Source organism: Mycobacterium sp. NGS18, from assembly GCF_059813185.1.
The window spans coordinates 115344-171913 of sequence record NZ_JCALEC010000007.1; the positions used below are offsets into that span (position 1 = coordinate 115344).

Genomic DNA, 56570 nt, shown 5'->3' on the forward strand with positions numbered 1-56570 from the left:
ACTTGTTGGTCGCCGAGTGTCTGCGTACCGGGGCCTGGGACGGTCTCGGGCCGGCTGAGCTGGCCGCGGTGGTCTCCGCGGTGCTTTACGAATCACGCGGTGCGGACGGCCCGGGCGGACCGCCGACCCTGCAACCGCCCACCGAGCCGGTGCGCCGAGCTCTGCAGCAGACCCGGAGGCTCTCGGCGGCGCTGCGGGCCGACGAACGCCGGCACGGGATCACCGCGAGCCGGGAACCCGACGACGGCTTCGTCGCCGCGGTGTATCGCTGGGCGCGCACCGGGGACCTGGCGTCGGCCTTGGACGCTTCGGACGCCGCCGGTGCCGGTTCGCCGCTGTCGGCGGGTGACTTCGTGCGCTGGTGCCGCCAGGTGCTCGACCTGCTGGATCAACTGCGCAACGCGGCGCCCGGCGCCGAACTGCGGGCAACGGCAAAACAGGCCATCGACACCGTTTTGCGGGGCGTTGTCGCCGTTGACGCCGGGTAGGCTGGTCCGGGCGCTACGGTGGAGAGCCGGCGGTGATCAGCACCCGCTACGTGAGAGGACTTGGGGAACAACGATGAGCGGACCGCAGGGATACGACCCGACGCAGCCGTGGCAGCCTCAGCAGCCCGGACAGCCCGAGGAGCAGCCGGGCACCGGACAGGGTCCTGCGACCGGCGCCGAGCAGCAGTGGCAGCCGCCGGCCTACACGCCGTCGCAGTATCCGCAGCAGACGTCCTACCCCTCGACACCGCAGTATCCCGGCTACCCGCAGCCTGAGCAGTACGGCCAGCCGACTCAATACGGCCAGCCCGGCCAGTACGGCCAACCAGCGCAGTACGGCCAGCCCGGCCAATACGGCCAACCAGCGCAGTACGGCCAACCGGGCCAGTACGGTCAGCCCGGCCAGTACGGTCAGCCCGGCCAATACGGCCAATACCCCCAGCAGCCCGGCCAGTACGGTCAGCCCGGATCGGGCAACAAGCGCCCGACCGCGCTGGCGGGCACCGTGCTCGCCGCATGCCTGGGCATCGCCGCCCTGGTGGTGCTGGTGCTCGGGTTCTGGAAGCCCGGATTCTTCGTGACCACCAAGCTCGACGTCGACAAGGCGCAGCAGGGGGTGCAGCAGATCCTGGCCGACCAGACCAACGGCTACGGCGCCAAGAACGTCAAGGACGTCCGGTGCAACAACGGCCAGAGCCCGGTGGTCAAGCAGGGTGACACCTTCAACTGCGAGGTCAGCATCGACGGTACGAAGCGTCAGGTGACCGTGACTTTCCAGGACAACTCGGGCACCTACGAGGTCGGCCGACCCAAGTAGTCCGCATTAACCCGGCTCAGTCGGGCAGCGTGTCGAGCGCCCGCTGTAGCCGGGCGATCGAGGACCCGACGCCGAGACGGTCGGCCAGCTCGGCGACCCGAGCGGGGTCGGCGGCCACGCGAGGCAAAGTGTCCGACGGCGTCGACAGTGTGACCGGGGCATCGGTGGCGACCCGCACCACCGGACCGGCAGCGGCGATATAGTCCTGCGCCGCTTGCAATTTAGCCCGCACCCCTTTGGCCATCGGTGAGCCCGGGTCGGCGGCGGCGGCCAGTACCGCCGCGAGCGAACCGTGCTGGGCCAGCAGCCCGACCGCCGTCTTCTCGCCGATCCCGGGCACTCCGGGCAGCCCGTCGGAGGGATCACCGCGCAGCAGCGCCATCTCGGCGTAGGCGGCGCCGGCACGCTCGGCGGGCAGGCCGTAGCGTTCCGCCACCTCCGCCGGGCCGAACAGCGTCGCCTGCGCCAGCCCGCGGCCCAGATAGAGCACCGACACCGCGACGGGGTGCTCGGCGACCACCTGCAGCAGGTCCCGGTCGCCGCTGACGACGATCACCGGATCCTTGGTTTCGGCCGCTGCCCGGGTGCCCAGCACGTCGTCGGCCTCGAAGTCCGGCGCTCCGGCGGTGGCGATCCCGAACGCGTCGAGCAGCTCGGCGATCATCTCCACCTGCGGACTCAGCTCGTCGGGCACTTCCTCGACGTCGGTGTCCTCCGGCACTTCTTCGGCCACCCGGTGCGCCTTGTAGGAGGGGATGAGCTCCACCCGCCACTGCGGGCGCCAGTCCAGGTCCAGGCAGACCGCCAGTCGGTCGGGACGCTGCCGGGTGATCAAGGTGGCTACCGAGTCGAAGAAGCCGCGCACCGCGTTCACCGGCCGGCCGTCGGGGGCGGTGATCGAGGACGGCACTCCGAAGTAGGACCGGAACCACATACTGGCACCGTCGAGCAACAGCACGGGAGCGGGCATGGCTGCCACCTTATTTGCCGCCGGTTAGCCTGATGTGCGTGACTTCCCGGTTCGAGAGCAGCGTTTACGCCCACCGCCTGGCCGCCGCGGCCGCCGCCACCGCCGATGCCGGTCTGGCCGGCATGGTGATCACCCCGGGCTACGACCTGCGTTACCTGACCGGGTCGCGCGCCCAGACCTTCGAGCGACTCACCGCGTTGGTGCTGCCGGCATCCGGGCCGCCCACCATGGTGGTGCCGCGGCTGGAGTTCGCGGCGCTGCGTGAATCCGCAGTGGCCGAGCTGGGTATCGCAGTGCTCGACTGGGTCGACGGCCAGGATCCCTACCGTCTGGTGGGCGAGGCGCTGGGCGCGTCGCCGACGGCAGCGGCGGTCACCGATTCGATGCCGGCCTTGCATCTGCTGCCGCTTGTCGACGTGCTCGGCACGACGCCGGTGCTGGCCACCGAGGTGCTGCGCGAGCTGCGAATGATCAAGGACCCCAGTGAGATCGACGCACTGCGGAAGGCGGGCGCGGCGATCGACCGGGTGCACGCCCGGGTGCCGGAGTTTCTGGTGCCGGGCCGCACCGAGGCCGACGTCGCCGCCGATATCGCCGACGCGATCGTCGCCGAAGGGCATTCGGAGGTGGCCTTCATCATCGTGGGTTCGGGACCGCACGGTGCCGACCCGCACCACGAGTGCTCGGACCGCCAGCTACGGCCCGGCGACGTCGTCGTGGTGGACATCGGCGGCCCGGTCGAACCGGGATATCATTCCGATTCCACCCGCACCTACAGCCTGGGCGAGCCGGACGCCCAAGTGGCGCAGCGGTATTCGGTGCTGCAGCGAGCGCAGCGCGCGGCGGTCGAGAGCATCCGTCCCGGGGTGTCCGCCCAGCAGGTCGACGCGGCGGCACGCGATGTGCTGGCCGAGGCGGGTCTGGCGGAGTACTTCGTGCACCGCACCGGCCACGGCATCGGCTTGTCGGTGCATGAGGAGCCCTACATCGTCGCCGGCAACGACGTCGCACTGGCCGCCGGGATGGCGTTCTCGGTCGAGCCGGGCATCTACTTCCCCGGCGAGTGGGGTGCCCGGATCGAAGACATCGTGATCGTCACCGACGACGGTGCCGAGTCACTGAACAACCGGCCGCACGACCTGGTCGTGGTCTAGCGACTACCGCGGTCGAGCAGATCAGCCGAACCCAGCACTCGCTCCACCTGCACCTCGATCACCACGCGCTGCGGATTGACCCGCGGCGTCCGGTAGCGCTGGGCGTAGCGCAGCTCGGCATCGCGAACGGCGGCGGCCGCGTCGTTGACCGTGGCGCTGCCCTCCAGTGAGAGCCAGCGCGCCCCGTCGACCTGGCTGAGCACCGCCACGCCGGCGCGTTCGGCGTTGACCGCCTTCTGCGAGCCGCCGGTGGTGATCACCCGCGCGATGTGGGTTTTCGGGTCGAAGGTGAAACCGACCGCGACCACATGCGGCGAGTTGTCGGCGCGCAGGGTAGTCAGCATCGCCAGGTGACGTTCAGTGAGAAACGCCAGCGCGTCGCTGGTGAGCCGGGTCGTCGCGTTCGCCATCACCGTTCACGCTAGCGCAGGCGATAATCGCAGCCGTGAACGACACGGTGGACGACCCGGTGGTGATTTTCGGCGGGCGCAGTGAGATCGGCGTGGAACTGGCGTGCCGGCTGGCGCCTGGCGCAACGGTTTTGCTGGCCGCCCGGGGCGCCGACCGGCTCGACGCGGAGATCGCCGCGGTGCGCGACGCGGGCGCCGTGGCGGTGCACGCCATGGAGTTCGACGCCGACGACCTGGCCGCCCACGGTCCCCTGGTCGCGGACCTGATCGCCGAGCACGGCCCGATCGGCACCGCCGTGCTGGCTTTCGGGATCCTGGGTGACCAGGCCCGGGCGGAGTCCGATGCCGCACACGCGCTGGCGGTGGTCCACACCGACTACGTCGCCCAGGTCAGCCTGCTCACCCACCTGGCCGCGGCGATGCGTGCGGCCGGGCGGGGCCGCATCGTGGTGTTCTCCTCGATCGCCGGGGTGCGGGTGCGCCGGGCCAACTACGTCTACGGTTCGGCCAAGGCCGGTCTGGACGGGTTCGCCAACGGGTTGGCCGACGCCTTGCACGGCACCGGCGTGCGGCTGTTGATTGTTCGTCCCGGGTTCGTCGTCGGGCGGATGACCGCCGGCATGAAGCCGGCTCCGCCTGCCAGCACCCCCACCCAGGTTGCCGCCGCGACCGCTCGCGCGCTCGCCCGGGGGCGACGCACCGTCGCGGTGCCGTGGATGCTGCGGCCGATGTTCAGCGTCATGCGAGTGGTGCCACAGGCGATCTGGCGCCGAATGCCGCGCTGACCGGGCAAAAGATCGCAATCCGATTCTTGCAACGTTGCAGCAGACTAACACTCAGATAAGAAGACCCGAAGAATTTGACGCGGCGGTCTGGCCTTTGCCCGCCTAACAGAACTATGGTGTAAAACCATGGACGATCGTGACAAAGACCCGTCGGTGGTGTTGCCGTATCTGATCGGTCGGCCGCTGCCCGCGACCGAGGTCTATGAGGCCTTCGGGTACCGCAAGTCCGCCTACTACAAGGCGGCACACGAGGGCCGGTTGATCACCGCCGACAATTTGCTCCGAGTTGCCCAGCACTTCGGCTTGAACGCCCTTGATCTGCTGGTGCGCTACGGACTGATCTCGGAAGACGCGGTGGCGGCCTACGTCGATTCGGCACAGCAGACGCCCGCGCTGCCCAAGATCGCCAACCTGCACCCCATCCCGAGCCGGCCCCCGCTGTAGCCGGGGTAGCTGCACCTTCACGTTCATCAAGCGTCCCGGCGCTGCGGCTCCGGGCGAGTAGATTCGCGACCGTGACCCCCACCTTTGCCGAGATCGCCAAGTCCGATTACCTGCTGCTGACCACCTTCACCAAAGACGGCCGTCCCAAGCCCACTCCGGTGTGGGCGGCCGCCGAGGGGGAGCGGTTGCTGGTGATCACCCAGGAGTCGTCCTGGAAGGTCAAGCGGATCCGCAACACCCCGCGCGTCACCCTCGCGGTCTGCGATGTGCGGGGCCGGCCCAAAGGCGAGGCGATCGAGGCAATGGCCGCCGTGTTGGACAAGGCCGACAACGGCGCGGTCTACGCCGCGATCGGCAAGCGGTACGGGATCATCGGCCGGGTGTTCAACGTGTTCAGCAAGCTGCGCGGCGGCATGCGCAACAATGTCGGGCTGGCACTGACCGCCGCCGAATGAGCGCGGCGGTTCAGCGAGCCTCGACGAAGGAGAGGCCAAGCTGGGACCGCCGAATGAGCCACGACTCCGTCACATATAGTGGACTTCAATCATTAAAATTAGCATTGTTGGACTGACCCACCGACAAACGAGGAGTTCCCGTGGCCGCCTTCACCTCCGACCAGATCCTCGGCGACATCGTCACCGCCGACCCGTCGACGACCCGCATCCTGAGCAAGTTCGGGATCGACTTCTGCTGCCACGGCCAACGGACGCTCACTGACGCGTGCGCCGCCGACGGCGTCGACGCCGCCCAGCTGCTCGCCGCCCTCAACAGCTCCGGTGCGCCCGCTCAGCGCGCCGACTGGGCCGACTTCGACGACACCTCGCTGATCGCCCACATCGTCAGCACCCACCACCGGTTCCTGTGGGAGGAGTTCCCGCGGTTGGCGGAGCTGGTCGACAAGGTGGCGCGGGTGCACGGCCCCAACCACGGCGAGCTGGTCCGGGTCCGGGAGCTGTTCCATCAGCTGCGCGCCGGTATGGAGCCGCACCTGCGCACCGAGGAGACCATGCTGTTCCCCGAGATCAGCCTGCGTGCCGGCCGGCCGGACCGTCCACTGTCCGACGAGGTGCGCAATGAGCTGGCCGAGAATCAGCAGGAGCACGACAACGCCGGCCACCTGCTCGCCGAACTGCGGGAGCTCACCGACGGCTACACCATTCCGGCGGACGCCTGCGCCAGCTACACCGCGATGCTGGCCGGCTTGGCGGACCTGGAGAGCGACATCCACCTGCATGTGCACAAGGAGAACAACGTGCTGTTCCCGCGGGTGCTTGCCGAAGCCGGCAGCCCGGCCTGAGCTCAGCCGGCGTGCAGGTGTTCGCCGAAGAACGCGAACACCCGCGACCAGGCATCGGCGGTCGCGGCGTCGTTGTAGCCGAAGCCGGCGACGCGGAGCAGCGGCTGGGCCGGCAGCTTGTTGGCGAAGCTGTGCCCGGCTTTTGGATAGACCTTGATGTCGTGCGGGATGTTTTGGTGCTCGACGACCCGCCGTAACCGGTTGGGGGCGCCGATGCCCATCGGGTCCCGGCGGCCGAAGCTGGCCACGATCGGGCAGGCGCCGTCGAGCGTCTCGCTCAAATGCCGGGGCAGCGGGGTGCCGTAGAACGGGGCGGAGGCTCCGAAGCCCTTGGGCGACAACACCAAGGCGAACTGTCCGCCCATACAGAAGCCGGCGATCCCGACCATGCCGGAGCACTCCGGCATGCCCAGCAGATGATCGCGGGCGGCCATGATGTCGTCGAGGGCGCGGCCGCGCTGGGTCAGCAGCTCGCGGAAAACCCGGGTGATGCAGCGCGCCCGCCCGCCGCGCGAGTACAGGTTCGGCGACAACGCGAGGAAACCCGCCTCGGCGACGTGTTCGGAGATCGCCTGCATGTCCGCGGCGTAGCCGATCGCATCGTGAATCACCACCACTCCCGGCCACGGCCCGGGCCCGTCCGGAATGTCCAGCAACGCGTCGATGGGTCCCTCGGGCGTGGCGAGTTCGATGGTCGTCATCGCATCAACGTATGCCCCGGCGCGCCGCGAGGGAACCTCCTCGGCGGCCCGGACGTTGGGGAGGCATGGCGAGCACTGTGGTGCGGATATTCCTGGTCTATGTCCTGGCCGAATCGGCCGCGGTGGCCGCACTGATCTGGGCGATCGGCTTGGGCTGGACGGCGCTGCTGCTGCTGGGTGCGTTCGTGGCCGGACTGGCGCTGTCGGCAGCCCAGATCAGACGCCAGATCGGGCGGCTGCGTACGGGGGCCGGGCAGCGCCTGCTCGCCGACGGCGGGCTGATCGCGGCGGGCACCGCACTGGTGCTGGTCCCCGGCCCGCTGACCACGCTGGCGGGCCTGCTGCTGCTGGCGCCCCCGACCCGCACCGCGGCCCGCCCCGTGCTGGCCGCGGCGGCCGCCGCCGGGCTCGGCCGGCACACGCCGCTGGTCGCCGCCACCGTCGCCAGCCGGCGCTGGTATGCCACTCGGCGCACCCCCGACCAGCGCACCGATTACATCGACGCCGAAGTCGTCGATGTCACCGACGTCCGGTCCAGCCAACCGCCCACCCTGTCGGTCGGCTGATCCGGCGTCACCGCCACCCCGTACTTTTTAGGCCGTGACAGTCGTGCCCGGGGCCCCCACCGTGCTGCTGGTCGGCGGCCGCATCCACAGCCCTTCTCATCCCGACGCCACCGCGATGGCCGTCCGCGACGGGGTGGTCGCCTGGCTGGGCAGCGACGCCGTCGGCCGCGAACAGTTCCCGTCGGCCGACGTGCTCGACCTCGACGGGGCTTTGGTGACACCGGCTTTCGTCGACAGCCACGTCCACGTCACCGAGACGGGCCTGTGCCGCACCGGTTTGGATCTGCGGCCGGCCACCTCCCAGCGACACTGCCTGCAGCTGGTCGCCGACTACGCCGCCGCCCATCCCGGTCAACCGATCTGGGGTCACGGCTGGGACGAATCCGGCTGGCCCGACGGTGCGGCCCCGGACACCGCGGCGCTCGACGCGGTGGTGGGGGACCGGCCGGCCTACCTGTCCCGGGTCGACGTGCACTCGGCGCTGGCCTCGAGCGGGCTGCGCACGCGCGTGCCGGACCTCCCGGGGCGACCCGACGCTGCGGCGCCGCTGTCCGGGGCGGCCCACCATCTGATTCGTTCGGCGGCCCGCGACCTGCTCACCACCGCCCAGCGGGCGGCCGCCCGCACCGCCGCGCTGGACGCCGCGGCCGCGGCCGGCATCGTCGCGGTCCACGAGTGCGCCGGCCCCGACATCGGCGGCCTGGACGACTGGCGGGAGCTGCGGGCGCTGGACCACGGTGTCGAGGTGGTCGGTTACTGGGGCGAGGCGGTCACCAGCGCCGCCCGGGCGCGTGACCTACTTGCCGAGACCGGCGCCCGGGGTCTCGGCGGCGATCTGTTCGTCGATGGTGCCCTGGGCTCGCACACGGCCTGGCTGCACGAGCCCTACGCCGACGCCACGGACTGCACCGGTGTGCGCCACCTGGACACCGACACCGTCGGCGCCCACCTGTGGGCTTGCACCGAGGCCGGCGTGACCGCCGGTTTCCACATCATCGGCGACGCCGCGGTGACCGCGGTGGTCGCGGCCCTGGAACGGGTGGTGGAGCACTTCGGGGTGGCGGCGGTGGCCCGCTGCGGGCACAGGCTCGAGCACCTGGAGATGGTCAGCGCCGAGCAGGCCGCCAAGCTCGGCTCCTGGGGCGTGATCGCCAGCATGCAACCGGTTTTCGACGCGCTCTGGGGCGGCGTCGACGGCATGTACGCCCAGCGGTTGGGTGCGCAGCGCGCCGCAGGGCTGAACCCGTTCGCGCTGTTAGCATCCCAAGGCGTGCCCCTCGCGTTCGGTTCCGACAGCCCGGTGACCACTCTCGATCCGTGGGCCACGGTGCGTGCCGCCGCACACCACCGCACCCCGGGCAGCGCGGTGTCGATGCGGGCGGCGTTCGCCGCAGCCACTCGCGGCGGCTGGCGGGCTGCCGGCGTCAACGACGGCGTCAGCGGAACCCTGGTGCCCGGCGCGCCCGCGTCCTACGCGGTCTGGGAGGCCGCCCGGCTGGCCGTGGAGGCGCCCCGCGACTCCGTTCAGCGCTGGTCGACCGATCCGCGCTCCCGGGTGCCCGCGCTACCGGTGCTGGAACCCGGTGACGCGCCGAAATGCCGGCGCACCGTGCACCGTGGTGTGGTCCTGCATGGCTGACACCGCAGAGGATCCGGAGACACTCCACGGCCCCGTCGCGCCGAACCGGTTGGAGCGGCTGGGGGTGGCGGCGGCCGACCGCTGGGCCCAGCTGGCGGCAACGGTGGTCGCCGGCATGCTGCTGCGCGCCAGCTTCCCGCCGCTGAACTGGTGGTGGGCCACAATCCTGGCGTTCGCGCTGCTGAGCTGGGTGCTCATTCGCCGCGAGACCACCGTCGCCGGCGGTTTCGGCTACGGCCTGCTGTGCGGTCTGGCCTTCTATCTGCCGCTGCTGCCCTGGGTCGGGGGCCTGGTCGGCGCCCTGCCCTGGCTGGTGTTGACCCTGATGTGCGCGCTGTTTCCCGCCGTGTTCGGCTCGGCCGCCGTCGTGGTGCGCCGACTGCCGGGCTGGCCGATCTGGTTCGCCCTGGTGTGGGCGGCGCAGGAGTGGGCGAAGTCGGTGATCCCGTTCGGCGGATTCCCGTGGGGCGCCGTGGGTTACGGCCAGACATCCGGTCCGTTGCTACCGCTGGTAGCACTCGGCGGGGTTCCGTTGCTCTCGACGGCCGTGGTGTTGACCGGCTGCGCCGGGACCGCGCTGACCGTGGAGATCCTGCGGTGGCTGCGCGAGGAGCCGCCGGCCCGCGACGCCGACCGCCCGCCGGCGGTGCTGCTGCCCGGCCTGTGCATCTGCCTGGTGTTGCTGGCCGCGATCGTGGTGTGGCCCGGTGTGCGCCGCTCCGGTGTCGGAGCCGGTGATGACCCGGCGATCACCGTGGCGGCGGTGCAGGGCAACGTGCCGCGCCTGGGACTGGACTTCAATGCCCAGCGCCGCGAGGTGCTGGATTATCACGTCCGCGAAACCCTGCGGCTGGCCGACGACGTCGAGGCCGGCCGGGCCCCACGCCCGCTGTTCGTGATCTGGCCGGAGAACGCCTCCGATATCGATCCGATGGCGAACGCCGATGCCGCCCAACAGATCACCCTGGCCGCCCAGGCGATCGACGCCCCGATCCTGGTGGGCACCGTGCGGGCGGCGCCCGGTTGGACCCGGGACAATCCGGTGGCGACGAACTCGGTGCTGGTGTGGGATCCGCGCACCGGGCCGGGGGAGAGCCACGACAAGCGGATCGTCCAGCCGTTCGGCGAGTACCTGCCGTGGCGCGGGTTCTTCCGTCACCTGTCGGGCTACGCCGACCGCGCGGGATATTTCGTGCCGGGTCATGGCGACGGAGTGGTCCACGTCGCCGGCGTTCCGGTCGGGGTGGCGACCTGCTGGGAGGTGATCTTCGATCGCGCGCCGCGCCAGTCGGTACTGGCCGGCGCCGAGCTGCTGGCGGTGCCGTCCAACAACGCCACCTTCGACGAGACGATGAGCGAGCAGCAGCTGGCGTTCGCCAAGGTCCGTGCGGTCGAACACGATCGCTACGTCGTCGTCGCCGGCACCACCGGCATCAGCGCCCTCATCGCCCCCGACGGTCGCGAGCTGGCCCGCACCGGCTTCTTCGAGGCCGATTACCTCGACGGCCACCTGCGGCTCAAGACCTCGCTGACCGCGGCGACCCGGTGGGCGCCGATCGTGCAATGGGTGCTGGTCGGCGCGGCCGTTGCGGGCCTGCTGGCGGCCATACTGCAAAATGGTCGGTTCAAGCGTCGTTTCGTCGGCGCAGACGTGAAGGGGAGGAACGGCGCCGATGAGTGAGCGTCCCAGCCTGCATACGCTGGTGGTGATACCCACCTACAACGAGCTGGAGAACCTGCCGCTCATCCTCGGCCGGCTGCAACAGGCACGTCCGGACGTCCACGTCCTCGTCGTCGACGACGGCAGCCCCGACGGCACCGGACGGCTGGCCGACGAGCTGGCCGCCGGCGACCCCGAACGCCTCCACGTGATGCACCGGACCGCCAAGGCCGGGCTGGGCGCGGCCTACCTGGCGGGGTTCGCCTGGGGGCTGGCCCGCCATTACGAGGTGGTGGTCGAGATGGACGCCGACGGCAGCCACGCACCCGAACAGCTGTACCGGCTGCTGGACGCCATCGACGCGGGCGCCGACGTGGCGATCGGTTCGCGCTACGTCGACGGCGGGGCGGTACGCAACTGGCCGGTGCGCCGCCTGGTGCTGTCCAAGACCGCCAACACCTACGCGCGGCTGCTGCTCGGGGTCGGGATCCACGACATCACCGCCGGCTACCGCGCCTACCGGCGCAGCGTGCTGGAGAAGATCGGCCTCGACGCGGTGGACTCCAAGGGGTACTGCTTCCAAGTCGACCTGACCTGGCGCGCGGTCAACAACGGCTTCGTCGTCACCGAGGTGCCGATCACGTTCACCGAGCGCGAACTGGGCGTCTCAAAAATGAGCGGCTCCAACATCCGCGAAGCGATGGTCAAAGTCGCGCGCTGGGGCATCGGCGGCCGGGTCAACCGGCTCCGCGGCGGGCGCGCCTGACTCGGCTGCGACGACCCGCCGCGAGTCGGGGTCAGCCCCGGCGCTTCGTCTTGATCAGGTCCAGCCGCTCTTTGAGCAGCTCTTCGAGGTCCTCGATCGAACGGCGCTCCAGCAGCATGTCCCAGTGGGTGCGCGGCGGCTTGACCTTCTTCGGCTCGGGCAGATCGCCTTCGAGCAGGGTGCCTTCCAAGCCGTTGCGGCACATCCAGGTGCCGGGAATCTCCGCGTCGTCGGCGAACGGAACCTCGAACTCCTCGCCGTTCTCGGTGCGGTACCGCGCCATGCGGCGTGGTGCCAGGTCGTGGTTGCGGTCGGTCTCGTAGCTCACGGCTCCCAGCCGACTGCCTCGCAGAACACGGTCAGCCATCGACCCACACTCCTTAACCTGTTTGTCAGAAATACGTCTCGCGGTTGTCAACGCAAACGGGCCCTGTGCAGTTCCCGACGCACGCGGCGCAACCTCTAATGATACCGGGAACCCTGCCGGACCCCGACTAAGGTGGTTCGACGTGCCACGCAGTCCTCGCCCGCAACCGTGTCGATGGTGCGGCCGCGACGTGGGTGACGCCGGTATCGGGCGGCGCCGACAGTATTGCCGGCAATCCTGCCGGCAGCGGGCCTACGAGCAGCGTGCCCTGATCAGCAGCGGTAAGACGTCCGCGCTGGCGCCCGACGCCGTGGTGCTCTCCGCCCAGGAGGCCGCCGCCTTGTCCGACCGGGTGTATCAGGTGCGCTGCGCGGCCGAGGACATCGCGACCGCCCTGGCCGAGGACGCTCCCCGCGAGGACCTGCGGCAACTGTGTGACACGCTGCTGCAGGCCGTCGAATCCGCCGACCGTTGGCGCTGAGAGTCAGCTGGCGCAGCTGAACAGCTTGCCGGCGTCGGCGGGCGGCGGCACAGGGTGCAGGCAACCGAAGACGCCGATGTCCTCGGGACTGAACCGCACCGCCGAGCGGTGGGCGTAGTTCACGCAGAACAGCCCGGCTCGGTCCGCCCGGCAGCGGTAGTCGCCGAACGCCAGCGTCGATCCGTCGGGCAACTCGATGCCCTCACCGTGCACAAACCGGCCCGGATCACCGTGTGCGGAGCCGACCCGCAACGTGTTGCCGCCGTAGTCGATCCAGCCGCCCTTCCACTGCCCGTAGACGTCTTCAGGCTGCGGCGGCGGATTTACCAGGTCCACCACACAGGCCAGTGCGCCATCGGCGGAGCCGGAATCGGTCATGCAGTTGGTGGCGCGGTGCGACGCGGCCGGCACCGTGAAGGCGACCTCGTCGATGAGGTCGGTGCTGACCCCGTCGCGGGTCGCGCTGTGGTAGCCCGCGGGATCGGCGGGTCGGCCGGCCTCGATCCAGGCGATCACCTCGGCGATCGGGGCGCCCGTCGCCGGCGGCGCCGAAGGCTTCGACGACGAGCTCGGTGCGGCGGGGGCCGACGACGACGGCACGCTCGTTGCCGTGCTTTTACCGGTCGGGCTGGGCTCCGGCTCGCCGACGGTCGCGCGGGAACATCCGGCGATCAGCAACAACACGGCGATGAGCCCGGTGAGACGCATGCCGTTAGGCTAACCGGCCGTGTCTCAGCGGCGGTCCAGCCTCACCTCTCCTTCGTCGAGGTTCGCTAACCGGCCGTGCCTCAGCGGCGGTCCAGCCTCACCTCTCCTGCGGCGAGGTTCGCTAACCGGCCGTGCCTCAGCGGCGGTCCAGCCTCACCTCTCCTTCGTCGAGGTTCGCTAACCGCCGGCCGGTTCGCTACCGTTCGGCTCATGCATAACCACCCTGTGCAGGCCAGCATCGCCAGCGGCGTCGTGGAGGGTTTCGCCGGTGACGGGGTGCGCAGATGGCGCTCGATCCCGTATGCCCGCCCGCCGGTCGGCCCGCTGCGGTTCCGGGCGCCCCAGCCGGCGCAGCCGTGGTCAGGGGTGCGGCACTGCCACGGGTTCACCAACTGTGCACCGCAGGAGCGGATGTACACCATCCTCAGCCCGGGCCGCTTCCAGCCGACCAGCGAGGACTGCCTGACCCTGAATGTGGTGGCGCCGGAAGAGGCCGGCACGGGACCGCTGCCCGTCATGGTGTTCATCCACGGCGGCGGCTACATCCTGGGCAGTTCGGCGACCCCGATCTACGACGGGGCGGCGCTGGCCCGCCGCGGCTGCGTGTACGTCTCGGTCAACTACCGGCTGGGCGCGCTGGGGTGCCTGGACCTGTCTTCGCTGTCGACCTCCGAGATCACCATCGACAGCAACCTGTACCTGCGTGATCTGGTGCTGGCCTTGCGCTGGGTGCGCGAGAACATCGGGGCCTTCGGCGGCGACCCGGACAACGTCACGATCTTCGGGGAAAGCGCCGGCGCGCACATCGTCGCCACTTTGCTGGGGGTGCCGCAAGCCGAAGGTCTGTTCGCCCGCGCGATCGCCGAAAGCCCCGCCGCGGGCATGGTGCGCGGTCCCGAGGTGGCAGCGGAGTTCGCCCGCCGGTTCGCCGCGCTGCTCGGGGTGCGCGCCTCCGACGCCGCGCACACCCTGCTGCGGGTGTCGCCGGCCGAATTGCTGGCGGCCCAGGATCGACTGCTCACCGAGGGCACCCGCGACATGCTGGGCGCGTTCCCGATCGGCCCGGTTTTCGGCGACGACCTGTTGCCGCTGGATCCGGTCGAGGCGATGCGGCGAGGTTCGGCCCATCGGGTGCCGCTCATCGTCGGCAGCAACGCCGAGGAGGGTCGCTTGTTCACCCGGTTCCTGAAGATGCTGCCGACGACCGAGCCGATGGTCGAGGCCGTGCTGGCCAACACCGAGGCGGGGGTGCGTGATCGCATCATCGCCGCCTACCCGGAGTATCCGCAGCGGTCGGCCTGCATCCAGCTCGGCGGCGATTTCGCCTTCAACGCCGCCGTCTGGGAGATCGCCGAGGCACACGAGGTGCATGCGCCTACCTACGTATACCGCTACGACTTCGCTCCGCGGGTGCTGCGCTGGTCGGGGTTGGGCGCCACCCATGCCACCGAACTCTTCGCCGTGTTCGACGTTTACCGCAGCGGCGGATTGGGCCGGTTGTTGACCGCCGGCGCGGATCGCCGGGCGGCACTGCGGGTCAGCGGTCAGGTGCAGCGCCGCTGGCGGGCCTTCAGCCGCGACGGCGTGCCGGGCGACGACTGGCCGGTCTACACCCGAGACAACCGCGCGGTGATGGTGTTCGACCGAAAGACCCGGGTGGAATACGACCCGGCGCCCGAGCGCCGGATGGCCTGGGAAGGCTTCACCCTGGCGCACTAGCCGCTACCGCGGGCTCAGGCGCGGATCACCCGGGTGCCGCCGGCCAGCTCGTCGTGCTTGCCCTGCTTGGTCGGGCTGCCGCTGATCGTCAGCGCGATCACGACGTAGGCGATGAAGGCCAGCAGCGGACCCAGGTAGGGGATTACGGCCAGCACGGTGAACGAGTTGCGGACGGCCGACTGCCCCAGGGTCGGCTTCGACACCCCGTCGGGCCCACGCACCGCCAGACCGAGCAGTCGCTTGGCCGGAGTGGCCCCCTGGGTGACCTCGAACAACACGAAATAGCCGTAGGTCAGCACCCCGGAGAACACGCCGGTCACCAGGAACGGATAGTCGTCGCCGAACACGAACAGCGCCAGGACGAACGCCACGATGCTGACCAGCACACCGTCGAGCCACCGGGCCCAGAAGCGCCTGCCCAGCCCGCCGGGCTTCTGTCCCGCTGCCGGCGGCTGACCCCAACCCTGCTGCGCCCAACCCGGTGGCGGCGGATAGCCGCCGGGCGGGCCGTAACCGGATCCGTAACCCGGGCCGTAGCCGGGGACATTCGGGTCGAAACCGCCGGAAGTCATCAGATCCGCTCCTGATCATCGGGTGTTCGCCAATGTACCGTGGCGGTCGCGGACGGAAGCGGATTCTGCGCACGGCGAAATGGTGGCCACTGGAGGACCATGTACCCGATCGCGGTGGGGCTCATCGTGGCGGTGCACCTGGCGTTCGTCGGCTACGTCGTCGCCGGCGGCTTCCTGGCGCTGCGGTGGCCTGGGACTCTCTGGCTGCATGTTCCGGCGGTGGTGTGGGCGGGGCTGATCCCCACCGCTCACCAAGACTGCCCGCTGACTTGGCTCGAACGCCGAGCACGTGCGGCCGCCGGGATGGCCCCGCTGCCACCGGATGGTTTCATCGCCCATTACCTGACCGGCGTGCTCTATCCGGCCGGCTGGACACCGGCCGTCGAGGTCGTGGTGGGCGCGGTCGTGATCGGAACTTGGGCGCTGTGCGCCCGGGAAGCGCTGCGGCGCCGGCGATACGGTGGTGGTCATGCGGGCGCTGATCATCGTCGATGTACAGAACGACTTCTGTGACGGCGGCGCACTGCCGGTGACCGGCGCCGTCGCGGTCGCGGTCGACATCACCCGCTATCTGCGCAGCGCGGCCGCCGGGGACCGCTACGGTCACGTGGTGGCCACCCAGGATTGGCACATCGATCCCGGCGACCACTTCTCACCGCATCCGAACTACGTGACGTCCTGGCCGCCGCACTGCCGCGCCGGAACCGCCGGCGCAGAATTCCATCCCGCCCTGTGCACCGATCGGATCGACGCGGTCTTCCGAAAGGGCGCATACGACGCCGGCTACAGCGGTTTCGACGGCGTCGACGACCACGACACCGCGCTGGGCGACTGGCTGCACCGGCGCCACGTGGACGGTGTCGACGTGGTCGGCGTTGCCACCGACTACTGTGTGCGCCACACCGCCGAAGACGCGATTCGCGCGGGGTTTTCCACCACGGTGCTGGCGCGTTTGACCGCGGGGGTGGCCGCCGATTCGACGGCCGCCGCGGTGGCGGCGATGCGCAGCGCCGGTGTCGCTGTTGTGGAGGCAGCCTTATGACGGACTCGACGCCGCGAGACCTGCTGGCCACGGTCGAGCAGTCGCCGGCCGCGGCGGCCGCCCACGACCGGACCGGCTGGGTGGGCCTGTTCAGCGCCGACGGCCGGGTGGAGGACCCGGTGGGCTCGCGGCCGCACGTCGGTCCCGAGCAGATCGGCCGGTTCTACGACACGTTCATCGGGCCGCGCGACATCACCTTCCATCGGGACCTGGACATCGTGCACGGCACGACGGTTATCCGCGACCTGCAGCTCGAGGTCGCGATGGGGCCGACGGTGGTCATGCACATTCCGGCGATCCTGCGCTACGACCTGACCGAAGACGACCTGACCGAAGACCTCGCCGAGGCTGCCGGCCGATGGAGGCTGCGGCGGTTGCGCGCGTACTGGGAGCTCCCGGCGATGATCGGCCAGTTCCTCGGCAACGGCGTGGCGGCGCTGCCCGCCGGAGCTCAGCTGTCGCGCTCACTGCTGGGCAACCAGCGCCTCGGCGGCACCGCCGGATTCGCCGCCGGATTTCTCCGGCCGGCCGGGCGGGGCAAGAGGCCGGTGCACGCGTTCCTCACCGCTCTGACCTCCGGCGAGCTGTCCACCGTCACAGCGGCGCTATCACCCGGTGCGACAATGACTTTCGGCGACGACACCGCCATGGATCTCGCCGAACTCGCCGCCCGGCTGGACGGCGCCCGGCCGACGAAGCTGCTGGCGGCCGGCAGCACCGTCGCGGTCTCGATCACCTCAGCGCAGCAACGCGCGGTGCTCTTCGCCGACGTGGACCGGCGCGGCCGGGCAATCACGACGATCCGGTACTTCGCAGAAGACTGAGCCGGCGGGCCGTCGAGGATAAGCTCGACGACGTGCCAAGCTTCCGAATTGCCGAAGTCGCCGAGCTGCTCGGAGTCAGCGACGACACCGTCCGGCGCTGGATCGACTCCGGGCGCCTCTCGGTGACGACGGGAAGCGGGCCGCGGATGGTCGACGGGGCCGAGCTGGCACGGTTCGCCCAGGAGCGCGCCTCCGTCGAACCGATGTCGCGCAACCCGGTAGTGGGCCAATCCGCCCGCAACCGCCTGGTCGGGCTGGTCACCAAGGTGACTCGGGACACGGTGATGGCCCAGGTGGATGTGCAAGCCGGACCGTTTCGGCTGGTGTCGCTGGTCAGCCGGGAGGCCGCCGACGAACTGCAGCTGCAGCCCGGCAGCCTGGTCGTCGCCTCGGTCAAGGCCACCAATGTCGTGCTGGAACTGCCGCGCCGCGCCGGTTCGGCCGGCCACACCGACCCGGCGGCGGAATTCGGCTGAGTCAGGCCAGCAAGCCCGCCAGCGAGGCCGTGGCCAGCAGTAGGTAGGCGGCCGGAAAACCGATGTTGTACAACACTTTGGCCCGCAGATGTGTCACGACGGCCCCAACGAAGAAGGCGACCAGCCCGGCCGCGGCGGCCACGCCGATCAGTGGGGCGCCCGCCAGTCCGATGATCAGCCCGGCGCCCCCGGCCAGCTTCAGCCCGCCCAACAGCGGCAGCCAGGACCTCGGCACCCCCACCTGCGCCGAGTTGGCCAGCACGAACTGCGCCGGAATGAAATCGGCGATGGCGATGGCGATGGTGACGACCGCGGTGACGGTGATGACCGCGAGGTAAACGGTCGATACGCTCATGATGTTGCTCTTCCTTTCGTCGGCGGATGTGGCTATCTGTGTCAATGACGACTCCCGGGCGGGAAAGGTGACCCATGAGCAACGTGGACTATCTGGCGGAGCAGTTCGAAGGCCACCGGAGCCGGCTGCATTCGGTGGCGTTTCACCTGCTCGGCTCGGCCGCAGACGCCGACGATGCCGTTCAGTCGGCCTGGCTCAAAGCCAGCCGCGCCGACTTCACCGCGGTCCACAACCTGGCGGGCTGGCTCACCACGATCACCGCACGCACCGCCGTCGACCAGCTGCGCGCGCGTGCCCGCCGCGGCGAGCAGCCCCTGCCTGAAACCCTCGACCATGGGCCGGCCGCGCTCGCCGCCGAGGAGGAGGTACTGCGCTCCGAGGCGGTCAGCCGCGCACTACTGGTGGTGCTGGATCGGTTGTCGCCGGCTCAGCGAGCGGCCTTCGTACTGCACGACGTGTTCGACGTGCCCTTCGAGCAGATCGGTGAGCTGCTCGACAGGTCCCCGGATGCGGCCAAGAAGCTGGCCAGCCGGGCACGGGAACGGCTGCACGCCGAGCCGGCCGCCGAACCGCGTCGCCGTGCCGAGCACCACCAGATCGTGACGGCGTTCCTGGCGGCCTCCCGCGGCGGCGACATCCCCGCGCTGCTCGAGCTGTTGGCGCCCGACGTGATGCGGCGGGTCGATCCGGTGCTGGTACCGGCCGAGGTGCCCACCGAGCTGCGCGGAGCCGCCGATGTCGCGACCGAGACCCAGCGCTTCACCGCCCGCACTCGCGCCGGTGCGGTGCTGCTGGTCGACGGCGCACCCGGCATCGCGATCGCCCCCGGCGGCCGGCTGCTGGCCGTGTTGCGCATCGGTATCGGCAACGGGCGCATTCACACCATCGACATCGCCGGCGAACCGGATCGCCTGCGGCTCATGACGCTGCAACTACCGGGAACCGGTCGGCCATGAGTGCGCGTGACGGCCGCTCACCGGTGCTCAATTCTGCTTTGATGGGTCACGCGAACCGATTCGGCAGTTGAGGGGGAGACCCATGCCCGACGAAGCGAAGGAACCGGACGAGAAGCCGGTCGCGGTGACAGCGCACGGCATCTCGATGACCGGGCCGTGGGGACGGGTCTTCGGGCCACTCGACCTGGACATCGCGGACGGCGGGGTCACTGTGCTGGTCGGCCCGCCCGGCTCGGGACGCACCGCGCTGCTGATGAATCTGGCCGGGCGGATGAAACCGTCGACGGGGACGATCACGGTCCTCGGGCACCACAAAGCCCGCGACATCTTCGGCGTCTGTGCGCTGGCCGGCATCGAGCAACTCGACGCGATCTTCGAATCGGTGACCGTCCGGGACCTGATCACCGAACAGCTCCGCTGGGACGCACCGTGGTACCGGCTGGTGCGCCGCGCCGGGGACGCCGAGCGCGACGCAGTCTGCCGGCCGGTCTTCGGCGATCTGCCGGTGCCGCAACTGCACGAGTACGTCGAGCAGCTCGACGAACTGACCGGACTGTTGCTGCGCATCGCGCTGGCCAATACCGCGCGGCCGCCGTTGTTGGTGGTCGGCAGCATCGATCAGGTCACCAGCGACCACGACCGGGCGGCCCTGATCGGCCGGCTGGTCGCGCTGGGCGAGCAGCAGACCGTGGTCACCGCGTCGGCCAATGAGGTACCCGAGGGCTCGGGGGTCGCAGCGCAGATCCACGTCGCGCATCTGGGGCCGGCCGAGTTAGCGCACAGCAGCCACGGCCGTCACGAGAAGGGGGACGACTAGATCATGCTCGCCGGAATGTCGTTGGGAACCGACCTCAAACGCTACTCCCGCGGCACGATGCCGCGGGTGGCCCTGATCACCATCATCGTGCTGCCGCTGCTGTACGGCGCCATGTACCTGTGGGCGTTCTGGAACCCGTTCGCCGCCATCGACAAGATCCCGGTCGCTCTGGTCAACGAAGACACCGGCGCCACCGTCTCGGCAACCCAGTTGCACGCCGGCGATGAGGTCACTCGCGCGCTGGTCGACTCCGGCCAGCTCGATCTGCATCAGGTATCGGAAAGCGAAGCCGCCAAAGGGGTTTCCGACGGCACCTATTATTTCTCGATCACGCTGCCGGCCGACTTCAGCTCGGCGGTGGTGTCGCCCGCGGGTCCGCATCCGCAAAAGGCGCAGATCCAGTTCCGATTCAATGACGCCAATAACTACCTGGCCTCCATCATGGGGCAGAACGCCGCCCGCGAGGTTCTCAACGAAGTCAGCGCCAAGGTCGGTCAGCAGGTGATCGGCACCGCACTGACCCAGGTGACCGATGAGGTCACCAAGGCGGCCGACGGCGCGCGTCAACTCTCCGATGGCTCGAAGACGTTGGCCGACAATCTGGTAACGGCACGCGATGGCTCCGCCGCGCTTGCCGGCGGCAGCCGCCGGCTGGCGGCCGGCGTTGCGCAGGCCACCGACCCGCTGCTGAAGCTCACCGACGACCTCGGCGCCATGGGTTTTGACCCGAATGCCGCCGGTGCCGCCGCTACCGCGTTGAGCGGCAACATCAAAACAGTCTCCGACCGGATCGGGGCACTCAACGTCAACTACCAGCAGGCCGCCGGGATCGTCAACCAGGTGGTGGACGCCTTGCACGCCAACCCCGACCCGGCGGTGCGCGGTCTCGGCGACACCCTGGCCGGTGCCCAGCGTCTGCTGGCCATCAAGGGAATCGATCCGGCCACCGATGAGGGCCTGGCCCAGCTGCGCGCCAACACTCAACGGCTGGAGAATGATCTGGCCGACCCCAACAGCGGACTGCGCACGCTCATGACCCACGCGCTGGACGGCGGGCTCAAGAACGATCTGGTCGCGCTACGCAACGGTGCCACCGAGCTGGACGCCGGCGCCCACAAACTCAGCGACGGCCTGGTCCAGCTGACCGACGGCAGCAATCAACTCAAAGACGGTGCCGCACAATTGGCCTCGGGGCTGGGCGAGGCGGATCAGCGCGCCTCGACGATCACCGACCAGCAGCGCGTCGAGGTGGCGTCGATCCTGGCCAGCCCGGTCGGAGTGGACATGGGCTTCACCCATCACGCCGCCACCTTCGGCACCGGCTTCGCCCCGTTCTTCCTACCGTTGGCCTTGTTCATCGGCTCCCTGATCGTGTGGATGTTGCTGACGCCGTTGCAGACTCGCGCCATCGTCAACGGACTCGGTGCGTTGCGGGTGGTGCTGGCCTCCTACTGGCCGGCGTTGCTGCTGGGGATCTGCCAGGTGGTGCTGATGTATGCGGTGGTGCATTTCGGGGTCGGGTTGCAGGCGCGCTACGCCGCGGGCATGGTCGCGTTCCTCGCGTTGATCGCCGCGTCGTTCCTGGCGATGATCCAGGCGTTCAATGCGGTGCTCGGCGTCGCGGTCGGCCGGGTGGTCACCCTGGCCTTCCTGATGTTCCAGCTGGTGTCGTCCGGCGGGGTCTACCCGGTGGAGACGACCGCGAAGCCCTTTCAGATCCTGCACCCCTATGACCCGATGACATACGCCGTCAACGGGTTACGTCAGCTGACCGTCGGCGGCATCGACACCAGGCTGTGGATGTCGGTGGGCGTGCTGGCCGGGATCCTCGTGGTGTCACTGGCCGCCAGTAGCTGGGCCGCCCGCCGGGACCGCCAATACACGCTCGAACGCCTCTACCCGCCGATCGAAGTGTGACAGGCGTTGCAGCGGCGGGGTTTTCTGCGCGGAGCCGGTCTACTCGGTGCGGCCGCGCTGGCACCATGGCCGGCCGGCTGCACCGCTGACGACGACGCGCTGACGTTCTTCTTCGCCGCCAACCCGGAAGAGGCCGATGCCCGGATGCGCATCGTGACGGCATTCCAGCGCGAGCATCCCGACATCCGGGTGCGCACCGTACTCGCCGGCGGAGACCCCACCCAGCTGATATCGACATTCTGCGCCAGCGGCAGGTGCCCGGACGTGCTGATGGCTTGGGAGTTCAACTACGCGGGGCTGGCCGACCGCGGGGTGCTGGCAGACCTGAACCCGCTGCTGGACGCCGATCCGGAGTTCGCCGCGGCTTTGCACGCCGACAGCATCCCGGCGCTGTACGAGACGTTCGGCTTCAACGGTGGCCAATACGCCTTCCCCGAGCAGTGGTCGGGCGCCTTCCTGTTCTACAACACCCGCATCTTCGCCGAGGCCGAGGTTCAGCCGCCGCCGGGACGCTGGGACCGCCCGTGGACGTTCGACCAATTCCTGGACACCGCAACCGCACTCACCCGGCGGGCACCCAACGGCCGGACCACCCAGTGGGGATTCGTCGACACCTGGTCACCGCCCTACACCGCGGCCGTGTTCGGGATGAACAACGGCACGCCGTGGGCGGTCCCGCGATTCAACCCCACCCACATGAATTTCGACGACGACGCCTTCCTCGACGGCATCCAGTTCTACGCCGACCTGACCAACATTCACCGGGTAGCACCGGCGGCCTCCGACACCCAGGCGATCTCCACCATGGGCCTGTTCACCGCGGGCCAGGCGGCGATGGCGTTCGGCGGCCACTGGCGTTATCAGACCTTCGTGCAAGCCGAGGACCTCGACTTCGACGTGGCGGTGCTGCCGACCGGGCCGGCCGCGGCCGCCAAGGGCATGGCTGCCCACTCGGCCATCGGCAGCACCGGCCTGTCCATCGCCGCCACCAGCCGGCACCGGCAACAGGCTTGGGAATTCGTCAAATTCGCGGCGGGTCCGGTGGGGCAGTCGCTGATCGGGGAGTCCGGCCTGTTCGTGCCGGTGCTGCGATCGGCAATCGCCGCGCCCGGGTTCACTGAAGCCCATGCCGGCATCAGCAACCTCGCGGTGCTCACCGGCGGCCCTTCGCATTCCGAGGGATTGCCGATCACCCCGGAATGGCAGAAGGTGCACGCTCTGATGGACCGCGCCATCGGGCCGGTGCTGCGCGGAAAGCGGCCCGCTGCGAGTCTGAAGACCGGACTGACGCCCCAGATCGACGAAGTGCTGGCCACCGCATGAACCCGACGCGCAGACGCGCCCGAGCGGGACGGTGGTTCATCGCCCCGAACCTGGCCGCGGTCGCGGTGTTCATGGCGTTCCCGCTGGCGTTCTCGCTCTACATGAGCGTCCAGCGCTGGGATCTGTTCAGTCCGCCGACGTTCGTCGGCGCGGCGAACTACTCCGACCTGTTCACCGCCGATCCGCTGTTCGCTATCGCGGTCCGCAATTCGACGGTGTTCACTATCGGCACCGTGGTCCCCACGGTGTTGATCAGTGTGGCGGTAGCCGGATTGTTGAACCACAAGATCAAGGGCATCGGGCTGTTCCGGGCGATCGCCTTCCTGCCGCTGGCGGTGTCCTCGGTGGTGATCGCGGTGGTGTGGCAGTTCGTGTTCAACACCGACAGCGGCTTGCTCAACATCATGCTCGGCTGGTTCGGCATCTCGGCGGTGCCGTGGCTGACCGAGCCGAACTGGGCGATGGCGTCGCTGTGTCTGGTCAGCGTGTGGAAGAGCGTGCCGTTCGCGACGGTGATTCTGTTGGCGGCTATGCAGGGTGTGCCCGAGTCGCTGTACGAGGCGGCCCGCATCGACGGCGCCGGCGAGATCCGGCGCTTCTTGTCCATCACGGTGCCGATGATCCGCGGCGCCCTGTGGTTCGTGGTGGTGATCTCGGTCATCAACGCGTTTCAGGCTTTTGATCTGGTCTACGTCCTTACCGGCAGCAGCGGCGGCCCGGAGACCGGCACCTACGTGTTGGCGATCATGCTCTTTCAGCAGGCGTTCGCCTTCCTGGACTTCGGTTACGCGTCCGCGCTGGCGTGGGTGATGTTCGCGGTGCTGCTGACATTGACGATCATCCAACTGCGGCTGTCGCGCAGGAACGCGGTGGACCAATGACGCCCCGGCGCACCAGCCGTCCGGCGCGGTACCGTATCGCCCGCTTGCTCGGCGTCTACGCCGGCCTGGCCGGCGTCGCCGCCTGCGCTCTGTTCCCCATCCTGTGGGCGCTGTCGGGATCACTGAAACGCCAGGCCGAGATCAGCCAGCCGATGCTGTTGCCCGCGCATCCCCAGTGGTCGAACTACCTCGACGTGTTCGCCCGAATGCCGTTCTGGCGGATGTTGTTCAACACCGTGCTCTACGCCGGCGCTGTGACGGCCGGGCAGGTGTTCTTCTGCTCGCTGGCCGGTTACGCCTTCGCCCGGCTGCCGTTCGCCGGACGTAACACCCTGTTCGTGCTCTACCTGGCCACGCTGATGGTGCCGTTGACCGTCACGGTGATTCCGCAGTTCATCCTGATGCGAGTGTTCGGCTGGACCGACACCATGTGGGCGATGATTGTCCCGGGGCTGTTCGGCAGTGCGTTCGGCACGTATCTGATGCGACAGTTCTTCGCGACGCTGCCCATCGATCTGGAGGAGGCGGCCATCTTGGACGGGTGCTCGCCGTGGGGTGTCTACTGGCGGATTCTGTTGCCCCATGCCAAACCGGCGGTGATGGTGCTGGCGGTACTGACCTGGATCAACGTCTGGAACGATTTTCTGTGGCCGCTGTTGATGATTCAGCGGAAGAGCATCGCCACCCTTACCCTCGGGCTGGTGTGGATGCAAGGGGAGTACGTCGCCGAGTGGCCGGTGCTGATGGCGGCCTCCATGCTGATGCTGGCGCCGCTGATCGTGATCTACGCGGTGGCGCAACGCGCCTTCATCAGCGGCATCGCCGCCACCGGATTCGGCGGGCGGTAGCGCAATGGCGGCAGTGACTTTCGATTCGGTGACCCGGCACTTTCCCGGTGCCGAACGGCCCGCGCTGGACAAGCTGAACCTGTCGGTCGAGGACGGCGAGTTCATGGTGCTGGTCGGGCCGTCCGGCTGCGGCAAGACGACGACGCTGCGGATGCTGGCCGGCCTGGAACCCGTTGATGCGGGCCGGATCTGCATCGGCAGCGCTGACGTCACCGGCACCGACCCCGGCGATCGGGACATCGCCATGGTGTTCCAGAACTATGCGCTGTACCCGCACATGACCGTGGCGCAGAACATGGGTTTCGCCCTCAAGGTCGCCAAGACGCCGAAAGCCGAGATCCGCGCCCGGGTGGCCGAGACCGCTCAGCTGCTGGGCTTGGAAACGCACCTGGGTCGCAAACCCAAGGATCTGTCCGGCGGTGAACGCCAGCGGGTGGCGATGGGCCGGGCGATCGTGCGCCGCCCGCAGGTTTTCTTGATGGACGAACCGCTGTCGAATCTCGATGCCATGCTGCGGGTGCAGACCCGCAACCAGATCGCCGAACTGCAACGCCGGTTGGGCATCACCACCGTCTACGTCACCCACGACCAGGTGGAGGCGATGACGATGGGGGACCGGGTGGCGGTGTTGCGCGACGGGGTCCTGCAGCAGTGCGCGCCGCCCCGCGAGCTCTATCGCCATCCGGCCAACGTGTTCGTGGCCGGGTTCATCGGCTCACCGTCGATGAACCTGTTCACGGTGCCGGTCGTGCAGGGCGCGGTGTCACTGGGCGGCTACACCCTGGCTCTGCCGCGCGAAATCGCTGCCAGCGGAGAGGAATTGGTAATCGGTGTGCGACCCGAGCATCTCGTGCTCGACGACAGCGGCGTCGATGTCGACGTGGAGTTCGTCGAGGAATTCGGCGCCGACACCTACGTGCACGGCAGAATCATCGAATCCGGCCAAGCCCCGCGCCGGGCGGTCACCGCCCGGATGGGGGGCGACAACTCCTTGCGGCGCGACGACCGCGTGCGGTTGCGCCCCGATCCTGAGCAGGTGCACTTCTTCAGTGCGGACGGCATGCGGCTCGGTCTGTGATGCCTCCGGCGCGTGCGCGTGTCGGCCCCTTCCGGTATAGTCGAACGTATGTTCGAATCGGACCTGCCTTCGCCGGCCGCCATCGGTGGCCTCGACAACGCGGGCCTGGTCGATGTCATGCAGCAGGCGGCTCGGCTGCAGTCGGCGGCGCTGGCGCGGGTGTTCGCCGCGGGCGCGGAGCTGTATCACCGGCGGCTGGCCGAGCAGAACGTAGCCGATCGCGAGATTTGGGCCCTCGACGGCTGGGACGCCGTGGCCGCCGAGATCGCGGCCGCCCAGGGCGTCAGCCGCGGCCGCGCGGCAGGTCAGTTGCGGATCGGCCTGGCGCTCTCGGAGCGGCTGCCCAAACTCGCAGCGCTGTTCGCTGCCGGGGTGGTGGACTACCAGGTGGTCGCCGCGGTGGTGCATCGCACTGAGTTGATGATCGACCCGGGTGCGCTGCCGCGGATGGATCGCTGGTTGGAGCGCAATGCCGCCCGGTGGGGCACCTGGTCGCGCAACCGCATCATCGAAGCCGTCGACTACTGGGTGCAGGTACTGGAACCGGTTGCGGTGCGTGAAGCGCGCACCTTCGATAAATCGCGCCACATCGGTGTGATGCCGCAACATTCGGGCCTGGCGGAGATCTTCGGCGACGTGCGCACTCCCGATGCGTTGGCCTTCGATCAGCGGCTCAGTGAACTGGCCGCCACAGTCTGCAGGGCTGATCCGCGCACCAAAGAAGAGCGGCGCGCCGATGCCTTAAGAGCGCTCACCGAAGGTGCGGCCACGATGGCGTGTGAATGCGGCTCACCGGAGTGCCCCGCGGCCACCGGCGATGCCTCGGTGGGTGCGGTGGTGATCCATGTGATGGCCGAGCAGGCCACTCTCGAGGGCGGCTCGGAGGCGCCCGGATACGTGCCCGGGTTCGGTGGCCTCTCGGCGCAGGCGCTGCGCAATCTCGCCAAATCGGCCAAGCTGCGCACGGTTCGCCACCCACAAGATGCCGCACCGGAGCCCGGCTATCGACCGTCTGCGGCGCTGGCCGACTTCGTGCGCTGCCGCGATCTGACGTGTCGGTTTCCCGGCTGCGGGCGCCCGGCCGAATGCGCCGACATCGACCACACGGTTCCGTATCCGCTCGGGCCGACGCACGCCTCGAATCTCAAGCTGCTGTGCCGTCTGCATCACCTGCTCAAGACCTTCTGGACCGGCGAGAACGGGTGGCGTGATCGCCAAGAACCCGACGGCACCGTCATCTGGACCGCCCCGACCGGGCACATCTACGTCACCAAACCCGGTGGCGCCCTGTATTTCCCCCAGCTGGCCGCCCCCACCGGCGAACTGAACCTGCCGGCATGGTCACCGGTGGGCAACCGCGGGCTGATGATGCCAACGCGCAAGCGCACCCGGGCGCAGGATCGGGCATCGCGCATGCAGTGCGAGCGCAACCACAACGAAGCCCGGATCGCCGCCGAAGCCGCAAAGCGACGCGCGCTCGCAGCCTGCAACGATCCACCACCCTTCTAGCGCGCCCCCGGACGCAGGGTGACCGTCAGGTGATGCAGCATGAGCACGAACGTGATGGTCCAGGCCCCCAAGGCGATCCAGCTCTGCACTGAGCCGATGAAGAAGACGATCGGCAGGTGGTCGGCCTGCCCCAGGTAGTGGCTGCCCACTCCGTACATCCCGAGCGGAAAAATCACGCTCCACCACGGGGCCTCGTAGCGCAGTGAGATGTGGTGCACCAGATGCCGCCACACCCCTGCGGCGATCAGCGGCGGGATCAGCCAGGTGCCGAAGGCCCAGAACAGCACCGATGTTCCGGCGATCAGGCCGCGGGTGGCATTTACCATCGGCGCATCAGCCATCTCGACGATCCGCGCGCCGGCCAACACGGTGATCGCACAGGCGCCCATCCCCACCCAATACTGCGGGATGAGGTCCTCGGGCAGCAACGGGTAGAGCAGCAACCGCAAGGCCACGAAGATTCCGGCCGCACCGTAGAGGAACACCCCGATCGACCAGGACACCACCGCGAGCAGCGCCAGGCTCTGCCGCCACGGATCCGGCATGTCGACTTCCAGTACCGCGGCCAGCACCGCGATGGACTGGCTGGCCACCACCCAGATGAACCAGGTGCCGTTGGCGCGCCGCACCACCGGCCGCTCGGAGGTGCCCAGCACGGCGGTCCAGGGAATCAGATAGCCCAGCACCAGCCAGGCCAGCGAGCTGACCACCAAGAGCCCGGCGGCGACGCTGGTATGCCCGTCGATGACGAGGCGGGCTCCCAGCACGTTGGTGGCCGACACGAACGTGAACAGACCGAATGCGCGACCGGAATCGGAGAGATCAGCCCGGAATGCGTGCGGGAACGCAATGACGCGCACCGCCGACACGGTGACCAGAACCAGGTAGGACACCACCGTGACCCACAGCAGCAGCACCGACAACCGGTAGGCGCCCTGGTGATACATCGCCATCGACACCATTCCGCTGGCCATCACCAGCGCGAAGTAGCCCGGGTTGAGTGTCCGTACCGCCTCTCGGGTGCCGCCGGGCCGTCCCTCGTTCAGTTGAGTGTCAATACGGGACACCGATTTTCCGCCATTTTCCACCCGTTCCCGGCTCCTTCGGTTGGGTCGCGATCCGGCTACGGACAACGATGTAGGGCCGCCACAGGTACCACAGCGGATAACTCCAGGCATGGACCAGGCGGCTGAACGGCCACACCAGGAAGATCGCCCACGCCGCGACGGCATGCACCTGATACATCAGCGGGGCAGCCGCGATCGCGTGCACGTTCGGGTGCATGGCGAACAGGCTACGGAACCAGACCCCGACCGTGTTGCGGTACTCGTAATGCGAGGTGTTCTGAATTCCCAGCGTCAGATAGATGCCGAGCAACACGATGATGCCCAGCAGGATCAGCGCCAAGTAGTCCACCGCGCTGGTGGTGGCGCGCACCCGCGGAACCGCGGTGCGCCGAAGCAGCAGCACTCCGCCGCCGATCAACACCCCGATCGCCGCAGCCGACCCGCCGATGGCCGAGAAATCCTGGTACCAGGTCTCGTGAATACCGAGCCAATCGGTGAACGACTTGGGAATCAGGATTCCCATCACGTGCCCGGCGATCGCGGCGAAGGTGGCGTAGTGAAACAGCGGGGCTCCCCATTTGAGCAGCCGCCGCTCCTGCAACTGAGTGGAGCGGCTGGTCCAGCCGAACTGGTCATAACGCCAGCGCCAGATATGCCCGACGATGAAGACGGCTATCGCCACATACGGCAGGATCACCCACCACAGCAGGTCCCAGGTGGTTATCTGTGGCATTGCGCACCTCCGGCAGCGTCGGGGCCGGTTCCGTAACCAGCCAGGTAATCGGGGGGAGCGAAGGGCTCCAAGCCCACCTCCTCGGCCGGCGGGCCGGCCTGCCACGCCGCGCGAACCCGGCCGAGTTCGTGCTTGCCGAGCTTGGGCAAGGCGGCGGTGACCGCGGTGACCACGTCGGCGTACGGCGACTCGGCTTTCACCAGAGCGCGGCGCAACAACTCCAGATCGGTGCGATGGTTCGCCAGCAGTCGCTCGCCCTTCGGGCACAGGGCGGCGAAATCCAGGACGATCGGCAAAAAGTCGGGCAGGTCGTCATCGCAGACCACGAAGCCGGCGTCGCGGTAGGCCGCCTTGAACACCACCATCGCCATGCCGCGCTTTCGGGTGTCCCCGTAGCGGTAGTAGGTCAGGTAGAGCGCGCAGCGCCGACGCAGGTCGAAGGTCGCCACGTAGTGCGCGGCGACGTCGCTCGCGGGTGTGGCGGCCAGCCAGTTCAGAAACTTCCGGAACGACTCGCGGGCCGGTTTGGGGCCGGCGGTTGCTGCGAATCGTTCGAGCTCGGGCAGCCCGTCGAACAGCGCCAGGGTCGGATACTGCAGCAGCACCGAGGCCAGTTTCGCAGTCCGGCTGTTCATGTCGGGCCCGGCTGCGGAAACATTCCCGGGGCGGCGTCGCTGCCGTTCCAGTTGAGCAGGTTGAGCCGGCCCGAGGGACGATCGGCATGCCGGGGCGTGTTGGCGGCGGACGCGGAATCAGAGTGCGGCGGATAGTAGGAACCGATGCCGTGCGGACCGGTCGGCCCCATCCCGCCCATGCCCGGGCCGCCGTCGGTATCCAGGCTGCAGAACAACTGCTCGTGCTGGCCCATCAGCCGCCCCGCCTCCTCGGCGTGCGCCGGCGGAATCACATAGCGCTCTTCGTATTTGGCGATCGCCAGCAGTCGGTACAGGTCATCCAGGTCGTCCCTGGTGGCGCCCACGCCGGCCGGAAGATCGGCGTCGATGTCCAGGCCGAGTTGCTTGGCGCGCTGAATCGCGCGCACCGCGGCCAGCTTGCGCAGCACGGTGCGCACCACCGCCGAGTCGCCGGCGGTGAACAGGTTGGCCAGATACTCGATCGGGATGCGCAGCGAATCGATGGTGGCGAAGACGTTGTCGGGGTTGTCGGCGTCGTAGCCTTGGGCGCCCACCACATCGGCCACCGGCGACAGCGGCGGGATGTACCAAACCATCGGCAGTGTGCGGTATTCCGGGTGCAGTGGCAGCGCCACCCGGTGACGCACCGCCAGTTCGTAGCAGGGCGAGCGTTTGGCCGCCTCGATCCAGTCGTGCGGAATACCGTCTCGCTCGGCGGCGGCCTGCACGTGCGGGTCGTGCGGATCCAAGAACACCCCGAGCTGGGCCTCGTAGAGATCCTGGGCATCCGGTGTGGCGGCGGCGTCGAGTATCTTGTCGGCGTCGTAGAGGAACAGGCCGAGGTAGCGCAGCCGGCCCACGCAGGTTTCCGAGCAGACGGTCGGCAGCCCTTGTTCGATACGCGGATAGCAGAAGGTGCACTTCTCGGCTTTGCCGGTGCGGTGGTTGAAGTAGACCTTCTTGTAGGGGCAGCCCGACACACAGAACCGCCAGCCGCGACAGCGGTCCTGATCGACCAGCACGATGCCGTCCTCGGCGCGCTTGTACATCGCCCCCGACGGGCACGACGCCACGCACGACGGGTTGAGGCAGTGCTCGCAGATGCGCGGCAGGTAGAACATGAATACCTGCTCGAACTCCATCTTGACCTGTTCTTCCAGGCCCGCCAGGTTGGGGTCGCCGTGCGCCAACTCGGGAGCCCCGGCCAGATCGTCGTCGAAGTTGCTGCCCCAGTTGACCTTCATGTCCCGTCCGGTCAGCGCGGAGATCGAATGCGCGGTCGGGTTCGGGGTGCCCAGCGGTGCGTCGATCACGGTCTGGTAGTCGTAGGTCCACGGGTCGCCGTAGTCGTCGATGCTGGGCAGATCCGGGTTGTAGAAGATCGACAACAGTTTGCGCAGCCGGCCGCCGGCCCTCAGCTGCAGGCGGCCCTTGCGGTCCAGCGTCCAGCCGCCGTGCCACTGGTCCTGGTCTTCGTAGCGTTTGGGGTAGCCGATGCCCGGTTTGGTCTCGACATTGTTGAAGTAGACGTACTCGGTGCCCGGCCGGTTGGTCCACACCTGCTTGCAGGTGACCGTGCACGTGTGGCAGCCGATGCACTTGTCGAGGTTCATCACCATCGACACGTTGGCCGCCACTCTCATTGGAAACACACCTCCTGCGAGCGGCGGCGGATGACGGTGATCTCGTCGCGCTGATTGCCGGTGGGGCCGTGGTAGTTGAAGCCGAACGACTGCTGGGCGTATCCGCCGATCATGTGGGTCGGTTTGACCACCAGCCGGGTCAGCGAGTTGTCACCGCCGCCGTGGTAGTCCGACACCTCGGTTTTCGGTGTCATCAAGTGCCGGTCCATGGCGTGGTACATGAACACGGTGCCCACCGGCATCCGGTGGGTGACGACGGCGCGGCAGGCCACCACCCCGTTGCGGTTGAACGCCTCGATCCAATCGTTGTCGGCGACACCGATTTTCGCCGCGTCGGCCGGGCTCATCCAGATCACCGGCCCGCCGCGGAACAGCCGCAGCATGTGCAGGTTGTCCTGGTACTCGGAGTGAATCGACCACTTCGAGTGCGGCGTCAGATACCGCACGGTGACCTCAGGGCGTCCCTCGGCGCGCATACCCTGTTCGCCGAAGTGGCGCAGATAGTTCAGCGGCGGGCGGTACACCGGCAGCCATTCGCCGTATTCGGCGATCCAGTCGTGGTCCAAGAAGAAGTGCATCCGGCCGGTCAGGGTGTGCCACGGCTTCTTGCGCTCGACGTTGACCACGAACGGCGAGTAACGCCGGCCGCCGGTCTCGCTGCCCGACCACTCGGGGGAGGTGATGACCGAGCGCGGCTGAACCTGGGTGTCGACGAAGGTGATCCGTTCCCCGGAGCGCTCTTCGGCCAGATCGGCCAGCGGCATCCCGGTGCGTTCCTCCAGTGCCTGCCAGCCCAGCAGCGCCATCCGGCCGTTGGTGGCCCCCGACAGCGCCAGGATCGCCTCGGCCAGGTGGACGTCGCGGGCCAGTGAGGGGCGGCCGTCACCGGGGCCGCCGTGCACGATGCCGTTCTGGCGGCCCAGCCAGTCGACCGCGGTGGTGGGTTTCCACGAGATGCCCTTGACCCCGGTGCCCAGGGTGTTCACCAGCGGGCCCAGGGCCGCCATCTTCGCCGCCACCGCGGGGTAATCCCGTTCGATGGTAACCAGTTTCGGCATCGTGACCCCGGGGACCGGCTCGCATTCGCCGCGCGTCCAGTCGGCCACCGCGCCGCCGGGCTGGGCGAGCTCGTCGGCGGAGTCGTGCATCAGCGGTGCGGCGATGACGTCGGTGCGGGTGCCCAGGTGCGTCGCGGCCAGCCGGGAGAACTCGGCGGCGATGGTGGCGAACGCCTCGAAGTCGGTGCGGGCCTCCCACGGCGGAGGGATCGCCGGGTTGAACGAATGCACGAACGGGTGCATGTCGGTGGTCGAGATGTCGTGCTTCTCATACCAGGTGGCGGCCGGTAGCACGATGTCGGAGTAGGTGCAGGTACTGGTCATCCGGAAGTCCAGTGTGACGGCCAGATCGAGCTTGGCGGTCGGCGCCGGCTCACGCCAGCGCACCTCGGTGGGCCGCAACGCTTCCGGGGACTCCTCGGCGCGCACCGCGTTCTGCGCACCGAGCAGGTGCTTCACGAAGTACTCCATGCCCTTGCCGGACGAGCCCAGCAGGTTGGCCCGCCACACCGTCATCACCCGGGGAAAGTTCGCCGGGTTGTCGGGGTCCTCGCCGGCGAACCGCATCCGGCCGGCCTGGAGTTCGTCCACCACGTAGTCGGCGACCGGCTTGCCCGCCTCGGCGGCGGAATCGGCCAGGCTCAACGGGTTCCGATCGAACATCGGGTGCGAGGGCGTCCAGCCCAGCCGCGACGCCTGGGCCAGCATGTCGGCGACCGCGCGGCCGCCGAACAGTCCCGGCCCCAGCGGCGAGGACAACTCGCCGGCGCCGAACTGCTCGTAGCGCCACTGGTCGGTATGCAAGTAGAAGAACGAGGTGCCGGTCATGTGCCGGGTCGGGCGTTGCCAGTCCAGCGCGAACGCGACCTGCTGCCAGCCGGTCAGCGGGCGAACCTTCTCCTGGCCGACGTAATGCGCCCAGCCGCCGCCGTTGACGCCCTGGCAACCGCACAGCATGGTCAGGGTGAAGAAGGTGCGGTAGATCTGGTCGGAGTGGAACCAGTGGTTGGTGCCGGCCCCCATCGCGATCATCGACCGGCCTTGGGAAAGCTCTGCGCTGCGGGCGAATTCGCGAGCCACCCGGGCCGCGGCCGCCGCCGGTACCGAGGTGATGGTCTGCTGCCAGGCCGGGGTGTAGGGCTGGTCGGCGTCGTCGTAGCCGGTCGGCCACTCGCCGGGCAACCCGTCGCGGGCCACGGCGTAGTGCGCCATCAGCAGGTCGAACACCGTCGCCACCAGATGCTCGCCCAGACGGTGCACCGGCACGCCCCGGCGCACCGCGTCGCCGCCCTCGGTGTCACCGATATCGAAGCGCGGCAGGTCGACGGTGACCGCGTCCGGGTAGCGCCCGTGCAGGCTCAACAGCGGGTCGTGCTCGCCGAGATCCAGGTTCCATCTGCCCTTGCCGGATTCCGAGAAGTGGTCGGCGAGCGTGCCATTCGGGAAGAATGGTTCGCCGGTCGCCGCGTCCAGCAGCACCGTGCGATGCGCGGCGTTCTCGGCGGTGTCGCCGAGGTCGGCCGCGGTCAGGAAGCGGTGCGGGACATAGGAGTCGCCGCGGCGGCGCAGGGTGATCAGGAACGGCAGGTCGGTGTAGGTCTTGACGTAGGACTGGAAGTAGGGCACCTGCCGGTCCCGGAAGAACTCGCTGAGCACCACGTGCCCCATCGCCATGGCCAGCGCACCGTCGGTGCCCGGCGCGCAGGCCAGCCAGTCGTCGGCGAACTTGGTGTGGTCGGAGTAGTCGGGGCTGACCACGACGACCTTCTGGCCGCGGTAGCGCGCCTCGGTCATGAAATGCGCGTCGGGGGTGCGGGTGATCGGCAGGTTGGTGCCCCAGATGATCAGGTAGGCCGCGTTCCACCAGTCCCCGGACTCCGGGACGTCCGTCTGGTCACCGAAGACCTGCGGTGAGGCGACCGGAAGGTCGGCGTACCAGTCGTAGAAGGACAGGATGGTGCCGCCGATCATCGACAGGAAGCGGGTGCCCGCGGCATAGGAGACCTGCGACATCGCCGGGATCGGGGAGAAGCCCACCACGCGGTCCGGCCCGTACTCCTTGACGGTGTGCACGTGCGCGGCCGCGATCAGCTCGCTGACTTCGGCCCAGGAGGCCCGCAGGAAACCGCCTTGGCCGCGTGCCGACTTGTACCGCGCGGCCCGCTCCGGGTCTGCGGTGATCTCGGCCCACGCGGCCACCGGGTCACCGAGCCGGTCGCGGGCCTCGCGCCACATCGCCAACAGCGGCTCGCGGATGTAGGGATAGCGCACCCGCGCCGGGGAGTAGGTGTACCAAGAGAACGAGGCACCGCGCGGGCAGCCGCGCGGCTCGTACTCGGGACTGTCGGGGCCGACCGAGGGATAGTCGACGGCCTGGGTTTCCCAGGTGATGATGCCTTCTTTGACGTACACCATCCAGGAGCACGATCCGGTGCAGTTGACCCCGTGGGTGGAGCGCACCACTTTGCCGTGCCGCCAGCGTTGCCGGTAGAACTCTTCGGCGCCGCGGCCGCCGCGGCGATGCACCTCTCGGTGATCCGGTGTCGGGATTCCCGGGGTGAAGAACTGGGCTCGCCGCAGCAGCGACTCGATCGGCTCGCCGCCCGGCAGCAGCGGCGCCAACGAAGCTCGTGATGTGCTTGCCGTCATCGACCCGGCTCCCGTTCGTCGCGGATCTCGCCGGAGGCCAGCCTGATCCCGGCGAGAGCAGCACTGTGTCCCGGTATACCACGCAACCGCGGTGCTGACTCCCGATCGGCGACGACGATTTCGTCGCCACACACGCCGGCCACGGCTAGGTCTCACTGTGGCTGTGGTCGTGCCGGTGCTGGCTGTGACTGTGCGGTGCCATCGGTCCCGGGTCGACCGGCACGTGGCCCCCGGAGGTGTAGGCGGCGTGAATGCCGCGCACCCACTGGCACAGCTCGTCGACGGTGGGCTGCTGCTTGCGCGACAGTGCCAGAACGGGGGAGCCGGCGCGGGCGGCCCGGGCATCGGCAACCATCTGCGGCACATCGACATCGACATAGGAACCGAGGTCGATCTTGTTGATCACCAGCAGATCCGCGCGCGCGATTCCGGGGCCGCCTTTGCGTGCGACGTCTCCGCCGCCGGCGACGTCGAGGACGAAGATCTGGGCGTCGACGAGGCCGGGGGAGAAGGTGGCGGTGAGGTTGTCGCCGCCGCTTTCGATCAGAACGATGTCCAACGGGGCGAAATCGTGCTCGAGGTCTTCGACGGCAAGAAGATTCATCGTGATGTCGTCGCGGATCGCGGTGTGCGGGCAGGCACCGGTTTCCACCGCGCGGATCCGCTCGGCGGGCAGAATTCCCTGCGCCCGCAGAAAGCGGGCGTCCTCGTCGGTGTAGATGTCGTTGGTGACCACACCGAAGCGGTATTCGCCGGACAGGTTCCGGCACACGGTGGCGATCAGTGAGCTCTTGCCGGTGCCCACCGGCCCGGCCACTCCCAGTCGTAGCGCACGGGTGTCGTGGTGGAGATGTTGGGTGTCAGGCACTGTGCGGCTCCTCTTCCGTTGGGACATCATCGGATTGCCAGGGCGTCCCGAGTTCGTCGAGGCCGGCGGTCAGCGCCCGCCGCAACGCGAGGCTGTCGTCGGCGAGCGCGGAGACCAGCGCGGCGGGGCCGGCCAGCGGCAGCAGCCCGGCTGACGGACACATCATCGAGCTGCGCTGCGTCGTCCAATCCCGTTGCGGGTCCACGAGCAGTATTGAGCCCACTGCCCGGTGGCCGGCGGCCACGGCGGCACTGTTCCAGCCGGGCGCGTCGGCCCCGATGTGCAGGTCCTGGTGGTAGAGCGGCTGTCCGTCGCGCCGGATCAGCAGCCGCTGCCGGATGGTGCCCGGTTGTTCGCCGTGGCGACCGAGAATCAGTTCTTCGCGCAGCAGTAGCCGGGCGGTGGGGGCGAGCGCGACGTCGACGTCGTTGACGTGGTTGCAGTGTGCCGCGGCGATCAATGGTTCGGCCAGCCAGACCAGCGTGGCGCCGTCTGCGACCCGCACCCGTATCGAGCTGCGTGAGCAGCGCCCGCGGGCTCCGGGCAGCAACAGGGTGGCCGAGATGTCGGTGAGCACCAGGCAGCTGTTGGCTCCCACGTCGATGTCGAAATCGAGTTCGTCGCCGCCCATCGGGCCGGCGGCCCCCGCGGCCACGCTCACCCGGACCGCCGCGGGTAGCTGATCCGCCCACGGATGCGGTTCTTTGGGCCCGGTGATGCGCGGCATGATCGGGGCCTGCGCGCGCAGGGCGCTGACCTGACTGGTCCACTGTCCGTCCCAGCCGATAGTGGCTTCGGTGGCCAGCCGTGCGTGCGCGCGCATCTCGCCGGATCGGGGGTTCAGGAAGCAAATAGTCGCGCCTCCTGCCGGGTGTGATGTTCCGCGGCGATATCGAGCAGTGGGGCGGCGTGGGCCGGCAGGTCCGCCGGTGCGGTGCCGGCATGACCGGCTGCGGCGCCGGCCAGCACATGGAGGTCGGCCAGCAGATCTGCCAGCACGGCATGAACATCGAGTGGGTCGAGGCTGATCAGCCGCACCGCGGCGGCGGCCGGCCCGGCCACGCTGTCATACAGCGCCGCGGTGGCCGCATCACGTGCATCGAGGTCGAAGACCGCGGCGACCACACCCATGGCGATCGGCTGGTGGGGGTGCCGGCCCAGCGCGTCGAGCTGCGGGGCCGGCCGGATGGTTCGCATTGCCCGTTGCAATTGCCGGCCCAGGGCGCGCGATGCGCTGCGCAGCGCCGGCGACGGCATCCGGGCGTCGAGCTCTGCCTCCAGCTCGGTGAGCCGCGCCAGATCGCCTGCTGCGGTCGCGTGGCAGGCCGCAGCGGCGAAAGCGGCGGCGACGGCACCGGAGGTGGCAGCCCGTCCGCGCAGGAACTCTTCCAGGCTGGCTCGGTCGTGCACGCGTCCCGCCTGAACCGATGCCTCAACGCCGCCGGAGTGCGCGTAACCGCCGGCCGGCAGGCGCCCGTCGGTGAGCAGCAGCAGCGCAGCTGGCGTGGCCGGCATGTCAGTAGAGGAAGTAGCGCTGGGTCATGGGCAGCTCGGTCAGCGGTGCATGGTTGGTCGTTTGCCCGTCGATGCGGACCTCGAAGGTGTCGGGGTTGACCTCGATGTTCGGCAGCGCGTCGTTGAGCGGCAAGTCGGCTTTGCTGCGTTGGCGCATGTTCTTGACCGGCACGAGTCGGCGTTCGACGTTGAGTCGGTCGGCCAGCCCGTCTTCGAGTGCGACGGGCGCGACGAACGCGACGCTGGTGGCCGCCGCGGCGCGGGTGAAGGCGTTGTAGCCCAGCCGCGGCAACACCGGCTCGGGGGTGGGCACCGCCGCGCTGGGGTCGCCGAGCATCGCCAGCGCGCCCATGCCCCCTTTGAACACCGCGGTCGGCTTGACCCCGAACATGGCGGGGGCCCACAACACGAAGTCGGCCAGTTTGCCGACGGCGATGGATCCGATTTCGTCGTCGAGGCCGTGGATGATCGCTGGGCAGATGGTGGTTTTGGCGACGTAGCGCCGGGCTCGCTCGTTGTCGGCGCGCTCATCGGAGCACAGCGGACCGCGCAGCTGCTTCATCGCGTGGGCGGTCTGCCAGGTGCGCAACACCGTCTCGCCGAGACGCCCCATCGCTTGCGCGTCAGACGACATCGCCGAGATCGCGCCGATGTCCTGCAGGATGTCTTCGGCGGCGATGGTGCCGGCCCGGACCCGGCTCTCGGCGAACTGCAACTCCGCCGGAACCTTGGGGTTGAGCTGGTGGGCCACCAGGCACATGTCGAGCTGTTCATCGACGGTGTTGACGGTGAACGGGCGGGTCGGGGTGGTCGACGACGGCAGCACATTGGCTTCGCCGGCGATCCGGATGATGTCGGGGGCGTGGCCGCCGCCGGCGCCTTCGGTGTGGTAGCTGTGGAAGCTGCGGCCGTTGACCGTGCGCATGAGATCTTCGACGAAGCCCGCCTCGTTGAGGGTGTCGCTGTGGATGGCGACCTGCACCCCGGCCTCATCGGCGACCCGCAGGGCGGTGTCGATCACCGCCGGTGTCGCGCCCCAGTCCTCGTGGACCTTGAGTCCGGCGGCACCGGCGCGCAACTGTTCCCACAACGCTTCCTCGTTGATCGTGGTGCCGCGCCCCAGAAATGCCACGTTGACCGGCCAGGGGTCGAAGCTCTCCAGCATCCGTGCCAGCCACCAGAAGCCCGGGGTCGCCAGGGTGGCTTTGCCCCCGTCGGTGGGTCCGCTGCCACCCCCGACCAGCGTGGTGATGCCGGCTTGCAGGGCCACCTCGCACATCTGCGGGTTCACGAAGTGCACGTGGGTGTCGATGGCGCCGGCCGTCATGATCAGGCCGGTGCCGTTCATGATCTCGGTGGAGGGGCCGATGACCAAGTCGGGGTGAACGCCGTCCATCACGTCGGGGTTGCCCGACTTCCCGATGGCGGTGAAGCGGCCGTCGCGAATTCCCACGTCTGCCTTGACGATTCCCCAGTGGTCGAGGATCACCACATTGGTGATCACCAGGTCGGGGGTGCCCTGCGCGCGGGGAACGTGTGATTGGCCCTGGGACTCGCGCCCGGATTTGCCGCCGCCGAACACGATCTCGTCCCCGCCGACGCAGTAGTCCTCTTCGACCTCGATGAACAGGTCGGTGTCGGCCAGCCGAAGCTGATCGCCCTTGGTGGGGCCCAGCATCATCACGTAGAGGTGGCGGGGGATCTCAGGCATCGAGCGGGCCTTTGCACGCGCCGCGGAACCCGGCGGCAATTCTGCGGCCCCCGAAAGGGATCAGCTCGATCTCTTGGGTCACGCCGGGGTCGAACCGGCTCATTCCGCTGGACATGATGTTCTGCCGCTTGCCCCAGGCCGCCTCCCGGTCGAACTCCAGCGCGGGGTTGGCCTCGGCGAAATGGAAATGCGAGCCCACCGAGATCGGCCGGTCGCCGGTGTTGACGACCTTCACCGTCGTGATCTCGCAGCCGACGTTGATGGGCACCGGGGCGTCCCCGAAGATGAGGGCACCCGGCGCCGACGGTTTCATGCTCGAGGAAGGGCCCGGCTGCACCATTCCCATCGGCGCCTTGCCGGTACCCATCGGAATCGACTTGCCGGAGCCGGCGCGTTGGCGCCGCAGCGGGGGCAGGTGCCGCTGTGCTGACGAGACCAGTTTCTCCAGCCGGGGATTGCGCTGCAGGACGCGTTGGGCCCGGGCGACCGCCCGGCTGGCCGCGCCCGGCAGCCACGAGCTCTTCTGGGCCCGCTGCATCCGGTTGGTGACGGTGTCCCTGATTTTGTCGGTCGGTCCGCGCATGGCTGTCGCCTTCATTCCCGCCGATGTCAGTGAATGGGCTGGGGAACGGTCACCAATTTGGTGCCGTCGGGAAACGTCGCTTCAACGTCGACCTTCTGCAGCATCTCGGCGATACCGTCCATCACGTCTTCGCGTTTCAGGACGTGGCGCGCCGCATCTTGGATGTCGGCTTTCGACCGGCCGTCGCGGGCACCCTCGAGCACGAACTGGGTGACCACCGCGGTGGCTTCGGGCAAGTTGAGCTTGAGGCCGCGCTTGCGTCGTTTCAGGGCCACCTCCGCCGCGGTGTGAATCAGCAGACGTTCTTGTTCTCGGAGCGTCAAGAACATCGCGGTTCCCTTTCGCCGGGGCGGCCGACGCCGATGCGTCACACCACGGCGGGGCCTACCCGGACGTTGGTGGCGTTAAACGCCGCAGCTTGGCCCCTAGCGACTTGCCCTGCGCAGATAGCGGTTTCGGATCAGTCGAGCAGCTGCCGCAGCACGTACTGCATGATGCCGCCGTGCCGGTAGTAGTCGGCCTCGCCGGGGGTGTCGATGCGCACCTTGGCATCGAACTCGACGTCACCGGCTTTGACGTGCACGGTGTCGGGGATGCTGTCACCCAGCGCGGTCACGCCGGTGATGTCGAAGGTCTCCTCACCGGTCAGACCCAGCGACTCGGCGTCGGCCCCGTCGGGGAACTGCAGCGGCAGTACACCCATCCCGATCAGGTTGGAACGGTGGATGCGCTCGTAGGACACCGCGAGCACCGCACGCACCCCGAGCAGCACGGTGCCCTTTGCGGCCCAGTCGCGAGAGGAACCGGAGCCGTATTCCTTGCCTGCCAGAATCACCAGCGGGACGCCGGCGTCGAGGTAGTTGACCGACGCGTCGTAGATGGTGGTGACCGGGCCGTCCGACTGGGTGAAGTCGCGGGTGAAGCCGCCTTCGGTGCCCGGCGCCAATTGATTGCGCAGCCGGATGTTGGCGAACGTGCCGCGGATCATCACTTCGTGGTTGCCGCGCCGGGAGCCGTACGAGTTGAAGTCCTTGCGTTCAATTCCATGCTCCGACAAGTACTTTCCGGCGGGGGAGTCGTGGCGGATCGACCCGGCCGGGCTGATGTGGTCGGTGGTGACCGAGTCGCCCAGCTTGGCCAGCACCCGGGCGCCGGTGATGTCGGTGACCGGCTCGGGCTCGCGCGTCATGCCGTCGAAGTACGGCGGCTGGCGTACATAGGTGGAGTCGGGGTCCCAGGAGAAGGTGTCGCCCTCGGGTACCTCCAGCCCGCGCCAGCGTTCGTCGCCGGTGAAGACGTCGGCGTAGCTGGCGGTGAACATCTCGGCCTGCAGATTGTCGGAAACGACGGCTTCGATGTCCGCTTCGCTCGGCCAGATATCCCGCAGATACACCGGTTCGCCGTCGCTGCCGGTGCCGATCGGGTCGGTCAGCAGATTGACCCGCAGGGTGCCGGCCAGTGCATAGGCGACCACCAGCGGTGGGGAGGCCAAGAAGTTCATCTTGACCTCGGGGTGGATGCGGCCTTCGAAGTTACGGTTGCCCGAGAGCACCGAGCACACCGTCATGTCGCTGTCGACGACGGCCTTACTCACCTCCGGGATCAGCGGGCCGGAGTTGCCGATGCAGGTGGTGCAGCCGTAGCCGACGAGGTTGAAGCCCAGCTTGTCCAGATAGGGAGTCAGGCCGGCCCGGTTGTAGTAGTCGGTGACCACCCGCGACCCGGGTGCCAGCGTGGTCTTGACCCAGGGTTTGCGGGACAGGCCCTTCTCGACGGCGTTGCGGGCCAGCAGTGCCGCGCCGACCATTACCGAGGGGTTGGAGGTGTTGGTGCACGACGTGATGGCCGCGATCACCACGTCGCCGGTGTTGACGTCGGTGCTGGTGCCGTCCGCCAACTCCACGGCCACTGCGGCCGACGGCCAGTCGCCTTCGATGCATTCACTCTGCGGCTGGCGGGGCTTGCCCTGGGGACTGCTGGTGTCGCCGAAGGCGATCGGATCGCTGGCCGGGAAGGAGTCCGCGGAGGCCTCGTCGAGCTCCGACAGCGCCTGTTCGGTCGTTTCGACACCGCCGAGCAGCGCGCAGACGGTCTGCGGGGCGACTCGCAGCGGGATGCGGTCCTGCGGGCGTTTCGGCCCGGCGATCGACGGCACCACATTGCCCAGATCCAGTTCGAGGATTTGGGAGTATGCCGGCTCGCGTTCGGGGTCGTGCCACATGCCCTGCTCTTTGGCGTAGGCCTCGACCAGCTTGATCTGGTGTTCGGAGCGGCCGGTGAGCCGCAGGTAGTCGCAGGTGACGCCGTCGATCGGGAAGATCGCGCAGGTGGCCCCGTACTCGGGGCTCATGTTGCCGATGGTGGCCCGGTTCGCCAGCGGGACGTTGGCCACCCCGGGGCCGAAGAACTCGACGAACTTGCCCACCACTCCGGTGCGCCGCAGCAACTCGGCGACGGTCAGCACCAGGTCGGTGGCGGTGGTTCCGGGCTGCAGTTCGCCGGAGAGTTTGAGCCCCACCACCTGGGGGATCAGCATGCTCATCGGCTGGCCCAGCATGGCGGCTTCGGCTTCGATCCCGCCTACGCCCCAACCCAGCACCCCGAGGCCGTTGACCATCGGGGTGTGCGAGTCGGTGCCGACCAGGGTGTCGGGGTAGGCCATCGGGCCGTCCGCACTGTCGCGGGTGAACACCACCCTGGCCAGGTATTCCAGGTTGACCTGGTGACAGATGCCGGTGTCGGGCGGCACCACCGAGAAGTCATCGAAGGCCTGCTGCCCCCAGCGCAGCAGCTGGTAGCGCTCGGCGTTGCGCTCGAACTCCAGCTCGGCGTTGATCGCGAACGCATCGGTGCGGCCGAAGACGTCGGCGATCACCGAGTGATCGATCACCAGTTCGGTGGGACACAGCGGGTTGATCCGTTTGGTCTGCCCGCCCAGATCCGCGATCGCGTCGCGCATCGCCACCAGATCGACGACGCAGGGCACTCCGGTGAAGTCCTGCATCAGCACCCGCGCCGGGGTGTAGGCGATCTCCCGGCCGTGTTCGGCTTTCGGATCCCAGGCGGCCATCGCGTTGATCTGTTCGTCGGTCACCAGGTGGCCGTCTTCGTTGCGCAGCAGGTCTTCCAGCAGGACCTTGAGGCTGTAGGGGAGTCGCTCGGCGCCGTCGATGCGATCGAGGCGCCGGATCTGATAGCTGGTGTCGTCGACGGCGAGCTGGTCTTTGGTTCCGAAGCTGTCGAGGATGCTGTGTGCGGGCATCATGGCCCCTCTCGCCGGTCGAATCGGGATAGTTACGACCATAGTCGTCGAAACCGGCGAGGCTAGGGCGGAATCAGCACCGCTTACTTGTGGACCGCGAAATGTGTGATCGCGCCGGAACATTCAAGCTCGTCGACCGTCAGCCCGGCTTCGGTGAACCACCGCCGGGCGTCGTCGACGGTGCCGCCGGGACCGAAGGTGCCGCTGGTCCGCATCACCACCATGTAGGCATCGGCCCGGCGAACCTGGCCGCGGGTGGCGAAGTCGCCGACCAGCCGGCCGCCGGGTTTGAGGCAACGGGCGATCTCCCGGATGGCGGCGGCCGGATCGGGCAGACAGTGCAGCCCGTTGAAGCACACACACAAGTCGAACTCGTCGTCGGCGAACGGGATCGCTTCGATGCTGGCCTCGACGAACTCGACGGTGTCGCGCAGCTCGGGGCGCAGCCGCCGCCGGGCGTGGTCGAGCATGCCCGCCGAGATGTCCATCGCCACGTAGCGCACCCGCCGGCCGGGTGTGAGGCGCTCGATGGTGATGCCGCCGCCGCAGGGCACATCCAGTACGGCCGCGCCATCAGGCAGGTCGGTGACGACGTTCATGGCCCGGTATATGCGGTCGACGTCGGTGCCGAAGAGCAGCCGACCAAAGACGCGAGCCGCTCCGGGCTGTTCGATGGCGCGGGCGTAGGCGGCGCCCACCGTGCGGGCGAACAGCCTGTTCTGCCAGAGCCGGCTGACGTCCATCAGTGCTGCTGCGCTGCTGCCTGCTCGAATACGCCGCGCTTGTCCGGGCAGTAGGTGTTGATCGCGGCGCCGAGGAACTGCCAGGCCTGGGCCGGGTTGGGCTGCGACTGGTTGGTGCCCTTCGGCAGGTTGGGGGTGATGAAGCGGACCGACTTGGCGGCATCGCCGTCGACACCCTTGTCCAGGCGCTCGCAGACGATCTTGCCCAGCCACGCGTTGTAGTCCCGCGGGCCGTAGATGCCGTAGGTGTGCAGTTCGTTGGCGAAATCAATGTCGGGGTCGGCCTGCGCGGGCGCCGCCAGGACCACCGCCAAGCCCGTGATCGCCGCAGCAAGGGTCGTCGACTTCATGCGATGCAGTCTAAACCCATCTGATTAGGTGGTCTACCTTTGCGGCTGTGCGCTGCGCCACCCGAGGCCCGCTGATCTGCGGGAACAGGGCACACCTCGGCGGCCCGCGCCGGGCTGCTGCGGTACCCGATTCTAAAATGTTTCCTGAGCTTTATAAAATTGTGACTATTAGCCAGATTTCTCGTATCCTATCTACCCGTGGGCCGACACGAGTTAGCCAGCCAACGCCGAAAGTCCTCCGCATGGATGGCTGTGGTCATCGCACCAGTAGCTATGTTCTTTGCTGTAGGTGGCAGCGCCACTCCGACAATCGCCAAAGATTCCGCGCCGGTGGTTGCTGAGGCCGAGGAGCCGGGCGGATTGCAGCTGGTCGCGGCGCCCGCCGACTACCTGCAGCAGGGCACGCCCGCCGGGGTGGCGGCGGCCTCACGGATGCGGATGGTGTCCCGCTTCCTGCCGGCCGGGGTGGCCCCGGAAAGCGGCCTTCAGGTCAAGACGATCCAGGCCTCCCGCAGCATCAGCGACGCCTTTCCGCAGATTCACCAGATTGGTGGCGTGCGCGCCGACGCCTTGCGCTGGCACCCCAACGGGCTGGCCCTCGATGTGATGATTCCCAACCCCGGCAGTGCCGAGGGCATCGCGCTCGGCGACTCGATCGTGGCCTATGTGATGGAGAACGCGGGCCGGTTCGGCCTGCAGGACGCCATCTGGCGCGGTGTGTACTACACGCCCGGCGGCGGGGCGCAGCGCGGCGGCTACGGCCACTACGACCACGTCCACGTCACCACCACCGGCGGCGGCTATCCCAGCGGCAGTGAGGTCTACCTGCGCTGAGCGTGGGCTTTAGGCCCCACCGCCCAGCGGCCGGTCGACGAAGAAGTCCATCAGCGGCTCGGGGCCGCCACCGTAGCCGGAGAAGTCCGTCACGCCGGTCTCGGCGAGCACGTCGGCGTCGATGTAGCACTGCCCGCTCGCCTCGGCGGCCGGGCGCCGCAGGATTGCCACGGCGGCGTCTGCCATGATCTGCGGGCTGCGCGCCTTCTCGATCAGATTCCCACCGTCGGGGGAGTTGGCCACCGCGGACGTGGCGATGTAGGTCTCCGGCCATAGGCAGTTGCAGGCGATTCCGGCGTCGGCGTATTCCGCGGCCCAGCCCAGCGTCAGCAGGCTCATGCCGTACTTGGACAGCGTGTAGGAGGGGTGGATGCCCAGCCAATACGGGTTCAGGTTGAGCGGGGGAGCGATGGTCAGCACGTGTGCTGCGGGAGACCTGCGCAGATGCGGCAGGCACGCCTTGGTCAACAGGAACGTCCCGCGCACGTTGATGTCCTGCATCAGATCGAACTTCTTGGCCGACAGCTGGTCGGTCGGTTCGGTGGCGATGGAGCTGGCGTTGTTCACGCAGACATCGATGCCGCCGAACCGGTCCACCGCGGCGTCGACGGCGCGCTGCACGTCGTCTTCGCTGCGTACGTCGCCCACGACGGCCAGGGCCTTGCCGCCGGCCGCTTCGATTTCAGCGGCGGCGGTGTGCACCGTTCCCGGCAGCCGGGGGTGCGGTTCGGCGGTCTTGGCCAGCAACACGACGTTGGCGCCCAACTTCGCCGCGCCGAGTCCGATCGCCAGGCCGATGCCCCGGCTGCCGCCGGAGACCACCATGGTGCGGCCGGAGAATTCAGTGTCTGCCACCGGTTGGCTCCTCTGGTCATGCCCTGATCCAGGGCGGATGCGCGCAGGCTCACGCCCGGCGGCAAGCGTGACATTTCTGCCTATTTTTGTAAAGTCCGTCGCCGCTCGGCTGCGCTACCGGGTCACGGCACGATCACCAGTTTGGCGTGGGGACTCTCGGCTTGGGCGCGCCAGGCGTCGGCGGCTTCTTCAAGGCTGTAACGGCGAATGTCGAGTGTGATTTTGCCGTCGGCGGCATGACGCGTCAGCTCCTGGTACCCGGCCCGCATCACGTCGGGCCCCATCGCGTTGTTGAGGTGACCGACATGGGTGCGGCCCATCAGGGATCGGAATGACACCTCGGCACTCGAACCGGCTCCTTGACCGACGGTGATCAGCGTCGCGCCGACAGCGCTGGCTTCCAGGGCGGCCAGAAACGGCTTGCCGTACACCAGATCGAGCACGACGTCATAGCCCGCACCGGCTTCGGCTTTGAGCGCGTCGGCGTCATCGCCCTTGCCGAGCGCGACGGTGGCGTCGGCGCCCAGCGCTGCGACCTGTTCCAAGGCTTCGGGATTTCGTCCGGCACCGACCACCCGACCGGCGCCGAGCAGTTTGGCGGCTTGTACCGCTATCCGGCCCACCGTGCCCGTTGCCCCGAGAATCAGCACCGATTCGGCGTCGGTGACGCTGGCATGTCGGGTCAGCGGCAGCCACGCCGCCAGGCCGGCGATCCCCAAGGCGACGGCCAGGTCGTCGTCGACGCCGTCGGGAACCGAGAACGCCGTGGCCGGTTCGATGCGGCAGCGTTGCGCCCAGGACCCGAACGGGTCGGGTGGTGAATCGAAGTACACCCGCGTGCCATCGGCGGTCAGACCGACGCCCTCTTTGCCGACCACCGACGGAACTGTCGGTGCGCCGGCGGCACCTGATGCCAGTGCGAGATCGACGGGATTACAGCCGGCGACCCGGACGTCGACCACTTGCCCGTCGGGCTCGTCGAATTCGCCGACGGTCGGAGCCTCGCCGGCCTTACGCAAAATCGCTGCACGCACCACGGCTCCCTTCGGTGTGTCAGTTCCGGCTACCCATTGACCAAGCATGGAAACCCCATAGCCGTCCACGGCGTGCCCGCCCGTTCGCCGACCTCTATCCTCGGCGGAGTGCCCGAGCCCTCCGTCGCTGAATTGCGCAGCCGGCTCGACGGCCTGACCATCCGCGACGCCGTGCATTTCGGCCGGCGCCTGAAACAGCTACGTGGTGCCCCGCCGGAGAAGCTGCAGCACCTCGCCGCCCAGATCACCGCCGCCGAAGCGGTCGTGGCGGCGCGCCGAGCCGCCGTCCCGGCGATCAGCTATCCCGAACTGCCGGTCAGCGACCGGCGCGACGAGATCGCCGAGGCGATCCGGGCGCACCAGGTCGTGGTGGTGGCCGGGGCGACCGGGTCGGGCAAGACGACGCAGCTGCCCAAGATCTGCCTCGAACTCGGCCGCGGCATCCGCGGCACCATCGGGCACACCCAGCCGCGGCGGCTCGCCGCGCGCACGGTCGCGGGGCGCATCGCCGAGGAGTTGGCGGTTCCGCTCGGCGACGTCGTCGGCTACAGCGTGCGGTTCACCGACCAGGTCAGCGACCGCACCTGCGTCAAGCTGATGACCGACGGCATTCTGCTCGCCGAGATCCAGCGCGATCGCCGGCTGCTGCGTTACGACACAGTGATTCTCGACGAGGCCCACGAACGCAGCCTCAACATCGACTTCCTGCTCGGCTACCTGCGTGAGCTGCTGCCCCGGCGGCCCGATCTGAAGGTGATCGTCACCTCGGCGACCATCGAGCCGCAGCGGTTCGCCGCGCACTTCGGCGGAGCCGAATTTGGGCACAGCGGGGGGGCTCCGATCATTGAGGTGTCCGGGCGGACCTACCCGGTGGAGATTCGTTACCGCCCACTGGAAGTCGCGGTCGCGGCCGACACCGCCGAGGATCCCGACGATCCCGACCGCGAGATCGTGCGCACCGAGATGCGCGACGAGATCGAGGCGATCGTCGACGCGATCGGCGAACTGGAAGCCGAGCCGCCGGGCGACATCTTGGTGTTTCTCTCCGGTGAGCGGGAAATCCGGGATACCGCAGATGCTTTGGCAGGACGACGAAACACCGAGGTGTTGCCGCTGTATGCCCGGCTACCGACCGCCGAACAACAGAAAGTGTTCGCGCGGCGCCCCGGATCCAACATCACCCGGCGAGTAGTGCTGGCGACCAACGTGGCCGAGACGTCGCTCACCGTGCCGGGTATCCGCTATGTCATCGACCCCGGCAACGCCCGCATCTCGCGCTACAGCAGGCGGCTCAAGGTGCAGCGGCTGCCGATCGAACCGATCTCGCAGGCCTCGGCCGCTCAGCGGGCCGGCCGCTGCGGGCGCACCGCCCCGGGTGTGTGCATCCGGCTGTACTCGCAAGCCGACTTCGACACCCGGCCGGCCTACACCGACCCGGAGGTGCTGCGCACCAATCTCGCCGCGGTACTGCTGCAGATGGCGGCGTTGCGCCTCGGTGAGGTGGTGGACTTCCCATTCCTGGATCCACCGGACGCGCGCAGCGTCCGCGACGGGGTGGCGCTGCTGGTCGAACTCGGGGCGTTCGACACGCTAGGCCAGATCACCGACCTGGGTCGCCGGCTGGCCCGGTTGCCGGTGGACCCGCGGCTGGGCCGGATGATCCTGGCCGCCGACGACGAGGGCTGCCTGCGCGAGTTGCTGGTGCTGGCGGCGGCGTTGACGATCCCCGACCCACGGGAGCGGCCCACCGACCGGGAGGAGGCCGCCCGCGCCAAGCATGCCCGCTTCGCCGATGACGAGTCGGACTTCATGTCCTACCTCAACCTGTGGCGGTATCTCGCCGAGCAGCGCAAGGCATTGAGCCGCAGCGCGTTCCGTCGGATGTGCCGCGACGAGTTCCTGCACTATCTGCGCATCCGCGAGTGGCAGGATCTGGTGGGGCAGCTGCGCAGCATCGTCCGCGATCTGGGCCTGCGCGAGTCCGGGGTCGACGTCGACCAACCGACCGGCCGGGCCCGCATACATTCGGCCCTGCTGGCCGGGCTGCTGTCGCACGTCGGGATGCGCCATGTGGACGGGCGCGACTATCTCGGGGCGCGTAACTCGCGATTCGTGCTGGCGCCCGGATCGGTGCTGGCCAAACGGCCACCGCGGTGGGTGGTGGTGGCCGAGCTGGTCGAGACCAGCCGGCTCTACGGGCGCACCGCGGCGCGCATCCAGCCCGAAATCGTCGAGCGGGTGGCGGGGGAGTTGGTGCAGCGCAGCTACAGCGAGCCGCACTGGGACGCCCAGCGTGGCGAGGTGCTGGCCTACGAGCGGGTGACGCTGTACGGGCTGCCGCTGGTGGCGCGCCGTCGGGTCGGCTACGCCCGAATCGAGCCGACCCTGGCCCGCGAGCTGTTCATCCGGCACGCACTGGTGGAGGGCGACTGGCAGAGCCGCCACGGCTTCCTAGCCGACAACGCGCGGTTGCGGACCGAGCTCGAGCAGTTGCAGGACCGGGCCCGCCGCCGCGACCTGCTCGTCGATGACGACGACATCTACGCCTGGTACGACGCTCGGATACCGGCCGATGTCGCCTCCGCGCGGCATTTCGACGGCTGGTGGCGCAAGCAACGGCATCAGACACCGGAGTTGCTGACGCTCACCCGTGATGATCTGCTTCGCGCCGATGACGACGTCACCGCCGGCCGCCCCGACACCTGGCAGACCGGCGATGCGCGGCTGCCCCTGAGTTACCGGTTCGAACCCGACGCCGCCGACGACGGTGTGACCGTGCACGTGCCGATCGATGTGCTGGCCCGCCTCGGCGGGGACGCCTTCACCTGGCAGGTGCCGGCGCTGCGCGAAGAGTTGGTGACCGCGCTGATCCGCGCGCTGCCCAAAGATCTGCGCCGCAACTTCGTGCCCGCCCCGGACACCGCCCGCGGGGTGCTGCCCGCGCTCGAGCCCGATGGCGGGTCGCTGCTGGCGGCGCTGCAACGCGAGTTGCGCCGGCGCACCGGCGTCCTGGTACCGCTTGAGGCGTTCGACTTGACCAAGCTGCCGGCGCATCTGCGGGTGACGTTCACCGTCGAAGCCGCCGACGGCTCGGAGTTGGCCCGCGGCGAGGATCTGCCCGCTTTGCAGGATCGCTTCGCCGCCTCGGCACGCGACGCGGTGGCCGGTGCGGTTGCCGGCGATCTGGAACGCACCGGGCTGCGCGACTGGCCCGACGACCTCGCCGAGATACCCCGCGTTATCGAGCACGTCGTCGCCGGGCGGGTGGTGCGCGGGCGTCCGGCGTTCGTCGATGTCGGCACGAGCGTCGACCTACGCGTCTTCGCCACCGCGGCCGAAGCGGCCGCGGCGATGCCCGGTGGTATCCGCAGATTGCTGCGCTGCAGTTCGGCATCGCCGGTCAAAAACGTTGAACGGCAGCTGGATCCGCGAACCCGCTTGGCGCTGAAGGCCAACCCGGACGGGTCGCTGACGGCGCTGACCGACGACTGCGCCGACGCTGCGGCTGATGCGCTGATCGGCGAGCCGGTGTGGACGCGTGACGCGTTCGCCGCGTTGCGCGCCGCGGCCGGCAAAGCGCTGGTGCCGACGACGCTGGACGTTCTGGGCCGCGTGGAGAAGCTGCTCGCCGCCGCCCGCGACGTTGACCTGCTGGTGCCCGCCCAGCCGGCGGCGGCCCAGCAGGACGCCATCGCCGATATCCGCGACCAGCTGGCGCGGTTGTTGGCGCCGGGTTTCGTCGCCGCGGCCGGGCGGGCACGGCTGGCCGATGTCACCCGCTATGTGGCCGCGATCCGCCGGCGCCTCGAGCAGCTGCCGCACGGGATCGCCGCCGATCGCCAGCGAATGGCCCAGGTGCACGCCGTGCAGGACGCCTACGACGATCTGCTTGCGGCGTTACCGGCGATCCGCCGCGACGCCGTCGACGTGCGCGATATCGGTTGGCAGATCGAGGAATTACGGGTCAGCCTGTGGGCGCAGCAGCTCGGCACTCCGCGCCCGGTGAGCGAGAAGCGGATCTATCGGGCCATCGACGCTGCCGGCTAGTGGGCCGCTACACCGCCATCGGCGATGAGTGTCTGACCGGTGATGAAGCTTCCAGCATCGGAGACCAGCAGCAGTGCGGGGCCGACCATTTCGCCCGGTTCGGCGATGCGCTGCATCAACGCCGATGTCCGCATGGTTTCAACGAACTCCGGTGGGTTGGCACGGACCATATCGGTGTTCACCGAACCGGGAGCCAATGCATTGACTCGGATGCGCTCGGGTGCGAATTCGGCTGCCATGGAACGGGTATAGGACACCAACGCCGCTTTGGCGGCGCTGTACATCGAGGTCATCGGCGCGTAGAGGAACGCACCGACCGAGGCGACGTTGAGTATGGCTGCGTGGCCACTTCGGCGGAGGTGGGGCAGCGCCGCTTGGACGAGGAACACCGGGCCTTGCAAGTTGACCGCGAAGGATTTCGACCACGCTTCCGGCGTGATCTGGCCGATCGGCAGGGCCAGCGGGTTGGCGGCGTTATTGACGACGATGTCGATGCCGCCGAAGCGCTCGACGGTGGCGGCAACCAGTCCGTTGATCGCCTCCACATCACCTAGATGAGTCGGTACGCCATGCACCCTGCCCGGCGCCGACCCCTCAAGCGCCTCCGCGGCGGCGGCACAGGCGTCAGCCTTCCGGCTGGCCACGACGACGTTCGCTCCGCAGGCGACCAGGCCCTCGGCGATGGCGAAACCAATGCCGCGGGTACCGCCGGTGACGATGGCGGTCCTGCCGGTGAGGTCGTACAGGCGCATCAGGTCCAGCGTCATTCGGTTCCATTTCCCTCGTGGCACAGCGTCTTCCAATGTTGTGCAAGCCAACCTACAAGAGCCGGCCACTTTGGGCAGCATTGCACGAAGCGGGGGAGCGCCCCATTGGCTAATTGTCACGTGACGTATTGCCGAGCGGCTGCCAGATTTCTGATTGCGGCGTCGTCGGAGGGGGTAGTGCTAAGAGACTGACCTCCAAATCGGAGGTCTGGGCACTTCCGAGGGAGGTCTCGATGAGTAACGTCGTTCTTCGCATAGCCTTTGCCGCGGCGGTGGCAATCGCGCCCGCGGTGTGTGTGACAGCGGTAGAGCCCGGCGTGGGTTCGGCTCAGCCTCCTAATTGCGGTCCCGGCAATTGGTGGAATCCGGGCGCTAATGAGTGCCAGCCCACGGCACCGCCGAATTGCGGTCCGGGCGAGTACTGGAATCCTGGAGCCAATGCGTGCCAGCCCACGGCACCGCCGAATTGCGGCCCGGGCAATTGGTGGAATCCTGGAGCCAATGCGTGCCAGCCGGTAGTGCCGCCGCCCCCGCAGCAGTAAGGGAGCCGCCACGCCGCTAGGACTGCGACGACCCGGCAGGGGCTGCGTTTCGGCGTTGCGCCTGCCCGGGTATGCGGTGTGTGCGGCGTGCCAACCCGAGCGCCGTGGCAGCTTAACCGCCGAGGGGGTTTCAACTACATGCCAGAGATGATTATGGAGTCGCCCGACGAGGTCGTCGCATTCTTGAAGGCACAGCACAACCTGATCGAGGACATGTTCGACCAAGTACTGTACGCAACGGATCCCCGCGCTCGAGAGAAGCCATTCGCGCAGTTGCGGCAGTTGTTAGCTGTGCATGAGACGGCTGAGGAAATGGTGGTACATCCGCGCGTACGCCGGGAAGTGGCTGCCGGCGATGCCATCGTCGACGCCCGATTGGACGAAGAACACTCCGCGAAGGAGCTTTTGTCGTCGCTGGAGAAGCTCGACGTCACCTCTCAGGAGTTCATCCACGGGCTCATCAGACTGCGTGACGCGGTACTCGCTCACGCCGAGCACGAGGAGCGGGAGGAATTTCCGAAGTTGCAGCGCAAACTCGACGCCGACGAGCGCAAGCGGCTCGCGACCGCGGTGCGCGCGGCCGAAGCCATCGCGCCGACCCACCCGCATGCCGGTGTGGAATCAGCGAAGCTCAATTTCGCGGTGGGACCGTTTGCGTCGATGCTCGACCGCGCACGCGACCTCATCGGACGTGCCACCGCATAAGCACGTGACGACTGAGCCTTGTAACGGATCCGCCTGCGAGAAGGGATGTTTCGAGCTTTTAGGCACCGACGGGCCGTCCCGGCCCGAACCACCCCATTACGTCACTGTGACGTATAAATGGGCACCGGGCCGGGAAGTGGAGAGCGCGGCGCAATGCGGGGGTGGATAAGCACATGGGGTCGTCGCATTCGGCGATTGAAACGAATACCGATGTGCGAAAAGGTGATTCGCGTCTTTTGGCGCCTCACTGAATGGCCTTATTTCGTCACCGTGACGTATTGATGAACATCGACCCGGGAGTGGAGAGCGTCGCCCAGTGTCCGTTCTCATTGATTCTGGGGCATTCTCATTGAATCTGGGGTAAGTGCGTGTCTTTCTCATTGAATCTGGGGCACGAGGCTTAGCGTTTATGTGTGCTGACGTCGGCTGTTTCGGCTGGGCCAGGTGTAGCGAGTGCAGTGGACTTGGAGTTCAACACCCGCGAGGGATGCACGCGGCAATCGCTGGACCGATGTGCTGCAACCCGGTTTGAGTTGGACTGTTCACCAGTGCGGAATTTCCCCTCGTTTCGAGGTCAGCGTAACTTTCCCGGGCTGTGGTGGTTCGCCACAACCGGCGCACATGTAGGTCACGAGTCCTGGGTAGAACGTGACCAGTTGATGGCGTTGGATGCCGATCCGGATGTTGTTGGTGTTCTGTCGCAACCATTTTGGATTCATTGGCGTGACGGCACGCGGCATGCTCCTGACTACTTCGTGCGGCGCCGCGATGGATCTGTCGTCGTAGTCGACGTTCGTGAGGACGACCGGATCTCTGACGCTGATCGGGACGTGTTCGATCGGTCTGCCGCCACGTGCGCGATGGTCGGTTGGGATTACCTGCGTGTCGGTTCCCTCGATCCAGTGCTGCGGGCGAATCTACGTTGGTTGTCGGGTTATCGGCATCCGCGAGTATTGAAGATCGGTTTGGCTGATCAACTGGCGGAGGTCTTCGCTCGGGTCCGTCCGTTGATGGCTGGTGTGCACGCGGTCGGGACTCCTTTGGTGGTGCTGCCCGTACTGTTTCATCTGCTCTGGCACGGCCGTTTAGTTGCCGATCTGCAAGGAGCGGCACTTGGCGACGACACGGCGATTGGCCTCGGGACCGGGTGGTGACCTGACGTGCGAACGGGTGTCGTCCGAGAGGGAGACGAAATCCGTTTATCAGCAGGTGTTTTCACCGTCGTAACCCTGTCGGGCGGATCAGCTCGACTGGTTGACGCTGTCGGCGAGCAGATTGTGGTGCCGCTCTCGCAGCTGATGGTTGATCCGGCATTGGAATTGGTGTCGGGGTCGCGACCGCCACTGTGTTCTGAGGAAATGCTGGCTGGCATTCCCGAGGCAGCCGTCGAGCAAGCACGGTGGTGGGAGCGCCACATCGTGGAGATCCTCAGCGGCCGCCCGCCTGGGACGGCCGCGGGCATTCGTCCCCGCCCAGAGTTCGACACGGCGAAACGATCTCTGCGGCAGCGTGAGCTGGCCAAGTTGGACGAGCTGCGTGCCGCCGGCCACGACGTGAGTCGGAATGCGTTGCAGCGTCGCCGATTTGCCTACGAACGGGACGGGCTCCTGGGAGTGGTTGACGGGCGCCATAATCGGCGGCGCGCGGTATTCGGCCGTGTGGACGACCGTGTCGTCGCCGCGGTGCGGGATGCGATCGAGGGCGAGACCGACCTGTCAACGGGAACGGTGCAGCGTCTGCAACGGCGGGTCGCCAAGACGCTGGTGGCCACCTATGGTGCCGACGACGCGCCCGCGATGCCGTCGCAGCCCACCTTCTACCGGCTGGTCAAGCGCCTCGCGGAAGGACGGCACACGTTCGGGTCAGCACGGACGCGGCGATCGCTGTCCAAGCAGCCCGATGGCCCATTCGGGTCGATCACCGTGGTGCGCCCCGGCGAGATGGTGGAAATCGATTCAACCCTTCTGGATGTACGGGTAGTGCTCGATGACGGCATGGTAGACCGAGTCGAGCTGACTGCGATGGTCGACAACGCTACGCGGTCCATCCCGGCCGCGGTGCTGCGACCGACGACCAAAGCAGTGGACGCGTCACTGCTCTTGGCGCGGGCATTGACGCCCGAACCGATGCGCCCGGGATGGGCCGATGCGCTGCGGATGTCCCGGTCGGTACTTCCGCACCACAGCCTGACCAGTGTCGATCAGCGCCTGGCCGATGCTGCGGCCAGGCCGGTGATCGCTCCCGAGACGATCGTCTGCGATCACGGGAAAGCGTATCTGTCCCAAACATTTCGGCAAGCGTGCTGCACATTGGGGATCAATCTGCAGCCGGCTCATCCCGACTGCCCGACCGATAAGCCGAAGATCGAGCGGACATTGCAGTCGGTGGGCACCCTGTTCGCACAGTACGTGGCCGGTTACGTCGGTTCATCGGTGGAGCGGCGTGGGAAAAACGCCGAGGACGACGCGGTGTGGTCGATGATTGAGCTGCAGGCGCTGCTGGACGAGTGGATCATCGCGGTGTGGCAGAACCGCCCCCACGATGGCCTGCGGGATCCGGTGACGCCGGGGAAAGCGTTGTCTCCCAACGAGAAATACACTGCCCTCGTTGAGGTGGCTGGCTATGTACCGGTCCCACTGGACGCCGACGACTATATCGAATTGCTTCCCGTGCAGTGGCGCACAATCAACAGTTACGGGGTCCGGATCAACCATCGCACCTATGACGCCAAGGCGCTCAACCCATACCGGCGCCAGCATTCCGGGGTCGATGCCCGTAACGGACAGTGGGAAGTGCACTACGACCCGTATGACGTGTCGAGGATTTGGGTGCGCAATCACCACGAAGACGGATGGCTGGCCGCGACGTGGACGCACCTTCGGTCCTCGCCGGTGCCGTTCGGCGAGACACTGTGGCGCCACGCCCGCTCCGTAGCCGACCGCAGAGGGGCCCAGAAGACCCAGGAAGCGGAGATTGCGGCCATCGCGGAGGACTTGCTGGACCGCGCCGCCGCTGGGCCGCAGCAGCAGACGAAAGCCGAGCGCCGAGTGACTGGACGGACCAGCGCCGCGAGCGCCGGCCGGGACTGGCCGGACCCGACGGAATCATCCGAACATCATGGCCCGTCACCGTCGGAACGGGCCGCCGACAACGAGACTTTCGACGATGACGGCGAGATGGCGGAGGTCATACCCCTGCCGGTGTTTGATGCACGCAAGGAGGCCCAAACGTGGCGACTGTGACCGAGATTGCGGCGGTGGGTCAGTTAGAGGATCGCCGCCAGCCGACCACGACGCTGGAGGGCTGGCGGCGTTTTGTTGATGCCGATCCGCCGGAGTTCACGTTGCTCGCCGACGACGAGTGGGCCAGCCTCGGTGAGGACGAGCGGACGGCCTACAA

At 68.3% G+C, this 56570-nt stretch carries 55 protein-coding genes (2 of these 55 cut by a window edge); 31 read left to right on the top strand and 24 right to left on the bottom strand.

All coding sequences use genetic code 11. From position 1 onward, the window contains the following. Positions 1–488: the 3' end of a DEAD/DEAH box helicase gene (locus tag AC5Y31_RS14860; RefSeq protein WP_499981198.1), read on the top strand. The gene continues 2284 nt to the left of window position 1, outside the view; 488 of the gene's 2772 nt are visible here — the last part of the coding sequence; its start codon lies off the left edge, out of view; the stop codon is at positions 486–488. Between the two features lie 73 nt (positions 489–561). Then, the gene (locus AC5Y31_RS14865; RefSeq protein WP_499981200.1) at positions 562–1305 is read left to right on the top strand and encodes a DUF4333 domain-containing protein; all 744 of its coding nucleotides are present in this window, start codon (positions 562–564) and stop codon (positions 1303–1305) included. 16 nt (positions 1306–1321) lie between these two features. Here the strand turns inward: AC5Y31_RS14865 and AC5Y31_RS14870 are convergent, their stop codons facing one another. Further along, complete coding sequence (locus AC5Y31_RS14870; RefSeq protein WP_499981203.1) at positions 1322–2275, bottom strand: 5'-3' exonuclease; 954 nt, start codon at positions 2273–2275, stop codon at positions 1322–1324. A gap of 32 nt (positions 2276–2307) precedes the next feature. Between AC5Y31_RS14870 and AC5Y31_RS14875 the strand changes: the two genes are divergently transcribed. Further along, positions 2308–3429 carry a M24 family metallopeptidase gene (locus AC5Y31_RS14875; RefSeq protein WP_499981205.1) on the top strand — a complete coding sequence of 374 codons (1122 nt, stop codon included), beginning with the start codon at positions 2308–2310 and terminating at the stop codon, positions 3427–3429. Here AC5Y31_RS14875 and AC5Y31_RS14880 read toward each other — a convergent pair. After that, entirely contained in the window at positions 3426–3839 is a 414-nt protein-coding gene (locus AC5Y31_RS14880) for a F420-dependent biliverdin reductase (protein WP_065023635.1), read from the bottom strand. The two genes, AC5Y31_RS14875 and AC5Y31_RS14880, sit on opposite strands and share 4 nt — an antisense overlap. A gap of 35 nt (positions 3840–3874) precedes the next feature. Here AC5Y31_RS14880 and AC5Y31_RS14885 point away from each other — a divergent pair, with 35 nt between their 5' ends. The 4 genes from AC5Y31_RS14885 to ric all read left to right on the top strand — a co-directional run bounded on the left by AC5Y31_RS14885 (position 3875) and on the right by ric (position 6365). Continuing rightward, positions 3875–4624 carry an SDR family NAD(P)-dependent oxidoreductase gene (locus AC5Y31_RS14885; RefSeq protein WP_499981209.1) on the top strand — a complete coding sequence of 250 codons (750 nt, stop codon included), beginning with the start codon at positions 3875–3877 and terminating at the stop codon, positions 4622–4624. Positions 4625–4750: 126 nt separating this feature from the next. After that, positions 4751–5068, top strand: a complete 318-nt coding sequence (locus AC5Y31_RS14890; RefSeq protein ID WP_065023637.1) for a hypothetical protein — start codon at positions 4751–4753, stop codon at positions 5066–5068. Positions 5069–5139: 71 nt separating this feature from the next. Then, the gene (locus AC5Y31_RS14895; RefSeq protein WP_499981213.1) at positions 5140–5523 is read left to right on the top strand and encodes a PPOX class F420-dependent oxidoreductase; all 384 of its coding nucleotides are present in this window, start codon (positions 5140–5142) and stop codon (positions 5521–5523) included. 140 nt (positions 5524–5663) lie between these two features. After that, the gene (gene ric / locus AC5Y31_RS14900; RefSeq protein WP_499981218.1) at positions 5664–6365 is read left to right on the top strand and encodes an iron-sulfur cluster repair di-iron protein; all 702 of its coding nucleotides are present in this window, start codon (positions 5664–5666) and stop codon (positions 6363–6365) included. A 2-nt stretch (positions 6366–6367) separates the two neighbouring features. On the opposite strand, the gene AC5Y31_RS14905 is transcribed toward ric, so the two are convergent. Further along, complete coding sequence (locus AC5Y31_RS14905) at positions 6368–7066, bottom strand: dienelactone hydrolase family protein (RefSeq protein WP_499981220.1); 699 nt, start codon at positions 7064–7066, stop codon at positions 6368–6370. Between the two features lie 65 nt (positions 7067–7131). Here AC5Y31_RS14905 and AC5Y31_RS14910 point away from each other — a divergent pair, with 65 nt between their 5' ends. The 4 genes from AC5Y31_RS14910 (at position 7132) to AC5Y31_RS14925 (ending at position 11697) form a co-directional block, all read left to right on the top strand. Then, positions 7132–7632 (top strand): FxsA family protein, encoded by a 501-nt coding sequence (locus AC5Y31_RS14910; RefSeq protein WP_499981223.1) that lies wholly within the window; start codon positions 7132–7134, stop codon positions 7630–7632. A 115-nt stretch (positions 7633–7747) separates the two neighbouring features. Further along, positions 7748–9271 carry an amidohydrolase gene (locus AC5Y31_RS14915; RefSeq protein WP_499981404.1) on the top strand — a complete coding sequence of 508 codons (1524 nt, stop codon included), beginning with the start codon at positions 7748–7750 and terminating at the stop codon, positions 9269–9271. Continuing rightward, positions 9264–10952: an apolipoprotein N-acyltransferase gene (gene lnt / locus AC5Y31_RS14920; protein ID WP_499981227.1), complete on the top strand. Its 1689-nt coding sequence runs from the start codon at positions 9264–9266 to the stop codon at positions 10950–10952. The genes AC5Y31_RS14915 and lnt overlap by 8 nt, the downstream gene beginning before the upstream one ends. Then, a complete protein-coding gene (locus tag AC5Y31_RS14925; protein WP_499981229.1) occupies positions 10945–11697 on the top strand; it encodes a polyprenol monophosphomannose synthase in 753 nt (250 codons plus the stop codon). The genes lnt and AC5Y31_RS14925 overlap by 8 nt, the downstream gene beginning before the upstream one ends. A gap of 31 nt (positions 11698–11728) precedes the next feature. Here the strand turns inward: AC5Y31_RS14925 and AC5Y31_RS14930 are convergent, their stop codons facing one another. After that, entirely contained in the window at positions 11729–12064 is a 336-nt protein-coding gene (locus AC5Y31_RS14930; RefSeq protein ID WP_064855661.1) for an RNA polymerase-binding protein RbpA, read from the bottom strand. 142 nt (positions 12065–12206) lie between these two features. On the opposite strand from AC5Y31_RS14930, the gene AC5Y31_RS14935 reads away from it, so the two are divergent. Then, the gene (locus tag AC5Y31_RS14935; protein WP_499981231.1) at positions 12207–12545 is read left to right on the top strand and encodes a hypothetical protein; all 339 of its coding nucleotides are present in this window, start codon (positions 12207–12209) and stop codon (positions 12543–12545) included. A gap of 3 nt (positions 12546–12548) precedes the next feature. Here AC5Y31_RS14935 and AC5Y31_RS14940 read toward each other — a convergent pair whose 3' ends face one another. Then, on the bottom strand, positions 12549–13253 hold the full coding sequence (locus tag AC5Y31_RS14940; RefSeq protein WP_065023645.1) for a hypothetical protein: 705 nt from the start codon (positions 13251–13253) through the stop codon (positions 12549–12551). A gap of 210 nt (positions 13254–13463) precedes the next feature. Between AC5Y31_RS14940 and AC5Y31_RS14945 the strand changes: the two genes are divergently transcribed. Next, positions 13464–14972 (top strand): carboxylesterase/lipase family protein, encoded by a 1509-nt coding sequence (locus tag AC5Y31_RS14945; protein WP_065023646.1) that lies wholly within the window; start codon positions 13464–13466, stop codon positions 14970–14972. A gap of 14 nt (positions 14973–14986) precedes the next feature. On the opposite strand, the gene AC5Y31_RS14950 is transcribed toward AC5Y31_RS14945, so the two are convergent. Beyond that, entirely contained in the window at positions 14987–15544 is a 558-nt protein-coding gene (locus AC5Y31_RS14950) for an RDD family protein (RefSeq protein ID WP_065023647.1), read from the bottom strand. A gap of 99 nt (positions 15545–15643) precedes the next feature. Between AC5Y31_RS14950 and AC5Y31_RS14955 the strand changes: the two genes are divergently transcribed. From AC5Y31_RS14955 to AC5Y31_RS14970, 4 genes are read left to right on the top strand one after another with little or no spacing between them, the layout of a single operon-like run. Further along, positions 15644–16057, top strand: coding sequence for a DUF2784 domain-containing protein (locus AC5Y31_RS14955; protein WP_499981233.1), 414 nt, complete (start codon positions 15644–15646; stop codon positions 16055–16057). Then, positions 16014–16586, top strand: coding sequence for an isochorismatase family protein (locus tag AC5Y31_RS14960; protein WP_499981235.1), 573 nt, complete (start codon positions 16014–16016; stop codon positions 16584–16586). The genes AC5Y31_RS14955 and AC5Y31_RS14960 overlap by 44 nt, the downstream gene beginning before the upstream one ends. Then, on the top strand, positions 16583–17410 hold the full coding sequence (locus tag AC5Y31_RS14965; protein ID WP_499981237.1) for a nuclear transport factor 2 family protein: 828 nt from the start codon (positions 16583–16585) through the stop codon (positions 17408–17410). The genes AC5Y31_RS14960 and AC5Y31_RS14965 overlap by 4 nt, the downstream gene beginning before the upstream one ends. A 32-nt stretch (positions 17411–17442) precedes the next feature. Next, positions 17443–17886: a TOBE domain-containing protein gene (locus tag AC5Y31_RS14970; protein WP_065023649.1), complete on the top strand. Its 444-nt coding sequence runs from the start codon at positions 17443–17445 to the stop codon at positions 17884–17886. 1 nt (position 17887) lies between these two features. On the opposite strand, the gene AC5Y31_RS14975 is transcribed toward AC5Y31_RS14970, so the two are convergent. Then, the gene (locus AC5Y31_RS14975; protein WP_301635600.1) at positions 17888–18241 is read right to left on the bottom strand and encodes a DoxX family protein; all 354 of its coding nucleotides are present in this window, start codon (positions 18239–18241) and stop codon (positions 17888–17890) included. A 74-nt stretch (positions 18242–18315) separates the two neighbouring features. Between AC5Y31_RS14975 and AC5Y31_RS14980 the strand changes: the two genes are divergently transcribed. The 8 genes from AC5Y31_RS14980 (at position 18316) to AC5Y31_RS15015 (ending at position 27570) form a co-directional block, all read left to right on the top strand. Further along, the gene (locus tag AC5Y31_RS14980; protein WP_499981240.1) at positions 18316–19197 is read left to right on the top strand and encodes a sigma-70 family RNA polymerase sigma factor; all 882 of its coding nucleotides are present in this window, start codon (positions 18316–18318) and stop codon (positions 19195–19197) included. Between the two features lie 82 nt (positions 19198–19279). Further along, positions 19280–20014, top strand: coding sequence for an ATP-binding cassette domain-containing protein (locus AC5Y31_RS14985; protein WP_065023652.1), 735 nt, complete (start codon positions 19280–19282; stop codon positions 20012–20014). A gap of 3 nt (positions 20015–20017) precedes the next feature. Then, complete coding sequence (locus AC5Y31_RS14990) at positions 20018–21931, top strand: YhgE/Pip family protein (protein ID WP_499981243.1); 1914 nt, start codon at positions 20018–20020, stop codon at positions 21929–21931. A gap of 6 nt (positions 21932–21937) precedes the next feature. Beyond that, positions 21938–23254: an ABC transporter substrate-binding protein gene (locus AC5Y31_RS14995; RefSeq protein WP_499981245.1), complete on the top strand. Its 1317-nt coding sequence runs from the start codon at positions 21938–21940 to the stop codon at positions 23252–23254. Further along, positions 23251–24135, top strand: a complete 885-nt coding sequence (locus AC5Y31_RS15000; protein ID WP_499981246.1) for a carbohydrate ABC transporter permease — start codon at positions 23251–23253, stop codon at positions 24133–24135. Before AC5Y31_RS14995 ends, AC5Y31_RS15000 begins: the two co-directional genes overlap by 4 nt. Next, complete coding sequence (locus AC5Y31_RS15005) at positions 24132–24983, top strand: carbohydrate ABC transporter permease (RefSeq protein WP_065023656.1); 852 nt, start codon at positions 24132–24134, stop codon at positions 24981–24983. The genes AC5Y31_RS15000 and AC5Y31_RS15005 overlap by 4 nt, the downstream gene beginning before the upstream one ends. 4 nt (positions 24984–24987) lie before the next feature. After that, complete coding sequence (locus AC5Y31_RS15010) at positions 24988–26061, top strand: ABC transporter ATP-binding protein (protein ID WP_499981248.1); 1074 nt, start codon at positions 24988–24990, stop codon at positions 26059–26061. 48 nt (positions 26062–26109) lie between these two features. Continuing rightward, the gene (locus AC5Y31_RS15015) at positions 26110–27570 is read left to right on the top strand and encodes an HNH endonuclease signature motif containing protein (protein WP_499981250.1); all 1461 of its coding nucleotides are present in this window, start codon (positions 26110–26112) and stop codon (positions 27568–27570) included. Here the strand turns inward: AC5Y31_RS15015 and AC5Y31_RS15020 are convergent. The 14 genes from AC5Y31_RS15020 to AC5Y31_RS15085 form a co-directional block, all read right to left on the bottom strand. Next, entirely contained in the window at positions 27567–28637 is a 1071-nt protein-coding gene (locus AC5Y31_RS15020; protein ID WP_499981253.1) for a tellurite resistance/C4-dicarboxylate transporter family protein, read from the bottom strand. The genes AC5Y31_RS15015 and AC5Y31_RS15020 overlap by 4 nt on opposite strands. After that, complete coding sequence (narI, locus tag AC5Y31_RS15025) at positions 28624–29370, bottom strand: respiratory nitrate reductase subunit gamma (protein WP_234787296.1); 747 nt, start codon at positions 29368–29370, stop codon at positions 28624–28626. Before narI ends, AC5Y31_RS15020 begins: the two co-directional genes overlap by 14 nt. After that, positions 29358–30005: a nitrate reductase molybdenum cofactor assembly chaperone gene (narJ, locus tag AC5Y31_RS15030; RefSeq protein ID WP_499981257.1), complete on the bottom strand. Its 648-nt coding sequence runs from the start codon at positions 30003–30005 to the stop codon at positions 29358–29360. The genes narI and narJ overlap by 13 nt, the downstream gene beginning before the upstream one ends. After that, entirely contained in the window at positions 30002–31648 is a 1647-nt protein-coding gene (gene narH / locus AC5Y31_RS15035; RefSeq protein ID WP_065023660.1) for a nitrate reductase subunit beta, read from the bottom strand. Before narH ends, narJ begins: the two co-directional genes overlap by 4 nt. Further along, a complete protein-coding gene (locus AC5Y31_RS15040) occupies positions 31645–35355 on the bottom strand; it encodes a nitrate reductase subunit alpha (protein ID WP_499981259.1) in 3711 nt (1236 codons plus the stop codon). Before AC5Y31_RS15040 ends, narH begins: the two co-directional genes overlap by 4 nt. 145 nt (positions 35356–35500) lie before the next feature. Beyond that, positions 35501–36250 (bottom strand): urease accessory protein UreG, encoded by a 750-nt coding sequence (gene ureG, locus AC5Y31_RS15045; RefSeq protein ID WP_499981261.1) that lies wholly within the window; start codon positions 36248–36250, stop codon positions 35501–35503. After that, positions 36216–37046, bottom strand: a complete 831-nt coding sequence (locus tag AC5Y31_RS15050; RefSeq protein ID WP_065023663.1) for an urease accessory protein UreD — start codon at positions 37044–37046, stop codon at positions 36216–36218. The genes ureG and AC5Y31_RS15050 overlap by 35 nt, the downstream gene beginning before the upstream one ends. Positions 37047–37063: 17 nt before the next feature. Beyond that, positions 37064–37738 carry an urease accessory protein UreF gene (locus AC5Y31_RS15055; protein ID WP_499981263.1) on the bottom strand — a complete coding sequence of 225 codons (675 nt, stop codon included), beginning with the start codon at positions 37736–37738 and terminating at the stop codon, positions 37064–37066. Position 37739: 1 nt separating this feature from the next. Then, a complete protein-coding gene (locus tag AC5Y31_RS15060; protein WP_499981265.1) occupies positions 37740–39449 on the bottom strand; it encodes an urease subunit alpha in 1710 nt (569 codons plus the stop codon). Then, positions 39442–40032, bottom strand: a complete 591-nt coding sequence (ureB, locus tag AC5Y31_RS15065) for an urease subunit beta (RefSeq protein WP_234787298.1) — start codon at positions 40030–40032, stop codon at positions 39442–39444. The genes AC5Y31_RS15060 and ureB overlap by 8 nt, the downstream gene beginning before the upstream one ends. A 26-nt stretch (positions 40033–40058) precedes the next feature. Continuing rightward, positions 40059–40361, bottom strand: coding sequence for an urease subunit gamma (locus tag AC5Y31_RS15070; RefSeq protein WP_065023666.1), 303 nt, complete (start codon positions 40359–40361; stop codon positions 40059–40061). A 131-nt stretch (positions 40362–40492) separates the two neighbouring features. Continuing rightward, entirely contained in the window at positions 40493–43294 is a 2802-nt protein-coding gene (locus AC5Y31_RS15075) for an aconitate hydratase (protein ID WP_301635653.1), read from the bottom strand. Positions 43295–43377: 83 nt separating this feature from the next. Beyond that, positions 43378–44037 carry a class I SAM-dependent methyltransferase gene (locus tag AC5Y31_RS15080; protein WP_499981268.1) on the bottom strand — a complete coding sequence of 220 codons (660 nt, stop codon included), beginning with the start codon at positions 44035–44037 and terminating at the stop codon, positions 43378–43380. Then, on the bottom strand, positions 44037–44387 hold the full coding sequence (locus AC5Y31_RS15085; protein ID WP_065025593.1) for a DUF732 domain-containing protein: 351 nt from the start codon (positions 44385–44387) through the stop codon (positions 44037–44039). The genes AC5Y31_RS15080 and AC5Y31_RS15085 overlap by 1 nt, the downstream gene beginning before the upstream one ends. Before the next feature lie 198 nt (positions 44388–44585). Between AC5Y31_RS15085 and AC5Y31_RS15090 the strand changes: the two genes are divergently transcribed. Then, the gene (locus AC5Y31_RS15090) at positions 44586–45221 is read left to right on the top strand and encodes a VldE C-terminal domain-containing protein (protein ID WP_082966543.1); all 636 of its coding nucleotides are present in this window, start codon (positions 44586–44588) and stop codon (positions 45219–45221) included. A 9-nt stretch (positions 45222–45230) separates the two neighbouring features. Here the strand turns inward: AC5Y31_RS15090 and AC5Y31_RS15095 are convergent, their stop codons facing one another. After that, complete coding sequence (locus AC5Y31_RS15095; RefSeq protein WP_499981270.1) at positions 45231–46076, bottom strand: SDR family oxidoreductase; 846 nt, start codon at positions 46074–46076, stop codon at positions 45231–45233. 122 nt (positions 46077–46198) lie between these two features. Further along, positions 46199–47110 (bottom strand): quinone oxidoreductase family protein, encoded by a 912-nt coding sequence (locus AC5Y31_RS15100; RefSeq protein ID WP_499981272.1) that lies wholly within the window; start codon positions 47108–47110, stop codon positions 46199–46201. A gap of 108 nt (positions 47111–47218) precedes the next feature. Between AC5Y31_RS15100 and hrpA the strand changes: the two genes are divergently transcribed. Beyond that, the gene (hrpA, locus tag AC5Y31_RS15105; protein WP_499981273.1) at positions 47219–51157 is read left to right on the top strand and encodes an ATP-dependent RNA helicase HrpA; all 3939 of its coding nucleotides are present in this window, start codon (positions 47219–47221) and stop codon (positions 51155–51157) included. On the opposite strand, the gene AC5Y31_RS15110 is transcribed toward hrpA, so the two are convergent. Further along, positions 51154–51924 (bottom strand): SDR family NAD(P)-dependent oxidoreductase, encoded by a 771-nt coding sequence (locus AC5Y31_RS15110; protein ID WP_499981274.1) that lies wholly within the window; start codon positions 51922–51924, stop codon positions 51154–51156. The genes hrpA and AC5Y31_RS15110 overlap by 4 nt on opposite strands. Before the next feature lie 680 nt (positions 51925–52604). Here AC5Y31_RS15110 and AC5Y31_RS15115 point away from each other — a divergent pair. The 4 genes from AC5Y31_RS15115 to AC5Y31_RS15130 all read left to right on the top strand — a co-directional run. After that, positions 52605–53171 (top strand): hemerythrin domain-containing protein, encoded by a 567-nt coding sequence (locus tag AC5Y31_RS15115; protein WP_499981275.1) that lies wholly within the window; start codon positions 52605–52607, stop codon positions 53169–53171. Between the two features lie 413 nt (positions 53172–53584). Further along, the gene (locus AC5Y31_RS15120) at positions 53585–54325 is read left to right on the top strand and encodes a TnsA-like heteromeric transposase endonuclease subunit (RefSeq protein WP_011894084.1); all 741 of its coding nucleotides are present in this window, start codon (positions 53585–53587) and stop codon (positions 54323–54325) included. A 123-nt stretch (positions 54326–54448) separates the two neighbouring features. Continuing rightward, positions 54449–56413: a TnsB C-terminal domain-containing protein gene (locus AC5Y31_RS15125; RefSeq protein ID WP_005148662.1), complete on the top strand. Its 1965-nt coding sequence runs from the start codon at positions 54449–54451 to the stop codon at positions 56411–56413. After that, on the top strand, positions 56401–56570 hold the 5' end (the start) of the coding sequence (locus AC5Y31_RS15130; protein WP_005148661.1) for a TniB family NTP-binding protein. The gene runs 859 nt beyond the window's last position; only the first 170 of its 1029 coding nucleotides appear in the window; it begins with the start codon at positions 56401–56403; the stop codon falls past the right edge of the window. The genes AC5Y31_RS15125 and AC5Y31_RS15130 overlap by 13 nt, the downstream gene beginning before the upstream one ends.

Coding starts and splice junctions, on each gene's coding strand:
- AC5Y31_RS14965 (WP_499981237.1), top strand. CDS start 16,583: ATGACGGACTCGACGCCGCGAGACCTGCTGGCCACGGTCGAGCAGTCG.
- AC5Y31_RS14875 (WP_499981205.1), top strand. CDS start 2,308: ATGTGCGTGACTTCCCGGTTCGAGAGCAGCGTTTACGCCCACCGCCTG.
- AC5Y31_RS14880 (WP_065023635.1), bottom strand. CDS start 3,839: ATGGCGAACGCGACGACCCGGCTCACCAGCGACGCGCTGGCGTTTCTC.
- AC5Y31_RS15080 (WP_499981268.1), bottom strand. CDS start 44,037: ATGGACGTCAGCCGGCTCTGGCAGAACAGGCTGTTCGCCCGCACGGTG.
- AC5Y31_RS14910 (WP_499981223.1), top strand. CDS start 7,132: ATGGCGAGCACTGTGGTGCGGATATTCCTGGTCTATGTCCTGGCCGAA.
- AC5Y31_RS15070 (WP_065023666.1), bottom strand. CDS start 40,361: ATGTTCTTGACGCTCCGAGAACAAGAACGTCTGCTGATTCACACCGCG.
- AC5Y31_RS15005 (WP_065023656.1), top strand. CDS start 24,132: ATGACGCCCCGGCGCACCAGCCGTCCGGCGCGGTACCGTATCGCCCGC.
- AC5Y31_RS15050 (WP_065023663.1), bottom strand. CDS start 37,046: ATGCGCGCGCACGCACGGCTGGCCACCGAAGCCACTATCGGCTGGGAC.
- AC5Y31_RS14870 (WP_499981203.1), bottom strand. CDS start 2,275: ATGCCCGCTCCCGTGCTGTTGCTCGACGGTGCCAGTATGTGGTTCCGG.
- AC5Y31_RS15015 (WP_499981250.1), top strand. CDS start 26,110: ATGTTCGAATCGGACCTGCCTTCGCCGGCCGCCATCGGTGGCCTCGAC.
- AC5Y31_RS15115 (WP_499981275.1), top strand. CDS start 52,605: ATGCCAGAGATGATTATGGAGTCGCCCGACGAGGTCGTCGCATTCTTG.
- AC5Y31_RS15110 (WP_499981274.1), bottom strand. CDS start 51,924: ATGACGCTGGACCTGATGCGCCTGTACGACCTCACCGGCAGGACCGCC.
- AC5Y31_RS14955 (WP_499981233.1), top strand. CDS start 15,644: ATGTACCCGATCGCGGTGGGGCTCATCGTGGCGGTGCACCTGGCGTTC.
- narI (WP_234787296.1), bottom strand. CDS start 29,370: ATGCCACAGATAACCACCTGGGACCTGCTGTGGTGGGTGATCCTGCCG.
- AC5Y31_RS15075 (WP_301635653.1), bottom strand. CDS start 43,294: ATGCCCGCACACAGCATCCTCGACAGCTTCGGAACCAAAGACCAGCTC.
- AC5Y31_RS14980 (WP_499981240.1), top strand. CDS start 18,316: ATGAGCAACGTGGACTATCTGGCGGAGCAGTTCGAAGGCCACCGGAGC.
- AC5Y31_RS14940 (WP_065023645.1), bottom strand. CDS start 13,253: ATGCGTCTCACCGGGCTCATCGCCGTGTTGTTGCTGATCGCCGGATGT.
- AC5Y31_RS14890 (WP_065023637.1), top strand. CDS start 4,751: ATGGACGATCGTGACAAAGACCCGTCGGTGGTGTTGCCGTATCTGATC.
- AC5Y31_RS14960 (WP_499981235.1), top strand. CDS start 16,014: ATGCGGGCGCTGATCATCGTCGATGTACAGAACGACTTCTGTGACGGC.
- lnt (WP_499981227.1), top strand. CDS start 9,264: ATGGCTGACACCGCAGAGGATCCGGAGACACTCCACGGCCCCGTCGCG.
- AC5Y31_RS14930 (WP_064855661.1), bottom strand. CDS start 12,064: ATGGCTGACCGTGTTCTGCGAGGCAGTCGGCTGGGAGCCGTGAGCTAC.
- AC5Y31_RS14975 (WP_301635600.1), bottom strand. CDS start 18,241: ATGAGCGTATCGACCGTTTACCTCGCGGTCATCACCGTCACCGCGGTC.
- narH (WP_065023660.1), bottom strand. CDS start 31,648: ATGAGAGTGGCGGCCAACGTGTCGATGGTGATGAACCTCGACAAGTGC.
- ureB (WP_234787298.1), bottom strand. CDS start 40,032: ATGCGCGGACCGACCGACAAAATCAGGGACACCGTCACCAACCGGATG.
- AC5Y31_RS14985 (WP_065023652.1), top strand. CDS start 19,280: ATGCCCGACGAAGCGAAGGAACCGGACGAGAAGCCGGTCGCGGTGACA.
- AC5Y31_RS14905 (WP_499981220.1), bottom strand. CDS start 7,066: ATGACGACCATCGAACTCGCCACGCCCGAGGGACCCATCGACGCGTTG.
- AC5Y31_RS14990 (WP_499981243.1), top strand. CDS start 20,018: ATGCTCGCCGGAATGTCGTTGGGAACCGACCTCAAACGCTACTCCCGC.
- AC5Y31_RS15010 (WP_499981248.1), top strand. CDS start 24,988: ATGGCGGCAGTGACTTTCGATTCGGTGACCCGGCACTTTCCCGGTGCC.
- AC5Y31_RS15060 (WP_499981265.1), bottom strand. CDS start 39,449: ATGCCTGAGATCCCCCGCCACCTCTACGTGATGATGCTGGGCCCCACC.
- AC5Y31_RS15085 (WP_065025593.1), bottom strand. CDS start 44,387: ATGAAGTCGACGACCCTTGCTGCGGCGATCACGGGCTTGGCGGTGGTC.
- ureG (WP_499981261.1), bottom strand. CDS start 36,250: ATGTCCCAACGGAAGAGGAGCCGCACAGTGCCTGACACCCAACATCTC.
- narJ (WP_499981257.1), bottom strand. CDS start 30,005: ATGAACAGCCGGACTGCGAAACTGGCCTCGGTGCTGCTGCAGTATCCG.
- AC5Y31_RS14915 (WP_499981404.1), top strand. CDS start 7,748: ATGGCCGTCCGCGACGGGGTGGTCGCCTGGCTGGGCAGCGACGCCGTC.
- AC5Y31_RS15000 (WP_499981246.1), top strand. CDS start 23,251: ATGAACCCGACGCGCAGACGCGCCCGAGCGGGACGGTGGTTCATCGCC.
- AC5Y31_RS14950 (WP_065023647.1), bottom strand. CDS start 15,544: ATGACTTCCGGCGGTTTCGACCCGAATGTCCCCGGCTACGGCCCGGGT.
- AC5Y31_RS14945 (WP_065023646.1), top strand. CDS start 13,464: ATGCATAACCACCCTGTGCAGGCCAGCATCGCCAGCGGCGTCGTGGAG.
- AC5Y31_RS15040 (WP_499981259.1), bottom strand. CDS start 35,355: ATGACGGCAAGCACATCACGAGCTTCGTTGGCGCCGCTGCTGCCGGGC.
- AC5Y31_RS14925 (WP_499981229.1), top strand. CDS start 10,945: ATGAGTGAGCGTCCCAGCCTGCATACGCTGGTGGTGATACCCACCTAC.
- AC5Y31_RS15055 (WP_499981263.1), bottom strand. CDS start 37,738: ATGCCGGCCACGCCAGCTGCGCTGCTGCTGCTCACCGACGGGCGCCTG.
- AC5Y31_RS14865 (WP_499981200.1), top strand. CDS start 562: ATGAGCGGACCGCAGGGATACGACCCGACGCAGCCGTGGCAGCCTCAG.